This window comes from Bacillus sp. 17RED48, from assembly GCF_019837545.1.
Lineage (GTDB): Bacteria > Bacillota > Bacilli > Bacillales > Bacillaceae_G > Bacillus_A > Bacillus_A wiedmannii.
In genome coordinates, this window is the sequence record NZ_JADAXG010000001.1 from 226,198 (window position 1) to 283,035 (window position 56,838).

The window sequence follows — 56,838 nt, forward strand, 5'->3', positions numbered from 1 at the left end:
GTTTAAATATCGCTCTGGTACAGAAAACTTACCTGGCATTGTAGCGATGGTGAAAGCACTTCGCATGACAATGGAACAAGTGAAAGAAAAGATAGCTCATTTGCACAATTTACAAACAGAGCTTGTCCGTTTCTTTAAAGAGATGGAAGATGTAACGATCAATACGTCGCTTGCATATGCAGCACCGCACATTTTAAATGTATCATTTGTTGGTTTAAAACCAGAAGTGGTCGTTCATGCTTTAGAAGAGCACGGTGTATATGTATCGACGAAGTCTGCTTGTTCTTCAAAAGCAAATGAAGTGAGCAGAGTGTTAGTGTCAATGGGAGTACCCCATGCCGCTGCTGCAAGTGCTATTCGCATTAGTTTGGCACCAGAAAACACGATGGAAGAAGTAAAACAATTTGAAGGTATTGTGAAAGAGACGATGCCAAAATTACATGAAGTGATGAGGTAAAGGAATATGATGACATATGAATATATTTTAGTTCGTTATGGAGAGATGACGACTAAAGGTAAGAACCGCTCTAAATTTGTAAGCACATTAAAAGATAACGTAAAGTTTAAACTGAAAAAGTTCCCAAATATTAAAATCGATGCAACGCATGATCGTATGTACATCCAATTAAATGGCGAAGACCATGAAGCAATTTCTGAAAGATTGAAAGATGTATTTGGTATTCATAAGTTTAACTTAGCGATGAAAGTACCATCAGAATTAGAAGATATTAAAAAAGGTGCATTAGCAGCTTTCTTACAAGTAAAAGGTGATGTAAAAACATTTAAAATTACAGTGCACCGTTCTGATAAGCGCTTCCCAATGAAGACGATGGAGTTACTTCCAGAAATCGGTGGACACATTTTAGAAAATACAGAGGATATCACAGTAGATGTTCATAATCCAGATGTGAATGTACGTATAGAAATTCGCAGTGGTTACAGCTATATTATGTGTGGTGAGCATATGGGAGCTGGTGGTTTACCAGTTGGCGTTGGCGGAAAAGTAATGGTACTTCTTTCTGGTGGTATCGATAGCCCAGTAGCAACGTACTTAACGATGAAACGCGGCGTGTCTGTGGAAGCAGTTCATTTCCATAGCCCACCTTTCACAAGCGAGCGTGCAAAACAAAAAGTAATCGATTTAGCACAAGAGTTAACGAAGTACTGTAAACGTGTAACGCTTCACCTTGTTCCATTTACAGAAGTGCAAAAAACGATTAATAAAGAAATTCCATCTAGCTATTCAATGACAGTTATGCGCCGTATGATGATGCGTATTACAGAGCGTATCGCAGAGGAGCGTAATGCACTTGCAATCACGACTGGTGAAAGTCTTGGGCAAGTAGCAAGCCAAACGTTAGATAGTATGCATACAATTAACGAAGTAACAAACTATCCGGTTATTCGTCCACTTATTACGATGGATAAATTAGAAATTATTAAAATTGCTGAAGAAATCGGCACATATGATATTTCAATTCGTCCGTACGAAGATTGCTGTACAGTATTCACACCAGCAAGCCCAGCGACGAAGCCGAAGCGTGAAAAAGCGAATCGTTTTGAAGCGAAATACGATTTCACACCATTAATCGATGAAGCTGTAGCGAACAAAGAAACAATGGTATTACAAACGGTAGAAGTAGTGGCGGAAGAAGAAAAATTCGAAGAACTTTTCTAAAACCATAAATTACCATATCTAAAATATGTATGAAGTCATGTTGTTTATCACACTCTATACTCACAAGGAGGTGATACAACATGGCAAGCACAAATAAATTAGCAGTATCTGGTGCTCAAGCAGCATTAGATCAAATGAAATACGAAATCGCTCAAGAGTTTGGTGTTCAACTTGGAGCTGATGCAACATCTCGCGCTAACGGTTCTGTTGGTGGCGAAATCACTAAACGTCTAGTTTCACTAGCTGAGCAACAATTAGGCGGTTTCCAAAAATAATCCCATATATGATGGCTTAGAAAGAGCGGGTTCTCCCGCTCTTTCTTTTTGTTGTTTGCACCGTTATACATTTATTTCGACATAGACATAAAAAATTTGTCAAAAGAAGAGGGTTCAAAATTAACTGAAAATTCTTTATTATATAAGGGAGGCATAGAAATGGAGGAGGATATTGTATGAAGAGAGAAGAATTGTTGGCGCCGCCGTCTTATAATTTAGTTTCTGAAATAGAGAAATATACAAGTGATAAAGAGAAGCTTGCTTTAATTTGGCAAGATGATAAAGGGAATAGACGAGAAGTTACATACGCTGAGTTAATGAAAGGTGCGAATAAAATTGGAAACGCTTTTATAAAGAGTGGTCTCCAAAAAGGGGACAAGCTCCTCATTATGATGCCACGTTTAATTGAAGCATACATGACGTATATCGCTGCGATTAAAGCGGGATTTGTCGTAATTCCGAGTTCGGAAATGTTGCGCAAGAAGGATATTGAATATCGTATTGGGCACGGGGAAGTAAAAGCAATCGTAAGTTATGAGCCGTACATTGGGCAGTTTGATGATATAGAAGCGATGAAATCTCTTCAAAAATTCGTTCTGAGCGAGCAGTCAGTAGATGGATGGATTAATTTAAAAACAGCGTTAGAAACAGAAAGTGACCTGTTAGAAATGACAACGACAGATAAAGAAGATATGGTCTTTTTATCTTACACGTCAGGGACGACAGGAAATCCAAAAGGTGTTGTTCATACGCATGCATGGGCATACGCTCATTTACGTACGAGCGCTCCAAACTGGCTCGGGATTGAAGTGAATGATGTTGTATGGGCGACGGCTAGTCCAGGCTGGCAAAAGTGGATTTGGAGCCCGTTTTTAGCAACTCTCGGATCAGGTGCAACAGGATTTGTATACAACGGTAAATTTGAACCGAAAACATATTTAAATTTGTTAGACGATAATAAGGTGAACGTGCTGTGTTGCACGCCGACTGAGTATAGATTAATGGCAAAAGTAGAGGACTTAAGTGAGTACAATTTAGAAGCGTTACATAGCGCTGTATCCGCAGGTGAGCCGTTAAATAGGGAAGTCATTGAAACGTTCCAAAAGCACTTTAATATTACAGTGAGAGATGGCTATGGACAAACGGAAAATACATTGCTTGTTGGTGTAATGAAAGGGATGGATATTAGACCAGGATCAATGGGAAAACCAACGCCAGGCAACCACGTTGATATTGTAGATGAGGAAGGTATTCCAGTACAGGTAGGAGAAGTTGGTGATATTGCAGTTCACATTGAAACGCCAGCCCTCTTTAAACAATATTATAAAGACGATGAGCGCACAGCGATGCAATTCCGCGGTGATTATTATATTACCGGCGATAAAGCGAAGAAAGATGAAGAAGGCTATTTCTGGTTTGAAGGGCGCGGTGATGATATTATTATTAGCTCTGGTTATACAATTGGACCGTTTGAAGTAGAAGATGCGCTCGTAAAACATCCTTACGTAAGAGAGTGTGCGGTTGTCGCAAGCCCTGATGAAATTCGCGGAAGTGTCGTGAAGGCATTTATCGTATTAAGAGAGAATATAGACAAGAACGAAGAAACATTAATCCCAGTACTCCAACAACACGTCAAAGAACTCACTGCACCATATAAATACCCTCGCAAAATTGAATTTGTAGATGAACTACCAAAAACGATTTCCGGAAAAATTCGCCGTATTGAACTTAGAAAACAAGAGATGGAGATTCCGTCAAAATAATTTTGAAAACAGTGAAGGAAATAGTTGAATGAAATGGCAAACAATGATAAGATAAAAACGAACGTAAGTTCGATTTTATAAATTTAAAAAAGAGGTGTCCGTATGATTTTAGGGATTAATCCGTACTTAGTTTTAGATGGTAGTGGGCAAGAGGCTGTACAGTTTTATAAAGAGGCGTTAGACGCAAAAGTAGAAGTCATGCAAACTTTTGGAGATATGCCTGAAAATCCAGAATACCCGATTCCAGCTGAAGCAAAAGAGCGCGTTTTACATGCTACTTTAAAAGTTGGTAATACGGACCTTATGATTTCTGATACATTCCCAGGTCAAGGGCATGCAATCGGATCTCAAGTAACAATCGCAATTCAAATTAGTAATGCAGAAAAAGCGAAAGAAGTATTCGAAAAGTTACAAGAGGGTGGAGAAGTTATTATGCCACTTCAAGAAACGTTCTGGAGCCCAGCATACGGACAACTAAAAGATAAATTTAGCATTGAATGGCAAATCACAACGAATCCTACTGAGCAAAAGTAATTTTTAGAAAAGCACCATGTTTTGAAATGGTGCTTTTTTTTATACAATAAATACAAAGGAGATGGGATATATGGGAGAAATTTGGTATGGCGGCACCATTTACACGATGCGAGAAGAGAATGAAAAAGTAGACGCTGTTTATGTTGAAAAGGGCATGATCGTTGATGTCGGGAGTAAAGAAGAGTTAGAAGACCGATATGCTACGGTTAAATTTCACGATTTAGAAGGCAAAACGATGATTCCAGGTCTCGTTGATAGTCATATGCATCTGATTGGTCATGGGGAGAGATTACTTCGATTAGATCTATCAAATTGTACATCTTATAGCGAAGTGTTGACTCTTGTTCAGAACCGAGTAGAAGAAGCGCCAAAAGGTTCTTGGATTATTGGAGAAGGCTGGAATGAAAATAATTTTACAGATACAAAAAAAGTTCACGTACGTGATCTAGATGAAATCTCTAAAGAACACCCCATTTTATTAAAGCGCGTTTGTCGCCACGTTACATGGGTGAATTCATACATATTGCAAGAGGCGAACATAACAGAAATGACGCAAGACCCGAAAGGCGGGAAAATCGGCCGGGATTCATTAAATATGTTAACAGGCCTTTTATATGAACAAGGGCAAGAATTAATTAAACATGTGCAGCCGGAAATTGATGAAGCTTATTTACAAAGAGCCCTGCAAACAGCAATTAAAAATTGTTGGCAATATGGACTCGTTGGCGGGCATACGGAAGATTTAAATTATTACGGTGGTTTTAGAAAAACGCACAATGCTTTTTCTCATGTTATAAAGGAAATGTCATTTAAAGCACATTTACTCGTTCACCATGAAGTAGCAGGTGAACGAAAAGAATATGAAAATGAGCATTATATTGAATTTGGGGCGATGAAAATTTTTTCTGATGGCTCTTTTGGCGGAAGAACAGCTTTATTAAGTGAACCGTATGAAGATGCGGAGGAAACAAATGGAGTTGCAATTTTCTCACGTGAAGAGCTTGCGGAGTTAGTGAAAAAGGCACGAGATTTACATATGTCAGTAGCGATTCATACAATCGGTGATTTATCGCTCCAGTATGTTATTGATGCACTTGAATTATATCCACCAGTAGAAGGATTACGCGACCGCATTATTCATTGTCAGCTCGCTCGTGAAGAGTTGATTGAGAGAATGAAACATTTACCGGCTATTATTGATATTCAGCCCGTCTTTGTGTCATCGGACTTCCCATCAGTCATTGAAAAACTAGGCAAGAATCGTCTTCGTTATGCATACGCGTGGAAGACGTTACTAGAAGCAGGATTACACTGCAATGGTGGATCTGACGCACCAATTGAACAAGTGAATCCGTTTTTAGGCATATATAGCGCTGTTACACGTAGAAGTTTTATTGACGGTGTATGCTATATGCCAGAGGAAAGATTAACGGTATATGAAGCTATCTCTTTATTTACAACAGGAAGTGCCTATGCAATCGGAAAAGAAACGAAGCGAGGAAAAATCGCAAAAGGATATGAGGCAGACTTTACCATAGTAGATCGAAACATATTTGAAATAGAGGCAGAAGAAATAAAAGAAGTACAAGCAGAAATGACCGTAATTGATGGGAAGATTGTGTATAGGAAAGACGCGTGAAAATATATCGACTTACCGACAAAAAATGACAAGAATAGTGGCCGGTAGCGAGAGAAATAAATAACCGCCGAATTATGGAATCCCGTAATTCGGCGGTTATTTTAATACTATAAAAACGTTCTCTGTACTTTTTCCCAGAAGGAATTGTTTTTTAATTTAACTGTTTTAATTTGTTTATCGCTTAAGCGTACAACAACTTTTTCCACTTGTTTAATGCTAAGCGCTTCATTATCCATACCGATAACAGGATAATCGTTACCGTTTGGTTTTAGTTTTAAAGTTAATGTACGCTTGTGATTTAAAATGAACGGTGAACCGAGCGTACGGTATGTGTTGTTATTTAATGATGCGAGTTCGCTTACTTGGAAGCATGGGATGAGCGGATCAACAACCGCACCATGTAACGATTTATTGTAAGCTGTACTTCCTGTTGGGGTAGAAACAACTAAACCGTCCCCTCTAAATGTTTCGAAATATAGATCATCAACGTGAACATCTACTACGAATGTTTTAATAATGCTAGAACGTAATGAGAACTCATTTAAACAATGGAAAGATGTACCGTGATCTACATCTACCTGAATTGTTGGGTATTTTCGCACTTCAATTTCATTTTTTGTAATTTCTTGAAGGGCTGTATCAACGTGATCAATATGGAAATCGCAGTAGAACGAAATTTCATCTTTCGTAGAAATCCCTGCGTATAAGCAATCTTCTCTAAAACCAGTTTTACGAACGGCTTGTAAGAAAGTTGCATCATCTCCAACACTGACGATAGCGTTTGCATTTTTTGGATTATCTAATATGGTGAATCCATTCTCTTCTAAAATACGATAGATTGGTTTCATTTTTTCAACGAGCGTTGCTTTGTCATCACCATAAAAGAAAAATAAATTGCGACGATCTGCCATTATGTATCCCTCCACTGCAGTTAAATTTTCTGTTTTTCGTGCTACATATCATCCAAATACGTTCTTGAAGATATGTTCAAATAATATATTTCGATATAAAATGTCAAAATCCTTTTTTTATTTTTAGAAAAATTTTTATATTCAATCTTAAAGGATTCTGTTTAATGATGAATAAACTTGTCGATAATGGGTACGGAGTGAAAGGATGATACGTATGAAGTGGCTCGTGATTGGAATAATAATTCTTCTCCTTTTTATTTTGCTTATACTATTGTCGAAAATAAAGCTTAAAGTGACATTTTTATATTCAGAAATGGAAAAGCAATGTTTGTTTCAAGTGAAAATATGGATGATTCGATATACGTTTGATGTATTGGAAAGAATTGAAAAACAACAGAAAAAGACAGGGCAGAAAATCGAAAAAGCTGAAAAAGACGGTGGATTAGATAATAAAATTATGGCGCAACTTGATAGTATGGGGGAGCTGATAAAAAAGCTACAAGAAGTTCATACTATTGTTAAAGATTTTCTCAAACGAGTGAAAATCAATGGGTGGAAATGGCACACGCAAATTGGAGCAGGCGACGCAGCTAGCACTGGAATTGTCACTGGATATGCATGGGGGACAAAAGGAATGGCTGCTGGAGTTGTAGGACAATATATGCATATTGTCGACGTACCAGAATTTGAAATTACCCCTGTTTTTCAAGGGAAAGGATTTGCATCAAGATGTGAGTTAACAGCATCTTTTCGTATATTCCGTATTGTAAAAACAGCGGTAAAATTACTTGTGTTTATGAGGAAGCAAAGATCTGGTATGACAGAAAAATCTGTTCAAGCATAGGGGGGATATAGAATGGACCATCCAATTCAAGGTTTAATGACAACCGCAATGCAGCATTTAAAACAAATGACTGATGTAAATACAATTGTTGGTGATCCGATTAAAGCGGCAGATGGAAGTGTAATTCTTACCGTTTCGAAAGTTAGTTTCGGATTCGCTGCTGGTGGAAGTGAATTTGGAAAAGTAGAACATTCAGGCCGTCATCCATTTGGCGGGGGAAGTGGTGGAGGAGTTTCTATTAATCCTGTTGCTTTTCTTGTTATAAATGGAGACGGTGTAAAAGTGTTGCATTTAGATAAGCAAACACACGTCATCGATAAAATAATTGAATTAGCGCCACAAGCTGTTGATAAAGTGAAGGAAATGATGGATAAACGAAAAGAAGACGATCCTGAATTTCAAATTTAACAAATAAGAAGCTAATCAATGGATTAGCTTCTTTAATTTTTTTGTAAATAAAGCGATTTTATTTGCATTATCGATAGGGACAAACTATCATTTACATTGTACATATTTTGTTTAAATAAGGGAGGATTTTCAAGTGGCAAACGTAACTTTTAAAGGTAACCCAATGACTTTAGTTGGAACAGAAGTTAAAGTTGGCGATCAAGCGCCAAAATTCCAAGTATTAGCAAATGACTTATCTCCAGTAAGTTTAGAAACATACAAAGGCGAAGTAAAATTAATTAGTGTTGTACCTTCAATCGACACAGGTGTGTGTGATGCACAAACACGTCGTTTTAACCAAGATGCAGCAGGTATTGAAAACGCAAAAGTATTAACAATTAGCGCTGACTTACCATTCGCTCAAAAACGCTGGTGTGCAGCAAACGGTTTAGAAAATGTTGTAACACTTTCTGACCACCGTGACCTTTCATTCGGTGAAGCTTACGGCTTAGTAATGAAAGAGCTTCGTTTACTTGCTCGTGCAGTATTCGTAGTAGATAGCAACGACAAAGTAGTTTACGCAGAGTACGTAAGCGAAGGTACAAGCCATCCAAACTATGAAGCAGCATTAGAAGCAGCTAAAGCGGCAAAATAATGTGAAAGAAATGACCTCTTATAAAGAGGTCGTTTTTTCTCATGTATTGCTGCGTAATGGTACCAATATATGAGAAAAAACGTTATATCATATATAACTTAAAGGGGAGCTCTTTGCAGGAGGTCGCTTTTTCTTTTTGGAAAAAAACACTTTGTGGTATGATATAAGTTATGTGTAAAAGAGAGAAGGAGGAATGTACGTGAGTCAGACAGTAGAAACATTATTTTCTATTTTTGATTCTTCTGCGGTAGTTTTACGTAAAGAATTAGATGTAACATATTTAGAGGCGCTTGTAGAAACAGGTAATAACTTGTTTGAAGGAGCAATTTTACAAGAGGAATTATCCGAATCAGCAATTGAAAGGCTGAATCGTGAATATAGTACGTTTAATGAAGAAACATATAAAGGTGAAGAAATTCGTAAAGCATTTCAGTTAGCCATTTTAAAAGGAATGAAAGAAGGCGTACAAGCGAATCACGAAATGACGCCTGATGCAGTTGGAATGTTCATGAGCTACTTATTCCATAAATTTATGCAAGGGCAAAACGAAATTACTGTTTTAGATCCTGCAATTGGAACAGGTAACTTAATGACTACAGTATTTAATAGCGCCAAAGAAGGAATAGCAATGAGTGGATTTGGTGTAGAAGTGGATGAAGTGCTAATTAAACTTGCTTTAGTAAATGCGAATTTACAAAAGCATGCAATCGAATTCTTCCATCAAGATGGACTAGCGCCACTTTATATCGATCCGGTTGATGCAGTCGTTTCAGACTTACCGATTGGTTACTATCCAAATGAAATCGGTGCAAGTGAATATAAGTTAAAAGCAGATGAAGGAATGTCGTATGCCCATCACCTATTTATTGAACAAAGTGTGAAACATACGAAAGAAGGCGGGTACTTATTCTTCCTAGTACCAAACTTCATTTTTGAAAGTGATCAAGCACCAAAATTACATGCATTTATTAAAGAAACATGTTTTATTCAAGGGCTATTACAGCTACCTGTTTCCATGTTTAAAAACGAGAAAAATGCAAAAAGTATATTTGTTCTCCAAAAGAAAGGTCCTAGTGTAACAATGCCAAAACAGGCGTTATTAGTGGAGTTACCTAAATTCTCCAACATGAAGGCGATGGAGAACATTATGGATCAATTAAATACTTGGTTTGCAACCCACAAATAAGGCAAGGTATATGTAACAGGGTTAGTAATTCATGTAGTACAGTTTTATATGATATGTCATATTTTTAAATATATACTAGATTAAACTGAATTTTTTTGAAATCTGTAATATATATTTTTTCTTGGTGTTACAATTTTTTCACTTGAAATATATGTCGGACGATGTTTAAATTAAAATCGTGAGTATAAAATTTACTAATGATGAAACGTTTTCATAATGAGTGAATTTAATTAGATAAAATCGAGCGGTTTGTGGACATATCCACACAACTACCAAGAGAAAAAGGGGCGAAAGACTAGATGTCAAAAATCATCGCGATTAACGCAGGAAGCTCTTCCTTAAAGTTCCAATTATTTGAAATGCCAAGTGAAACAGTATTAACAAAAGGTTTAGTAGAACGTATCGGTTTAGAAGATAGTGTCTTCTCAATTACTGTAAATGGCGAAAAACAAAAAGAAATTACAAACATCCCAGATCATGCAGTAGCAGTTAACATGCTTCTTAAGAAATTAACTGAAAACGGAATCGTAAAATCTCTTGATGAGATTGGCGGTATCGGTCACCGTGTTGTACACGGCGGCGAAAAATTTGCTGATTCTGTTTTAATTACTGATGAAGTATTAGCTGATATCGAAGAATTAAGCGATTTAGCACCACTTCATAACCCAGCAAACCTTGTTGGTATTAAATCATTCCAAGAAGTATTACCAAACGTACCAGCAGTAGCAGTATTCGATACAGCATTCCACCAAACAATGCCGGAATCTGCTTTCCTATACAGCTTACCATATGAGTACTATGAGAAATTTGGCATCCGTAAATACGGTTTCCACGGAACTTCTCATAAATACGTAACTGAGCGTGCGGCTGAATTATTAGGTCGTCCACTTGAAAGCTTAAGCTTACTTTCTTGTCACTTAGGTAACGGTGCAAGTATCGCAGCAGTAGAAGGCGGTAAATCTATCGATACTTCTATGGGCTTCACTCCACTTGCTGGTGTAACAATGGGTACACGTTCTGGTAACATTGACCCTGCGTTAATTCCATACATCATGGAAAAAACAGGCCAAACAGTAGAAGAAGTAGTTAACGTATTAAACAAGAAGAGTGGTATGTTAGGTCTTACTGGTTACTCTAGTGACCTACGTGACATCATCACGAAAGAAGAAGAAGGCGACCACCGTGCGAAAGTAGCACTTGATGTATTTGTAAGCCGTATCCACAAATACATCGGTTCTTACACAGCTCGTATGAAAGGTGTAGACGCAATCATCTTCACAGCTGGTATCGGTGAAAACAGTGCAGTTATTCGTGAGCGCGTATTAGAAGGCCTTGAGTACATGGGTGTATACTTCGACGTAAAACGTAATAACGTATTTGGTGAAGAAGCATTCATCAGCTTCCCACACTCTCCAGTAAAAATTATCGTAATTCCAACTGACGAAGAAGTTATGATCGCTCGTGACGTACTACGTCTTGGAGATATTGGTTAATATACTATATGAAAAAAGACGAGATCCTATAGGGTTTCGTCTTTTTTTTGTTGGATATATTTCAAGATTCCATCTGGATATAGTGCTTTCTCTTTTTGAATGAATGCTGTCATGGGAATCCATTTCGCATATGATGCTGTTTGCTCATCTTGTATATTCAGTATTTCCATTTCATATAGTGATGTGTCTAATAAGCGTAAAGAATATAGTTGAATGATTTCATGACCAACTTCTCCATCAAGATGCAAGATGTTTTCTAAGCAGCCTAAATAATTGGTGATTTCCACTTCTGTATGAAGCTCTTCTTTAAATTCACGAATAACGGTATGTGCTGATTTTTCACCAAGTTCAATTGAACCGCCAAGAGGTCGGTAATATGTTTCATCGCCTGTATGATATTCTTGTACGAGAAGGCGATCGTGATGTATAGCAATGCCAAAAGCTTTTGCACGTGGATACATATATAATCACTCCTTATTTCTTTTGTATAAGGATGATTATAAGGCAGTGTGTAATAAAAAGTATCGTGTTTAAGCTTGCGGTCTAATCGTGATCCCATCAAATAAATCATTCCAAAATGCTTCATTGTACTGGTATACATCCATAATAGGGCATTTTATAACACAAATGTTTTGTAATCCCCAATCTTCTTGGGCGATAGTTGGTACATCTTCAGGAATGAGTAATAGGACAGAGAATGTATGTTTAACTATTTGAGATAAAATTTGTTCCAAGGAACGTGCTTCTTCGTATGTTCCTCCAGTTCGAATAAACGATATGGATTCTGCCGTTTCCATTGTAGTTAGAAAACGATGAATTCGATGCTCATAGTTTAACTTAATTTCTGTATAAGAAGGCCAAGATGTTGGTGTGTTTACATCTGTTTTAAAGTCGTGGCAGGAGTCGATTTCATATAGGTTGTCACGGAGTCTTAATTTCGCACCATCATCCCAAAATGAGATGAAGGATAAGTTTTCGAACTGTAAAAAACGGTCAAATCGATTTTGTAATAATACATTCACTTTTTCTAATGAAGGGCTTAGCATAAAATCGATAACGCCAAAAAAGGGTGATAAATAGAATTGATATAAAGCCCAAGCAGGCCAGCAGTTTTGTCCTAAGCTGAATACTGCATTATATTCTTTTTTTATATTGGATAGATTCATGTGATTTATCTCATCCTTTTTGCTAATATTTTATGTCACTAAAAAATGGTATGTGAATAAAGATAGACAAGCATATTTGCAAAGAATAAGCAGAAATATGTTACAATAGAAAAAAATCGAACGAGGTGGTTGTTACGATGCGATCGAAGCGAGAACAAGCCATTTTAGACAATATAAAAGAATGGGAATCGCAATTAGTTGAGCAAGAAGCGACTGATTTTCAAAAAATGTTTGATAAATGGGTACATACTACAATTGCGAAATTGCCGGAGAAAAAACGAAAAGATTTCTTTACGAAAGCAGATGGATGGCTCTTTCATTTGCATGCATTGATTCAAAGTTCACAATCACAATTAGATGCGCGTAATCGTATTTTAGGAACGTCGAGATTATTTGATGAATCGATTGAGCAACTAGAAGATTTGAAAGCATTATCTATTGATCAATTAACATACATAGCAGAGCAACAAACAGCACGACATCGCCTATATTCATTCGTACAAGGCGGAGCAACGGGTGCTGGGGGTTTATTATTATTAACAGCTGATTTTCCGGTTATGATCGCGTTAAATGTGAAAGCTGTTCAACTTATTGCAACATCATTTGGACATGATGTGAACAAGCCTTATGAAATGATGCTTGCGTTAAAGGTGTTTCATGCGTCATTACTACCAGGAAGGCTTCAGCAATACGCATGGTACAATTTACTGCAAGAGCTAGAGCAAGAAGATTCGTTCTTTTATGAAGGAGACGAAGCGGTGTTACAGCCAGCTTCTACTGAAGTTGTGTTAAAACAAATTTTGAAAACATTTTCGATTTATGCTTTACGTCGTAAATTATTCCAAGGTATTCCGGTAATTGGAATGGCAATCGGGTCTACAGTGAACTATCGTTTAACGAGAAACGTTACTGAATTTGCAAATAGATTTTATCAAGTGCGCCACATAGTCGAGAAGGAAAAAAGAGCGTAAAAAAAAGCGAGAGGCCGAAGCCTTTCGCTTTTTTAATTTGTTGCATGCTTTTTGGACATTGGAATAGATACTGGTTGCTTTTCTGCTTTCTTCTCTGCTTTTGGATAATAAATTAAATCCAATGTTTTTGCCTGTACGGCAATCGAAAGAATAGTAAAAGCAATTTCTGTCCAATTTAAATAATATAATGAAAGCGCAAGAACAATCGCGTCAAAGACGAAGAAAATTTGCCCAATTGTAAAACGAGTTCGTTTACTTAATACAATTGTTAAAATATCGTCTCCGCCGGTTGCACCGCCAAATCGCAATATAAAACCGAGTCCAATACCAGCTAACGCACCGCCAACTACTGCAGCTATAAATAAATTATTTGATAAATCGACCGTAAATGGAGAATAATTTTCCATAAGAGAATAAAATACTCCGAATGAAATCGAACCTAGGAATGAATAGCCAACCATTTTTTTACCTAAAAATGAAGCACATAGTAAAATAATTGGGATATCCATAATTACAGTTGAAATGGATGGTGAAATATCATAAAAATTTTGGATGAATAGTGCAATTCCTACAAAGCCACCTTCTGTTAAGTGGTTTTGGAAGTGAATGTGATATAGCGCTGCTGCTAAAATAAATGAACCGATTAAAACCATAAAAATTTCTTTAATAATTTGTCGACTTTGGATGTTCCTCATCGTTATTCCTTCTTTCCGTAGTTAGTAGTCCTTTTTGTGTTGTAAACTAACTACGAGCTCACATGTAGCTTCAGTTAGTTTACGAAAAAAACTAACTACGCTATATGTCGCTGAAGAAATAACGAATAATCCTCTCGTCCATCAATTCTCCCTACCTTCGTTTTAGTTTAAGTCTTAAAACGACTAAACAAAACGTAGAGTAGGATTCTTCATTTAGCAATCCTGCTCTTCTTTGTTTTGTTTAGCTAGTAACAATTAAGTCCTAAACAAAACGCTATGTGTAAGAAGAGTCTTTTTTTTGCCAAATTATCCTTCGGGCAATCATAATTTCCCCACTCTCGTATTTTTTTCGCTAGACTAAAGTATCTGAGCTGAAAAATACGCTACGTGTATGATTCGTCAATACGATGCCACATGCTCCTTCGAGCGATCATGATATCAAAATCCCTTCCTTCAAGATTTATATTATTATATCATACTTTCAAAAAATGTATGCGGATGGAAACCGACAATAAACGGAGGGAATCTACAAAAATTGTTATGTTTAAATATTTTTGTAGAAAAGCCTAAGTTATTTCGTGAAATCGGACAGTGTTTAAAAGTTTGTCCAATAAGTAAGAAAAAGATGGCGTTTATTCAGTTGTATCTTTCTGGTCACCTTTATCTTTAAAAAACGCATCCCAGCTAATCACACTTAAAAAAGTTAAAGCGATAATAATGAAAGCTCGCATAAAATTGAGACCTCCTTTTGTACATAGTATATGAATAATTTGTTTCAGAATGTGTCATTTTTTTACAAGTCTTAATTATTATGAGATTATATCAGTATAGATAGATGAAAGGGAGAGAGAAGATATGCTAAAAGACATGTTCAAAAGAAAAGAATTAGTATGCGTTTCATGTCAGAAAAAGATTCAATATGAAGAAGAGCTCGTTGCTTTTGTAAAGTTGCCAAAGGAAAGAAGTATATTAGTTGGACCGTTTGATGTATGTTTGGCGAAAACAGCACAAGAAATATATTGTAAATCGTGTTACGACAAAAAAGCATGACCCAAAGTGATTGAGGGGCATGCTTTTTTTCATTGGTGTGCTTTCCTCTCAGATACATTTTGAGTGAGTCGATACCAAAGCCAAAGGTCATTAATGATGGAAGCGAGATCGGCAATTTCTGAATTAAGTTTGCAGGAAATTTCGAAGTTTTCTTCGTTATTTAAATGATGCTGTTTTGCATTAATATAGTGTTCAAGCTCTTTTATACGATCAGGAATCTTTCCGCGAACTTGTTCCCATTTTAATAAAATAGCATGCTGCATTTTTTCGGGGATACTTTCCCAGTCTTCTTGTAAATGCGGAATTTCAATTCCTAGATGTTCATCGTATAAGAAATACTTTTCCATCAGTTCACCCCCGTTTTCCTGCTTATATTGTACATAAAAACAGAAAGAAGTTCGACGAAATTGTTTGAAAAAATTTGAAAATGACTCTTGATACATTTTGTAAAAGGTGTTAAAGTGTGTATTATTATAAAAGAAAATGAATATTTATTCTTTAGGGGGATGCAAAATGGAGAAGAAAAAAGTGGTATTAGCATATTCCGGAGGTCTTGATACTTCCGTTGCAATTAAATGGTTACAAGAGAAGAATTATGATATTATCGCGCTTTGTTTAGACTTAGGGGAAGGTAAAGACTTAGCATTCGTAAAAGAAAAGGCACTTTCAGTAGGTGCAATTAAATCATATATGATTGATGTTCAAGAGGAATTTGCAAATGAATATGCATTGATGGCTATGCAAGCACACACGTTATACGAAGGGAAATACCCTCTCGTTTCTGCATTATCTCGTCCACTTATCGCTAAGAAATTAGTAGAAATTGCAGAACAAGAGGGGGCGACTGCAGTTGCACATGGATGTACAGGGAAAGGGAATGATCAAGTTCGTTTTGAAGTTTCTATTCAAGCGTTAAATCCTTACTTAGAAGTGATTGCGCCTGTACGTGAATGGAAATGGTCACGTGAAGAAGAAATTGCATATGCAAAAGAAAACGATGTTCCAATTCCTATTAATTTAGATAGCCCATTTTCAATCGATCAAAACTTATGGGGACGCAGTAACGAATGTGGCATTTTAGAAGATCCATGGGCAGCACCGCCAGAAGATGCATATGAGATGACATTGGCATTAGAAGATACACCGAATAAACCAGAGTTTGTAGAAATTGGCTTTGAAGCAGGAGTACCGACTACTTTAAATGGTACTGTATATTCACTTTCAGAATTAATTAAAAAGTTAAATGCACTTGCTGGAAAACATGGCGTTGGACGTATCGATCACGTAGAAAATCGCCTTGTTGGTATTAAATCGCGTGAAGTATACGAATGTCCAGCAGCAATGACATTAATCACGGCGCATAAAGAGCTAGAAGATTTAACACTCGTAAAAGAAGTAGCGCATTTTAAACCGATGATTGAGCAAAAAATAACAGAACTTATTTATAACGGTTTATGGTTCTCTCCTTTAAAACAAGCGCTTAACGCTTTCTTACAAGAAACGCAAAAGAATGTAACAGGTACAGTGCGTGTGAAACTATTTAAAGGCCATGCGATTGTAGAAGGACGTAAATCTGAGTACTCTTTATATGACGAAAAATTAGCAACATATACTGCTCAGGACGAATTTAATCATGATGCAGCAGTTGGATTCATTTCATTATTCGGTTTACCGACGAAAGTATACAGCCAAGTGAATCAAAAGAAGGTGGAAGCGTGAGCAAACTTTGGGGCGGACGTTTTACAGAAGAAGCGGAAGCGTGGGTTGAAGAGTTTGGAGCATCCATCTCCTTCGATCAACAATTAGTAAATCAAGATATAAACGGAAGTATTGCACACGTAACGATGCTAGCAAAGCAAGGCATCGTTACGAAAGAAGAAGCTGAGAAAATAAAGGTAGGGCTTCAGTATTTATTAAAAGAAGCAAAAGAGAATAAGCTTCAATTCTCAGTAGAAGCAGAAGATATTCACTTAAACATTGAAAAAATGTTAATTGAACAAATTGGCGAAGTAGGAGGGAAACTTCATACTGGGCGAAGCCGTAACGATCAAGTAGCGACTGATATGCATTTATATTTAAAAGAAAAAGTAGAGCATATTATTAAAGCTACAAAACAATTGCAAACGGTTCTTGTTCATCAAGCGGAAAATAATATTGAAACCATTATGCCTGGCTATACGCATTTGCAGCGTGCGCAGCCAATTTCATTTGCGCATCATATTCTCGCTTACTTTTGGATGTTAGAGCGTGATGTGAATCGTTATGAAGATTCATTAAAGCGCATTAACATTTCACCATTAGGAGCAGGAGCATTAGCTGGGACAACATTCCCGATTGACCGAGAATATAGTGCGGAGCTTCTTGGATTTAATGGAATCTATGAAAATAGTTTAGATGCAGTAAGCGATCGTGATTTCATACTGGAGTTCCTAAGTAACTCATCTATGCTCATGATGCACTTATCACGCTTCTGCGAAGAACTTATTTTATGGAGTAGCCAAGAGTTTCAATTTATTGAAATGAGCGATCAATACGCAACGGGAAGCAGCATTATGCCGCAAAAGAAAAATCCAGATATGGCGGAACTAATCCGCGGTAAAACGGGCAGAGTGTACGGTAATTTATTTAGTTTACTTACAGTCATGAAAGGATTACCGCTCGCTTACAATAAAGACTTGCAAGAAGATAAAGAAGGAATGTTTGATACAGTAAAAACAGTAGAAGGATGCCTTCATATTATGGCAGGCATGTTAGAGAAGATGACTGTCAACAAAGAAAAGATGGGGCAAGCTGTAACGCAAGATTTCTCAAACGCAACAGAAATTGCTGACTACTTAGCAAGTAAAGGACTACCATTCCGTCAAGCTCATGAAATTGTTGGGAAGCTAGTGCTACACTGCACACAAAAAGGAATTTATTTACTAGATGTACCACTAGCAACATATAAAGAAATGAGCTCATTATTTGAAGAAGATTTGTATGAAGTTCTTTCACCATATGCAGCTGTAAAGCGTCGTAACAGTGCTGGCGGGACAGGATTTGAGCAAATTGAGAAAGCTTTGGAGAAGGCGAAAGGATTAGTTAGAGAGTTCGTTGGAAGTTGATTGGTTTATAGGGCAGAAGGTACGCGAATCTTAGTAGAGAGAAGCGTACCTTTTTTGTGATTTTTATAGCTTAAAGTTAATCATACTTATGCCGATCTTCTGTAATTCGAATATACTCAATATCCATCAAATCACGTAGTAATGCACCATTACTTAGTTCCACACCATGTTTTTCTTTAAAATGTGTACGGATTGTATGTAACATTTCGAGCTCTTTCCCGTTCACATCTAAAATAATACGTTCAGAATCATTCATGTAGCATCCTCCTTTTTTAACATATATATTTTGTCCGTCTATTTCTAAAAAATGTATGTTAACCTAAAGTTAGGAAATCAGAAAGGAATGGACAATGAGACGTATTTATTTTATAGGGATAATTTTGTACACGCTAATTGTATTACATGTTGCATTCCCAAACATCTTTTCATTTAAGGATGTAGAAACAGTACACGTTGGGATATTTATCTTTATTCTATTTGTAGTAGATTGCTGTATTTCAATATGGCTTTCGAAAAGAAAACATGTACAAGATAAAAAAGAAATGGAACGGAAAAAGAGAAAACGTTCATTTTGGATGATGACGTATTGTTTTTCTTTAGCGATTGCTGCTGCTTTTTTTAGTGAGAATATTCCATTGGAAAGATTCGGTATTGGATTTGGAGCGTTCGTATTCGCATACTATTTTTTCGTGCACTTTCTTCCTTATATGAAAGAAAAGCGAGGAGAAGAGGAAGATCCGCTTGTAGAAGAAGCGAGAGAGCAAGAGCATAAGAGAATAGAAGAAGATATAAAGAAGCTCGGAGAACAAAAATGGTATTTAAAATCTAAAATCATATATGTTCTTTGCTTCATTACGCCGCCAATCGGTTATTTGTATGTGTTCTTGCTTCGTAAAAAAATGACAGAAGATGCAAAGCAAACGTACTTAACGATTGCGACGATCATGATGGCATTATGGTCTTTGAAGTTCTTACCGCCATATGTGTTGGCAGTAGCTGTTGTAGTGGTTGTTTGTCTTGTATTTATAGTGAAGTATGTGAAATGAAGAAAAACAAGAACCTGTGTTATTAAGCTAATAGATAGATTAAAGCAAGAAATGTTATACTACAATTTGCTTATTTAGTAATAATAGTTCAATCAATAGTTCATATCGCATTAGTAGTAAAAGACTACGATGAGGCAATAGAGTTCTATACAAAGAAACTAAATTTCACACTAGTCCAAGATATATATCAGCCAGAGCAAAACAAAAGATGGGTAGTGGTATCTCCTCCTGGTTCAGTCGGCACCACAATATTACTGGCTAGAGCATCTAAACCTGAGCAAGATTCCTTTATCGGTAACCAATCAGTCGGCAGAGTTTTTCTTTTCTTAAATACTGACGATTTTTGGAGAGATTATAATGAAATGATTTCAAGAGGAATAGAATTTGTGAGAGAGCCGAAAGAGCAAGAATATGGAATAGTTGCAGTATTCAAGGATTTGTACGGGAATTTATGGGATTTGTTACAACTAAAAGATGACCATCCAATTGCTCAAAGAATTAAGTAGAATACAGTTTAAACTTGATTAAACAATCAATTGAAAAATGAGGATTTTAAAATCCATGCAAGAGTAGAGAAAAAACAGAGAAGATTTATTTTTATGAGTAACATTAAACATCTTTATTCTTCTTACACAGTCGTGAAAAAAGGAGTGGATTACCCACTCCTTTTTTATCATTATTTAACAACATGTATTTATTGTTCATTCAAGCCTAAAGCTTCATTTCCCTTATCCACCAGTAAAACATGTGGACTTGGTGTTTTATTTATAAATTAAAGATCGCCTTGCTCCTCATCACCACGAACAACAAGGACATCGCATTTCGCATAGCGAATAATATGTTCAGAGACGCTACCAATTAGGAAACGCTCAACAGCATTTAAACCAGTTGCACCACACATAATTAAATCTACTTTATGGTTTGGAGCAATTTCTTTTGAAATTTTAGATTTAGGATTACCAAATTCTAATACAGTTTCAATTTTTTCAAGGCCAGCTTCAAGCGCAGTTTTTTTGTAGTCTTCTAATAAGTCTTCTGCAAATAGATTTGCACGTTCAGCGATTGCGCGGCTATAAGCTTCTACTGCTGAGTATGCTTTTACATCAACGATATGAGCAATTGTTAATGTTGCATTGTTACGTTTTGCGACTTGAATTGCTTTTTTAAAAGCTCTTTCTGCTTCTTTAGAACCGTCCACCGCGATTAAAATATTTGTATATGTATTATTCATAGTAAATTCCTCCCAATCATTTTTATTACCGTTTACAACTTTATTATAAAACAAATTTTGGTAATGTGCTTGTCGGAAACGTTACAGAATTTTGAAAACTTTGCTTTAATTCATTTTAGTTGTAATTGGGGCGAGAACTTGTTACATATGAAGTATAGCAATTTAAAAGGAGGCATGTTTGTGAGACACGCGCTCATTACAGCCGGTACGAAAGGTTTAGGAAAGCAAGTAACAGAAAAGTTATTGGCTAAAGGATATTCAGTAACAGTAACATACCATAGCGATATGGCGGCTATGGAAACGATGAAAGAAACATATAAAAATATGGAAGAGCGTCTACAATTCGTGCAAGCGGATGTCACGAAAAAGGAAGATTTACATAAAATAGTAGAAGAAGCGATAAGCCATTTTGGCAAAATTGACTTTTTAATTAATAATGCTGGTCCATATGTATTTGAACGAAAAAAGTTAGTTGATTATGAAGAAGACGAATGGAATGAAATGATTCAGGGTAATTTAACAGCGGTGTTTCATTTGTTGAAACTTGTCGTTCCAGTTATGAGAAAACAGAACTTTGGTCGTATTATTAATTACGGATTCCAAGGGGCAGATAGTGCACCAGGATGGATTTATCGTTCAGCTTTTGCAGCAGCGAAAGTAGGACTTGTTTCATTAACAAAAACAGTTGCTTACGAAGAAGCAGAATATGGTATTACTGCAAATATGGTATGTCCTGGTGATATTATTGGTGAAATGAAAGAAGCGACAATTCAAGAAGCACGTCAGTTGAAAGAACGTAACACACCAATTGGTAGATCTGGAACAGGTGAAGATATCGCAAGAACGATTTCGTTTTTATGTGAGGACGATTCCGATATGATTACCGGTACAATTATTGAAGTAACTGGTGCAGTAGATGTTATTCATAGACATCGATAGAATAAAATAAAGTGAAGTCTCGAATAATTGGACAGTTTATCCTGTATGCTGAGAGGTGCGGATAATACTGTCCTTTAATGTAAGGTTAAATCTATCGGAAAGCTTGTATTAATTTTTGTCAAATATTGAGATATTATGTTAAAATATAAGAGCATAGAAAGCGCTTTAAAAAATGATTCAGGGGTCATTTCATAACTCAAGGGGGAACTAATAATGCGTATCGGTATTCCAACAGAAATTAAAAACAATGAAAACCGCGTGGCGATGACGCCAGCGGGAGCTGTACATTTAGTACAAAATGGTCATGAAGTTTTTGTTCAAAAAGGAGCAGGTATAGGATCAGGCTTTACAGATGAAGAATACGTACAAGCTGGTGCGAAACTTGTTGAAACTGCTGAAGAAGCATGGAATCAAGATATGGTTATGAAGGTAAAAGAGCCAGTTGCAAGTGAATACGGCTATTTCCGCGAAGGTTTAATTTTATTCACATACTTACACTTAGCTCCAGAACCAGAATTAACGAAAGCATTAATTGATAACAAAGTGGTATCAATTGCATACGAAACAGTGCAATTAGACAATCGTTCTTTACCATTACTTGCACCTATGAGTGAAGTAGCTGGTCGTATGTCTGCACAAATCGGTGCACAATTCCTTGAGAAAAACAAAGGTGGTAAAGGTATTTTACTCGCAGGCGTTCCAGGGGTAAAACGCGGCAAAGTAACAATTATCGGCGGTGGTCAAGCTGGTACAAACGCAGCGAAGATTGCAGTAGGTTTAGGTGCAGATGTAACAATCATCGACTTAAGTGCAGAACGTCTTCGTCAATTAGACGACATTTTCGGTAACCAAGTAAAAACGTTAATGTCTAATCCATACAACATTGCAGAAGCTGTAAAAGAGTCTGATCTTGTTATTGGTGCGGTATTAATTCCAGGTGCAAAAGCGCCAAAACTTGTAACAGAAGAAATGATTCAATCAATGGAACCAGGTTCTGTCGTTGTAGATATCGCGATTGACCAAGGTGGTATTTTTGAAACAACTGACCGTATTACAACTCACGACAACCCGACTTACGAAAAACATGGCGTTGTTCATTATGCAGTTGCTAATATGCCAGGAGCAGTTCCACGTACATCAACTCTTGCATTAACAAACGTAACAGTACCATATGCAGTACAAATTGCGAACAAAGGCTACAAAGATGCTTGCTTAGGAAACACTGCATTACTAAAAGGTATTAACACATTAGATGGATACGTAACATTCGAAGCAGTTGCAGAAGCTCATGGCTTACAATACGCTGATGCGAAAGAGCTTCTTGAAAAAGCTCCTGCTTTATCATAATAGAAATACATGTAAGCCCCTCCTTTTGTAAGGAGGGGCTTTTTACTTGGGTTAATTGTCTAGTTTCTTTACAATTCTCAATCCGAACATCATTGTAAAGAAAAGAATGCCGAACAAGTAATACAAGGCATACTCAACTCGTATCATCGAATTTTTGTCAGTGATATATAAAATAAATAGTATCGCAGAACCGATTAAATGAGAGAGGCTGAAAATTTGCGCCATAAGTTTTAAACTCATCTTCTCGATTCTTTCATCCATCTCAGGTAATGGATATTTCTCGGAATCGTTCTTTTTTTTCTTAAAGAATATTCGTTTCACTATGAATAGTATTAAGGCTAAGAGTATGTATACGCCAGCGAATAGAAGGACAGAACTAATCTTTTCTTCATCATTATTATTGAAATAAAGAAAAGTTGAACCTAACAATAAAATGGTAAGATGCGAAATGAACTCTTGATTAAAAGTATTTTTCATTCTTTTTCCTCCCCAGTTTTATCTAATTGAAATAAATCTTCTACTTTACAGTTGAAAAACTCACATAATTTCAATGCTAATTCTAAACTCGGGTTGTATTTATTCTTCTCGATAGCGATGAGGGATTGTCTAGTGATTTGAACAGAGGAAGCTAATTGTTCTTGGGTGATGTCTCTAACGACGCGGAATTGTTTCACCTTATTTTTAATCAAATATACAAAGTCTCCTTTTTGTAAATTTGTTACATTTATCATATCCATTTTTAGGTAATAAGTAAATAAAACTTTACAAAAAGTAAACAAAACTTTACGTAAAATATAGCTTGTTATGATGTTGTTTTTTGTGATAATTTGGAATTAAATGAAAAGTGAAAGTCGATAGAGGGGATTCAATGGGGAGTAAAAATAGGAAGAAAAAGCAAGCCAAAAGACAAAAGTATATAAAGAAAAAACAGGAACAGAACATACCTCTTTCAAAAAAAGTAGTCATTATGATAGAAAAAACATTTCGGTATATTTGTATGGTCCTGTATGTAATTTTGTGTCTTTATTCAGCTAGGGTGTTTTACAGTTTTGGGATAACACCCAATATTATTGAGAATGTTTTTGGATATATCCTTGTCGCAATAGAGTTAGTCTTATTCTTTATATTATTTAATAAAGTATGGCCTAGTCATGAAAGTAAGAGGGATAGGAAAAGCAAAAAGAGCAAAAAATCTTCATCCGATTCAAGCTCATCAAGCGGATTTGGTGATTATAGTAGCAACGATTGTAGCAGCTCAAGTGATGGTGGAGGAGATTGCGGAGGTGGCGGAGACTAAGTTAGTTTTCAGAAGAACGACTAGTGAAAGGGTGAGATGAAATATGGAAACTGTGAATTTATTAGAATTAACAAAGGACATTCAAGATCAACACAAAAATTTCGTCGTTTCAAATGTAAATAATCATTGCTTACGAATCGCCGTATTTACTGGTGAATATGATTGGCACTATCATTCTAATTCGGATGAATTGTTTATTGTGTTAGAGGGAGAACTACTTATCGATTTTGAAGATGGAGAGACGGCGGTTTTAAAGCCAAATGATTCTATCTTAATTCCAGCGTGCAAGATCCATAGAACGAGAGCATTAAAGAGAACAGTAAATCTTTGTTTTGAAAATATAGAAGCTGATACGATTAAAGTGGAGCAGTTATGAAAAAATTATCTGTAGCCGAGTATAGAAAAATCCTTCCGATTTTAGAAAGTAATACAGGAACGACGACGTTTGCTTATGCGGTATGTGACCAAATGATAGATGGTGAGATTTTTGCCAACGAGAAGTTAACAGCAGGATTAATTCGTACAGCTAATGGTATCTATTATTTATTTGGTGATACTTATGATCAAAATTATAACGAAGATTTATTTTCCTATTTAAAAATGGCTATTGAAACAACAGAGAAGAGATTTACACTCTTCACTTCGAGTGACGAGTGGGAAATGATGATTGAAGGGCGTTTTAGTAATGCACTTCGGGACATGCCTCGAATGAAATTCCAACGAGAAATTTCTGAAGAGAGAAAACGAGATGCAAACAAAAATACATATGAAGTGAAGCGTATTGATAAAAGTGATATAGAACGAAGTAGTGAATTTACAGAGGAGTATTATAAAGAATATTGGGGATCAAAAGAGCTATTTTTGAACGGTGGTTTCGGATTTTGTATAGAACAAGATGGGATAATTGTAGCTGAATGTGTTTCGATATTTAGTGGGAATGGATTTGCTGAAATTGATATTGTGACGCAGGAAGCATATCAAGGGAAAGGATTAGCCCAAGCTGTTGCACAACGGTTCATTGAACATTGCACACAAAATGATATTACACCGTGCTGGGATTGTTATGTAGACAATATTCCTTCGCAAAAATTAGCTAGTAAATTAAGTTTTTATAATCCAATAGAATATAGATTGTTTGTACGTAAGAAAACGGGGGAATAAAAATGAATGTGGAGTTAACGAGATTTAAGGTGAAACAAGGTAAAAGTCATCGTGTAGATGAATGGATGCAGCTTCTTAATGGCAATATGAAAGAAGTGCTTTTGACACTAAACGACGAAAAGATGTACGTTGAGACAATTTTCCGGGAAATAAGAGATGGAGAAGAGTACTTATATTGGTATTCTGTGCAAGGAGAAGGCGGGGCTCTTGTCGAAAATTCTCATCATGAAATTGATAAAAAGCACTTAGCGTTTTGGTATGAATGTATTGATGAAGAAGCACGGTCTGTTGATATGAAAACAGAAGTCGTTATGATTCAAGATGTTGTGAAGGAAGCGATGAAATAATAGAATAGTATGTTGGAGAGAAGTGCATCAAAATAGGTGTGCTTTTTATTTTGAAAAAATTTTAAAAAGAAAAGTGTTATTTAGATATCTTTGAAAATAAAGGAGGATGTCAAAAGAAATTTAGGACAAACTATAATGAGATGAAAACTTCGAATCAAAAGACCTACCAATATACGGTGTAGTTGCAACAGGCAAAACAGAGGATTTACAAAGTTTACAAGGAGCACCATATATTAAGGCTGCTGTTAGAGGTGTAACAGTTGAGAAATATTGATTACAAGCGATAAATGTGAATAATCAGAAAATTTATGTTATAATATGGGAAAAGGAGGTTCATATGAGGCAAATACATGGAGCAATTTATATTTACATAACAATGTTTTTCGTGGCGATATCCTATGGATTAGGGCACGTGTATTCGCATCCTATACTAACTTTTTTGAGCGGAGCATGTATGGCGTTTGCGCTTCTTGTCCACCTTTTCTCAGTTTGGATCGTGAAATTTCAATTAAATATTAGTGAAATAGAAGAAGGCACTTTTTAAAGGGCCTTCTTTTTTAGTAATGTTGGCGAAGTCCTTGTAGTAATTTTTCAATTTCGTATTCAGTTTCTTTACATATAGACATTGTACGTAATCTGAAAAATAAGCTACGTAAGAAAGATTTTATATTTCCGTATAGAAACTCGTACGATTCAATATGTAGTGTTTGTTTTTGGACTGGTAATTGGTCTACTAAGTCATGAAGAGCTGCTATGAGTACTTCTTCCTTTAGACCATTTTGTAGCATTGAGACAATCGGATAAACGAGTCGTTCGTCTTCTTCATGTTTATAGTAAATAGAATGGACACAAACTTTGTTTAATAAAGTTTGTAATATTTCTTCGTAATATAAAGTTTCCAGTTTAGGACTACGAACAAGCGCTTCAAATGTATCAGAAGCATGAGCGATACTGTGTGCCCAGCCGTGGTCTTGAACATATCCACGGAAATCATGTTCATTGTTCATATATAGAATCAATTGATCTTTTACAGTTAAAATATCATTCTGTGATAAGAAATTATATTTTGTATCAGCATCAATAATGAGCGCAAGTAATAATGTCGTAAATGCACGAGTAAATACAGCATCTTCGTCATCCGAATGAATTTTATACAATAAATATTTTTCACTAATGCTTTCTAATAATAGTTTCTGTAATTGTGTGTGTGAAATGTAGTCCTTTTTGATGAGATGGTAAAAAGTAGAGTAAATAAGTTTGTCTCTTAAATAGCTATCGGTAACACCGATATGCTCAAACATATTGGAACTTAAAGAATCAATGTTAAGTGTGTTATCCAATATGTAATTATTATTACGAATTTCTTCTAACTGTTGTTGTAACATATAAACCTCCTATTTTAGAAAATTCTGTATTTTTATAATATGATAAGAGGGAGAAATAGACAATAAATAAGTGCTTTTGAATGGAGGGGGCATTATGAAGAGAGCGTTATTCTTTTTCATTAGTATTTTCTTTTTAGGAAGTTGTTCGATTTCGTATGTTACTTTTTCTAGCGAGAGCAAAAGTTGGACGGGGCAATATAAAGGGTATATTAAGGATGACAGTGAAGATGGAATGTTTACGTTTCAATATAAGGGCGGAGATGGAAAGACAGAATTTTAAAATTTAGAGATTGCTATTAATGGAGCCTTTAGTGCAATGACAGAAACGTCAGAAGTTCATAAAGGAGCAAGGATTGAAATGAAATCTTCTTGTGTAAGTTGTGCACCTCTATCTAAAGATGAACCGATAGAAGTTGTAATTAAATGGGATGATAAGTATGAGGAGAAGATGGTGTTAAATTTGAAATAGTAGAGAAATAAAAAAAGGCAGCACTTACGCTGCCTTTTTATTATTTCACAAATTGTAATTCTTTCGGGAATTTCGTTAAAATTTCTGACCCGTCTTGTGTGATGTAAATATCATCTTCAATACGAACGCCACCTACGTTTGGTACGTAAATACCTGGCTCGATTGTGAAGACCATACCTTCTTTTAATGGAGACTCGTTACCAGCTTTTACATCTGGATATTCGTGTACGCTAATTCCAAGTCCGTGACCAAGGCGGTGTGGGAAGAAGTCGCCGTAACCTGCATCTGCGATAACAGAACGAGCAGCGTTGTCGATTGCGCCAAGTGTAACACCTGGTTTACATGCTTCAACTGCTTGTAGTTGTCCAGCAAGTACAGTGTTATAAATGCGAGTTTGTTCTTCAGAAATTTCACCGAATGCCACTGTACGTGTAATGTCAGAGCAATAACCTTCAATGATTACGCCTAAATCAAATAGTACGAAATCGCCGCGTTTCATTTTGTTTGCACCTGGAATACCGTGTGGAAGAGCAGAGTTTGCACCTGCTAATACCATCGTATCAAATGACATTTTATGTATGCCTTTTGTTTTTAATTCGTGTTCAATAATTGCTAATACTTCTAGCTCGCTACGATTTTCTTTAATTGCATTTACACCAACTTCAACAGCGTAGTCCGCCATTTTAGCTGCTTCGCGTAAAATAGAAAGTTCTTTTTCATCTTTAATTAAGCGAAGTTCACGAACTTTCTCCTCAGCTGATTTGAAAGCTGCATTTGGGAATAACTTTGTTAATTCTTCGTAGCGCTCTACGTTTAAATGTTCTTTTTCAATTGCAACTGCATTTGCATTGATGCCGCGGTCTTTAATTGCTTTTGCAATCATATCCCATGGTCTGTCAGTATCAGTAAATCCGATAATTTCATGTGCCCAGCCAGCGTTACGCGCTTGACCTTCTTCCATTTTAGGGCAAATTAAAATAGGTTCTTTTTCTTGGAATACAAACATGCCAAGAAGTCTTTCGTGTGGTTCACAGTGGAAGTTTGTCATGTAGAAAACGTTTGGTGTAGAAGTTAAGAACGCAGCTTCTACGTTTTTTTCTTTTAGCCATTGCATTAAATTTTCTAATCTAGCATTCATCGATTGGCACCCCCGAAATATTTAATTACAAATATAACTTTACATCGGAGGAAAGCGTTATGACAAGTAAATCGATGTTAGAAAAGACAGGGAATTGAAAAATCATGTAGAATAAAAAGTGAGAATGTGAATAGGGGAGGAATGTAATAATGAAAGTATCTTATCATGGACATTCAGTTGTAAAAATTGAAACGAATGGAAAAGTGATTTTAATTGATCCATTTTTAACTGGAAATCCGAAGACAGATTTAAAGGCCGAAGATGTAAAAGTAGATGCGATTCTTTTATCACATGGACATGGTGATCATGTTGGAGATACAGTAGAGCTTGCGAAGAAAAATAATGCAGTTGTTGTGGCACCATTTGAACTAGCGACATTTTTAAGTTGGCAAGGTGTAAATACACATCCGATGCATATTGGTGGTTCGCATGAATTTGACTTCGGAAAAGTGAAGTTTACACAAGCATTCCACGGTTCTAGTTATATTGATGAAGAAAATAAGACGATTACATATACAGGTATGCCAGCAGGTATTTTATTTACAGCAGAAGAGAAAACTGTATACCATGCAGGAGATACCGCTCTATTCTCTGATATGAAATTAATAGGGGAACTGAATAACATTGATATAGCGTTTTTACCAATTGGTGATAATTTCACAATGGGACCAGAAGATGCTGTTTTAGCAGCGAAATGGACTCAGGCGAAAACTGTTGTACCGATGCATTACAATACGTTCCCAGTAATTGAACAAGACCCATATCAATTTGTAGAAAAGCTACAAAATTGTACAGGAAAAGTATTAGAAGCTGGAGAAAGTATTACACTATAGAAAAGAAACCCTTCATTTGAAAAGACAAGTGAAGGTTTTTTTACGTGTGTAGGACAGCTTTTAAAGGTTGTACTTGTTTTGATGATTTTTTTCTTTTTGGAAGTGGCTGTTCAGGTGTTTCATTCAATTCCATTGCAACTTTTTTTCCGTCTACGAAAGCTAAAAATACAGCACTTACAACTTCTAATAATTTTTTCATCATATATCCGCTCCTTTGTTTCATTTCTTGTCTTCATTGTATATTGAAGCGGCTGGACAAACTATCGAACGAGATGACAAAACCATTCCATTGTTGTAATAGAAGAAGTAGTGTCATGTAAGCCGTATTTTGTTATAAAAAAAATAGTACAGATATATAAAGAGAGAGTGTAACAGTTTTGAAAATATAGTATACTAAAAATACAACACATGAAGAATTTAGGGAAAAGAAAGTATGGTGAAACCATTTGGCTACCAAGCATAACCAAATTTTAGAACATATTAATGGCCTGCCAGTAGGGCATAAAATTTCTGTAAGGCAAATTGCAAAAGATTTGAGTGTAAGTGAAGGGACAGCTTACCGTGCAATTAAAGATGCAGAAAATAAAGGATATGTTAGTACGATTGAACGTGTCGGAACAATTCGAATTGAACAAAAGAAGAAAGAGAATATTGAAAAGCTGACATATGCAGAAGTCGTTAACATTGTCGATGGTCAAGTACTTGGGGGCAGAGAGGGACTACATAAAACGTTAAATAAATTCGTAATCGGGGCAATGAAATTAGAAGCGATGATGCGCTATACAGAAGCTGGAAACTTACTTATTATCGGTAACCGTACGAACGCACATCAATTAGCGTTAGAAGCCGGAGCTGCGGTATTGATTACGGGCGGATTTGATACGGAAGATCATGTGAAGAAATTAGCAGATGAATTAAAATTGCCGATTATTTCAAGTAGTTACGATACATTTACAGTTGCGACGTTAATTAACCGTGCAATTTACGATCAGCTTATTAAGAAAGAAATTGTCCTCGTTGAAGATATTTTAACGCCAATTGAAGAGACGTTATATTTAAAGCCGAATGATACAGTGCAACAATGGCATGCGTACAATGAAGAAACGATGCATGGGCGTTATCCAATTGTTGATGAAAATAAAAAGGTGTTAGGTATCGTAACTTCAAAAGATATGATTGGTGTAGCGAAAGAAACACCAATTGATAAAGTAATGACAAAGCATCCAATTACGGTAAATGGAAAAATGTCTGTCGCAGCTGCAGCACGTATGATGGTGTGGGAAGGAATTGAGTTACTTCCTGTTGTTGATGAAGGAAATAAACTGCAAGGTATTATTAGCCGTCAAGATGTACTTCAGGCGTTGCAAATGATTCAGCGTCAACCACAAGTCGGTGAAACAATCGATGATATTGTAACGAATCAATTTATGACGCCGAAAGAAGCGAAAAATGAACATTTATATCAATTTTCAGTGACGCCGCAAATGACGAATTCAATCGGAACGTTATCTTACGGTGTATTCGCAACGATTGTGACGGAAGCAACGAATCGCGTTATTCGTGCCCAAAAGAAGAGCGATTTAATTGTTGAGAACTTAACAATTTATTTCGTAAAACCAGTTCAAATTGATAATGTTGTATCCGTACATCCGAAAGTATTAGAAATTGGGCGTAAATTTGGTAAGGTTGATGTAGAAGTGCATCATGAAGGCAATGTTGTCGGGAAAGCATTACTTATGGTGCAGTTGATCGATAAATAAAAAGATGGAGCAGACCGCTTTGGTTTGTTCCATCTTTTTTGTTAAAAGGATAGAAACAAAAAATAAATAACGTATCATTTCATATTTATAATAAAAATACTAAACAATTTGAAGATGTGGAAATGGAATAGTGATAAGGAGGAAGCGAATGGGCGGAATTCTTTTCTTTTTAGTTGTCATATGTTTCATCATTATTCATGTGTTAACGCATAGAAGAATGGACGCTATTAAAAAGAGGCTTTATTTTGTAAGTTTGACTCTTGCTAGTATAGGTGCCTTGATTCCTATATCAGGAGAAAATGAGCCGGATTTTCTTTACTTTGGTGTACCGGCTGAAACGTTTGTTTATTATGGTGGGTGGGAATGTTGGTTTAATCCATTAGTTTTTTTCTTTAACTTTATTTTGTTTTATTGGATTTTGAAGCTATTGTTTAAGTTACGTAAGAGTTCGGATAGAGAAGTGAAAAAATAGAAGGATATGTATCAATGTGGATAGAAAATTGGTTGTTAGTCGATTACGCTTCACTAGAGGAACTAGGGGGAGAAGGATGGATTTTCACACTAAAGAGCAGTTATGTAAGCAATATAATTTAAATAGTTTTACGAAAGTTTCATTGTTACATGGGGGAGAAAATCAAACATATATATTCGAATCGGACAAAAATAAATTTGTAGTTAGGCAGTACAGAGAAGGACGTTATACATGCGAGCAAATAGAGGCTGAAATACATTGGTTAATAGCGATGCAAAAACAAATGTTAGTGCCAGAAGTAGTGGTAAATAAAAATGGTGATTGGATTACATCTGTTATGAAAGATGAAGGGAATATCCAGTATTTTGTTGTCTTTAGGTTTATAAACGGAAGTGAAATTTTAGAACTAAGGGATAGGGACTATGAAAAACTCGGATCATTAATGCGAAAGTTTCATGAAAAAACAAATGAAGTGCTCAAAAGAGTGCCGCAAACTTGGAGAGGTTATGAAAGGCCTATATATAGTGAGAAAAAGATAATCCACGAGCCTTTACAACGATTACTAAATGCTTCATTTCTATCGAATGCGGATAAGCATAAGTGCATAAGAATTGCAGAAAGAATACAAGAACTTGCAAATTTAACTCAATTAGGAGAAAAACAATTTGTTCATGGTGATATGCATTTTGGCAATATTCTTGTAGACAAAGAGGATTGGTATTTACTCGATTTTGATGAATGTGGATTTGGGTATAAAGAGTTTGATATTGGTGTTCCGAGATTGCATTTAATTGCTTCGGGACAGTTAGAAGACGCATGGGGGAATTTCATGATGGGATATGGGGAAAATATTTCGGAAGCAGCTATTCGACTTGGGACTGCTTCGAGAATTTTTTATATGGCGGGAAAGATTCCGTTAAGGATTGATATCGAACCTATTAGAAAAAATCCTGGTGCTTTTATTCGGCGATATGTTCAGTATGCTGAAAAAGAGTTATGTGGAGAGACGGTTACATAAAGAAGACAGAATAGTAATTCAATTAGGTTGTATATTATGTTATAATTCAATTGTAAGAAAATGGATTTCAGGAAGGTGGTATGCATTATGTCATCAGAAGTGCTCTTTTTTGGTGGAATCGCACTCTTTTACTTTCTTGTGATGATACCGTTTCAATATTTATACTTACAAGGTTTACATGAAAAAAAGAAACGAACAGGATTATCTCAGCGAGAACTATATGAAAAAATGTCTTTTGAAGAAGAACAATTACATTTTCACGTACAAGGCAACCCCTTTAATATACCTTCTGCTTTTGTTGCATATATGATTTTAAAAGTTAAGGGACGTAAAAAAGCATCACAATATTGATGCTTTTTTATGTTGCTTCAGACAGATTCAGCTTCTTCAACTGCTAATGGTAAGAAATGTTTGTATTGGCGAAATCCATTAAATACACTTGCACTACCAAATAGAACAAATAAAACACCAACGATAATTCGAGCGGTTGAAAGTTCTAAAAAGAATTGGTTTATCCCAAAGAATAAGACGAATGAACCAAGTGCCATTGCGGATTTTCCAGAGAGCCAACCTTTCTCCATTGGGCGGTTTGTACGAAAGTATTTTGTTTTGTAGAAGAGGTACAACATAAATGAGACGATAATACAGAAGACTAATACTGGCATAATGCACACTCCCATCGCTTTGTGAAAAATAATAGTGGAGAAAAAAGAAATATCTAAACTTTCTAACTTTTATTATAAAGCAATTGTTCGCATGTATGAAATACTTTCCGTTATAATGGAGGATAAAGTGAAGCTTTAATTAGTGTGAGGATGTTTCTGCGCTAATGATTTGCCCGCACCAATTGGGCTTTTACTGCACGTTAAAGTGAAGAAGTTGAGTGAAAAGGAGATTATACATATGCATGAGCAAATTTTAGGAGCAATTAAAGAGTTTGATACAATTATTATTCATCGTCATGTGCGTCCAGATCCAGATGCATTAGGTTCACAGGGCGGTCTGGGTACAATTCTACAAGAATCGTTTCCAGAGAAAAATATTTATACGGTTGGGTACAATGAACCGTCACTAGAATATTTACGAGTAATGGATGATATTGAAGATAGTGTATATGAAAATGCACTTGTTATCGTATGTGATACTGCGAACCAAGAACGTGTTGACGATCAACGCTATGCAAAAGGGAAGATGTTAATTAAAATTGATCATCATCCGAATGAAGATCCGTACGGAGATATTACATGGGTAGATACGACAGCAAGTTCTACAAGTGAAATGATTTATGAGTTTTACAGTTATGGAAAAGATAAAGGATTACAGATAACGAAAGAAGCAGCTCGTCTTATTTTAGCGGGTATTGTTGGGGATACAGGTCGTTTCTTATTCCCGAATACAACAGCGAAAACACTTCGTTACGTGAGTGAACTTGTTGATATGGATGTGAAGTTCACAGATTTATACAATGAAATGTATAAGACGAAAGAAAAGATTGCTCGTTTAAACGGCTATATTTTACAAAACTTTACGATGGTAGAAGAAGGAGCAGCTTACATTAAATTAACGAAAGAAGTATTAGAAAAGTTTGATGTACTTCCTTCTGAGGCATCTGGCGTTGTTGGAGCACTTGGTAATATTGATGGATTAAAGTCATGGGTTCTATTTTTAGAGGAAGACGATGTGATTCGTGTTCGTCTTCGCTCAAAAGGACCAGTGATAAATAAATTAGCAATGCAATATAATGGCGGAGGGCATCCGATGGCTTCTGGTGCAAAAGCATCTTCTTGGGAAGAAGCGGATCGTCTTTTTGCTGATTTACGTGAGCTGTGTAGATAAAAAATTGTATGTTGAACGAAAAAAGAAGGAGGGCGCTTAAGCCCTTCTTTTTTGTTTTTTAAATGAAACATCAATAAATAGGGGTTTTTTGTTATTTATGAGATTGATTTGATGGAATAATGAAAAACTCCCAAAAACGTCTTTTTTTATGTTTTAAGAGAACCCTCATGACGATAATAAAATAAAAAGCCCCTCCATCTATCGAGTTATATATGTCGATAAAGTGGAGGGATTTTATTTTTCTTTTTCTATAGCAATGCTAATTTCAAGCACGGTATCAAAAGATATTGTATCGACTTTAAAGCGGTATAGACGATCGTAATGTTTATACGTTTTATTTTCGATTGCTTTTTTGAGTAGGTCTTTATTTTTTGCGATACTTTGTATGTTTTTCGTTAAAAGATGCTGGAGGTCATTATGAATAGAAGTGGTCATATTTTCGAGTGTAAGATTGTCTAAATCGTATTTTTCTCGATTGATTATTTTTATTTTAATCTCTTGAATAGTTAAGAGTCGTTTATTTTCTGTATTCAATTTTTCTTGATCTTCGAGAAGGACGTGGAGCTTTGCTTCTTGTTTTTCTATAATTTCTTTTTGTTCTGCTATTTTAATAGCTTGTTCTTCTTGAAAAACACCGTATATGTACAAAAAAATAAACCAGCTCAACACGCCTCCAACAGCAGCACCAGCTAAAACTAAATACCATCTTTTTGCTGTATTGGCACTTGGTACTCTCATACATGTTCCTGCGTTAGCCATTTAATAATAATAAGACCGGTTTGCATACCACCCGTTGCGAAAAAAATAAGGAGAATTTGTTTTACGATATCTTTCATATCTCCGCCAAAGAAACTTCTTTCAAAGCTATAAAAAGTATCAAATGTTCCGCCAATTGCTGCAACGAGTGCCCAAATTCTTAAATTTTGGGCGAATTGATTAATGTAAGTTAGAGTTGGTTTTCCGATAAGAAATGCACCAAATCCACCAATTAATGAACCACCAAGTATAACCCCAAAGGCAATAAAATAACTAATAATAAGCAGAGAGAAAAAAGTATGTTCTCTTACATCCATCGTCATTCCCCTTTCTTCTTCATATATATGGACAAAGTATAAGAAGTATGTTTTGATTTCCGCTTTCCTCATCACCTATAATAAAAGTAGTCAGATTGGTAAAGAGAGGGTACAACAGTGAAGTTTGTGCATTTACAATGTCAAACCGTTTTTAGTTTATTAAAAAGTGCTTGTAAAATTGATGAGCTTGTAGTCAGGGCGAAAGAACTTGGTTTTTCGTCACTCGCTATTACGGACGAAAATGTTATGTATGGCGTTATTCCGTTTTATAAAGCATGTAAGAAACATGGTATACAGCCTATTATCGGCTTAACAGCTTCTATTTTTAGTGAAGAAGAGGAAAAATCTTATCCGCTTGTTTTACTTGCTGAAAATGAAATGGGCTATCAAAATTTATTAAAGATTTCTAGTAGCATTATGACGAAGTCAAAAGAAGGTATTCCGAAAAAGTGGCTTGCCCATTATGCGAAAGGATTAATTGCTATTTCACCAGGTAAAGATGGGGAAATTGAACAATTATTATTAGAAGACAAAGAGAGTCAAGCTGAAGAAGTAGCTCGCATGTATCAAAGTATGTTCGGTAATTTTTATATGAGTTTGCAGCATCATGCGATTCAAGATGAACTGCTCCTGCAAGAGAAATTACCTGTATTTATGAGTAGGATAAATGTTCCAGTCGTTGCGACAAATGATGTACGCTACATCAATCAAAGTGACGCACTTGTTCATGAGTGCTTATTATCTGTTGAAAGTGGAACGAAAATGACTGATCCAGATAGACCAAGGTTGAAAACGGATCAATATTATTTAAAATCATCAGATGAAATGGAAGCACTATTTTCTCACGTAGAAGAAGCGATTTATAACACAGTAGAAATTGCAGAACGTTGCAGAGTAGAAATACCGTTTCATATAAATCAATTACCGAAATTTCCTGTTCCAGCTAACGAGACGAATGATATGTATTTACGCCGCGTTTGTGAAGAAGGTTTGCAGAAACGATATGGTACGCCGAAAGAAGTACATATAAGGCGTTTGAATCATGAATTAACCGTTATTTCTAGTATGGGGTTTAGTGATTATTTCCTCATCGTGTGGGATTTTATGAAGTATGCGCATGAAAATCATATTTTAACAGGACCAGGACGTGGATCGGCAGCTGGCTCACTCGTTTCTTACGTATTAGAAATTACAGATATTGATCCGATTGAATATGATCTATTATTTGAAAGATTTTTAAACCCCGAACGTGTGACACTTCCAGATATTGATATCGATTTTCCAGATATAAGACGTGATGAGATGATTCGATATGTGAAAGATAAATATGGTCAGCTTCGTGTTGCACAAATCGTAACGTTCGGGACGCTTGCAGCGAAAGCGGCAATTAGAGATATTGCGCGTGTAATGGGGCTTCCGCCGCGAGATATTGACATATTCTCAAAACTTATCCCATCAAAGCTCGGTATAACGTTAAAAGATGCATATGAGGAATCGCAATCACTCCGTGAGTTCATACAAGGGAATCTGTTGCATGAGCGTGTGTTTGAAATTGCAAAACGTGTAGAAGGTTTACCACGTCATACGTCTATTCATGCAGCTGGCGTTATTATGAGTCAAGAGCCGTTAACAGGAAGTGTTGCAATTCAAGAAGGGCATAACGATGTGTATGTTACGCAATATCCAGCTGATGCATTAGAAGAACTTGGTTTGTTAAAGATGGATTTTTTAGGATTACGTAATTTAACGTTACTTGAAAATATTATAAAGTTTATCGTGAAAAAGACGGGAACACAAATTGATTTAAGAAATTTACCGCTTCAAGATGAAAAGACGTTCCAATTGTTAGGTAGAGGGGATACAACAGGTGTATTCCAGCTTGAATCAGGTGGTATGCGAAATGTACTTCGCGGGTTAAAACCGAATGAATTTGAAGATATTGTCGCTGTTAACTCGTTATATAGACCAGGACCAATGGAACAAATTCCAACCTTTATTGAATCAAAGCACGGAAAAAGAAAAATTGAATATTTACATCCGGATTTAAAGCCGATTTTAGAAAGAACATACGGTGTAATTGTATACCAAGAACAAATTATGCAAATTGCGTCGAAGTTGGCGGGATTCTCGCTCGGAGAAGCAGATTTATTACGCCGTGCAGTGAGTAAAAAAAATCGTGATATTTTAGATCAGGAACGTAAGCATTTTGTGCAAGGTTGTTTAAAAAACGGTTATGACGAGACATCCGCGGAGAAAATTTACGATTTGATTGTAAGATTTGCGAATTACGGTTTTAACCGAAGTCACGCCGTAGCCTACAGTATGATTGGATATCAGCTTGCCTACTTAAAAGCGAATTATACGTTGGAATTCATGACGGCACTATTATCAAGTGCAATTGGAAATGAAGATAAGATTGTGCAGTATATACGCGAAACGAAGCGAAAAGGTTTTCATGTTTTGCCGCCGTCTCTTCAGAGAAGTGGTTACGATTTCCAAATAGAAGGCAATGCGATACGTTACAGCTTACTTTCCATTCGAAACATCGGAATGGCTACAGTGACAGCATTACTCGAAGAACGAGAGAAAAAAATGTTTGAAGATTTATTTGAATTTTGTCTTCGCATGCCATCAAAGTTTGTAACAGAGCGAAATTTAGAGGCGTTCGTCTGGTCTGGATGTTTTGATGATTTTGGTGTTTCGAGAACAAATTTATGGAAAAGCCTTAAAGGAGCGTTAGAGTACGCAAATCTTGCACGTGATTTAGGAGATGCTGTTCCAAAATCAAAATACGTACAAGGAGAAGAGCTCTCTTTTATTGAACAGTTAAATAAGGAGAAGGAAGCACTAGGTTTTTATTTATCAAGCTATCCGACAGCGCAGTATGTGAAGTTAGCGAAAGAATTAGAAATTCCATCTCTTGCTCAGGCGATGCGACATAAGAAAAAAGTACAAAGGGCTATCGTGTATATAACAAGCGTGAGAGTGATTCGTACGAAAAAGTTGCAAAAGATGGCGTTTATTACATTTTGTGATCAAAATGATGAAATGGAAGCAGTTCTTTTCCCTGAAACGTATATACATTTCTCAGATAAGTTACAAGAAGGAGCAATTGTTTTAGTTGACGGCATGATTGAGCTAAGAAATCATAAGTTACAATGGATTGTAAATGGACTATATCCATTAGAAGAAATGGATGTGTATGAAGAAAAGAAAGACGCATCTGTTTACGTGAAATTGCCGTCTCAGTATGAGAAAAAGCTTTTAAATCAGGTTACTAAAATATTGTTTGACTATTCAGGTTTTGCGAAAGTACTAATTTATTATGAAAAGGAACATAAAATGGTACAATTATCTCGAAGTTTATCGATTCATCCAAGTGAAGAATGTTTAGGAGCACTTCGTGAAATTGTCGGGGAAGAAAATGTGGTTGTGAAAATATAATGGACAATTTCCCTACACTTCGATTATTATAGTAGTAGTGTTCGTGGTCAGACCACTTGGAGAAATTGATATCAGCTAGAATAATTTGAGGAGAGTGGATAGTTTGTCAACACTTCGTGAAGAAGCACTTCACATGCATAAAGTGCATCAAGGAAAATTAGAAACTGTATCAAAAGTAAAAGTAGAAAATGCAAAAGATTTAAGTCTTGCATATTCTCCAGGGGTTGCAGAACCTTGTAAAGAAATTTATGACGATAAAAGTAAGGTATATGAATATACGATGAAGGGAAATATGGTAGCAGTTGTGACAGATGGCACGGCTGTACTTGGTCTTGGTAACATTGGACCTGAAGCATCTCTTCCAGTAATGGAAGGTAAAGCTGTATTATTCAAGAGCTTTGCTGGTGTAGATGCATTCCCAATTGCCTTAAATACAAACGATGTAGATAAAATTGTTGAAACTGTAAAATTAATGGAGCCAACTTTTGGCGGCGTTAACTTAGAGGATATCGCAGCACCAAACTGCTTCATTATTGAAGAACGTTTGAAAAAAGAAACAAATATTCCTATCTTCCATGATGATCAACACGGAACAGCTATCGTAACAGTAGCAGGTCTTGTGAACGCGCTAAAATTAGTTGGAAAGAAAATGTCTGACATTAAAGTTGTCGCAAATGGCGCAGGTGCAGCAGGTATTGCAATTATTAAACTTTTATATCGCTATGGTGTACGCGACATTATTATGTGTGACCGTAAAGGCGCAATCTATGATGGTCGTCCTACAGGTATGAATCCGGTGAAGGATGAAGTTGCAAAATATACAAATAAGAATCGTATCGAAGGTTCTTTAGCTGACGTTGTACAAGGTGCGGACGTATTCATTGGTGTATCTGCAGAAGGTGCATTAACAGAAGAGATGGTTCGTACAATGAATGACGATGCAATTATTTTTGCAATGGCGAATCCAGTTCCAGAAATTATGCCAGAATTGGCAAAAGCAGCGGGCGCAGCTGTTGTTGGAACGGGTCGTTCTGACTTCGCGAACCAAGTAAATAATGTACTAGCGTTCCCTGGTATTTTCCGTGGTGCACTTGACGTACATGCGACACAAATTAACGAAGAAATGAAGATGGCAGCTGTACAGGCTATTGCTGAGCTTGTAGCAGAAGATGAGTTGAATGCAGACTATATCATTCCGGCACCGTTTGACGCGCGTGTAGCGCCTCAAGTGGCAGCTTACGTTGCGAAAGCTGCAATGGAGACAGGAGTAGCTCGCCGTCAAGTAGATCCAAATGAGATTGCTGAGAAAACAAAACAATTAGCGCTGATTGGTAAAGAATAAGCGAGGAATTTCCATTGACATCATCAAATACAAAAGTATATCTCGAAATTGTAAAAAAAATCCGTTCCATTATGGAAGAAGATGGATTGGTGGCAGGGGATCGTTTGCCGTCTGAGCGTGAGTTAAGTTCACGTTTAAACGTAGGGCGTTCCTCTGTAAGAGAAGCATTGCGTGCTTTAGAACTGGTAGGATTGATTGAAACGAGACGTGGTGAAGGGACGTTTATTCGAAACTTTTACGATAACGGTCTTGTACAATTGATTGCGCCGTTCTTACTGCAAGATGAGAAAACAATTCGTGATTTATTACAAACAAAACGATTGCTTGAGAAAGATATGATTCGAATTGTATGTAATTTGCCGAAAGAAACGTTTTCTAAAGTGCTAAGAAAATTAAATCAAGTGCTTGAAGAAAATGAAAATTCAATTCCGATGCTTCATCAAACGTTCTTTAAAACACTCATTGAACAAGTCGATAATTATTTACTATATCGCATTTGGATGATCGTAAATGATTACGTATCAACTCTTTCTTGTGAAGTTTCAGGAGATTCTATCGATATGTATAGAAAGCTTTATGCTACTTTGGAAGAAAAACAAGAAAATGATGCACTAAAAATTTACGATGAATTAGTAGAGAATATACAGTTTCACTCGTAATGTATAAAATTTGTCGAAATGACCATGACACGTTATGACAAACATTCTATCGCGTAGCGGTTAAAGTTAAACGTAAAGAGTGAGGTTATTAGACAGATTGAGAAGATAAGGCTAACATCAAACTTTGGTGTTAGCCCAATTTTCTTCTTGCGCTAACCTTAGCTCTCAACGAAGGGGGTCAAATTGTGCTAAGAGATTTATTCGTGAAAAAGAAAAAGTACGCTGCAATACCTTCAGAACAAGTACGAAAAGATGTACCAGATGGCGTTATGACAAAATGTCCGAAATGTAAAAAAATCATGTATACGAAAGAGCTTCTAAAAAATTTAAAAGTATGTGTGAATTGTGGATATCATCATCCTATGAATGCATGGGAACGTCTTGATAGTATATTGGATGAAGGGTCATTCCGTGAGTATGACAAAGAAATGGTTTCATTAAATCCACTCGAGTTTCCAGGATACGAAGAGAAACTAGAGAGCGATCGTAAGAAGACTAAATTGAACGAAGCGGTTGTAACTGGTGAAGGAACAATTGATGACATGCTTGTTGTTGTTGCAGTAATGGATTCTCGTTTTCGAATGGGCAGCATGGGCTCTGTTGTAGGAGAGAAAATTGCCCGTGCAGTTGAAAAAGCATACGACTTACAAGTTCCATTTATTATCTTTACTGCGTCGGGTGGTGCCCGTATGCAAGAAGGGATATTAAGTTTAATGCAAATGGCAAAAACAAGCGTAGCTTTGAAAAAGCATAGTAATGCAGGAGGGTTATTTATTTCTGTTATGACTCACCCAACGACGGGCGGGGTTTCAGCGAGTTTCGCTTCACTTGGTGATTACAATCTTGCAGAGCCAGGTGCACTTATCGGATTTGCTGGTAGACGTGTAATTGAACAAACAGTGCGTGAAAAACTACCGGAAGATTTCCAAACGGCAGAATTTTTATTAGAGCACGGTCAATTAGATGCGGTTGTGCATCGTGATGATATGAGAGAATCGCTCCGTAAGATTTTAGAAGTTCATCAAGGAGGGGAAATGGCTGTATGGCAGAGCTAGAATTTGAGAAACCAGTTGTTGAGCTAAGAAATAAGATTCGTGAACTGAAAGACTATACGAAAAACAGCCAGATGGACTTCAGTGAGGAGATTCGTATTTTGGAAGACAAGCTAGAAAAATTAGAGGAAGATATATACGGCAATATGAAAGTATGGGACCGTGTTCAAATTGCTCGTCATGCAGAACGACCGACAACGCTCGATTATATTGAGCACTTATTTACTAATTTTTTTGAATGTCATGGAGATCGCCTATTTGGCGACGATGCAGCGATTGTCGGCGGCATTGCGAAATATAAGGGGATGCCTGTAACTGTAATTGGGCACCAACGCGGAAAAGATACGAAAGAAAATATTCGTCGTAATTTTGGGATGCCTCATCCAGAAGGATATCGAAAAGCACTGCGTCTAATGAAACAAGCGGAAAAGTTTAATCGTCCTATTATTTGTTTCATCGATACGAAGGGAGCTTACCCTGGTAAAGCAGCTGAAGAACGTGGACAAAGTGAGGCGATTGCCCGTAATTTATTTGAAATGGCGGGTTTAACTGTCCCTGTTATTTGTATTGTTATCGGTGAAGGTGGTAGTGGTGGTGCGTTAGGTCTTGGAGTAGGCGATTACATTCATATGCTGGAAAATTCCACGTATTCTGTTATTACACCAGAGGGTGCGGCGGCAATTCTTTGGAAAGACGCTAGTAAAGCAAAAGAAGCTGCAGAAGCGATGAAAATTACAGCATTAGATTTGAAAGAATTAGGTGTAATTGACGAAATTATTCCAGAGGCAAAAGGCGGAGCGCATCGTAATATTTTAAAACAATCAGAAAATATAGATTTAATGCTTAAGAAAACTTTTGAACAATTAAGCGGAATTTCGAAAGATGAATTAATCGAAAAACGTTATGAAAAATATATGAAAATTGGGCAAGTTTCGTTTTCAAACGCTTCCATTGGGATAAAATAATAAAAGCGTGCGTTCCTCTTCGCGAATGCACGTTTTTATTATGAAAAGACACATCTTCTCCATTGTGTTTTTATATTTTTTCGTGTTATTTTATTATAAGGCAAATAATCTTTATGAGGTGAGTACAAATGAAACGTATTGGTGTATTAACAAGTGGTGGAGATTCACCTGGTATGAATGCTGCCATTCGTGCAGTTGTTCGTAAAGCGATTTTCCATGATATTGAAGTATATGGTATTTACCATGGATACGCTGGTTTAATTTCTGGTCATATTGAAAAATTAGAACTTGGTTCTGTTGGCGATATTATCCACCGTGGTGGTACGAAATTATATACAGCAAGATGTCCTGAGTTTAAAGATCCAGAAGTACGACTAAAAGGTATCGAGCAATTAAAGAAACACGGTATCGAAGGACTTGTTGTTATTGGTGGAGATGGCTCTTACCAAGGTGCTAAAAAATTAACTGAACAAGGATTCCCATGTGTTGGTGTACCAGGTACAATTGACAATGATATTCCTGGAACAGACTTCACAATTGGTTTCGATACAGCTTTAAATACTGTTATTGATGCAATTGATAAAATTCGTGACACAGCTACATCTCATGAACGTACATATGTTATCGAAGTAATGGGACGTCATGCTGGAGATATCGCATTATGGGCTGGTTTAGCTGATGGTGCCGAAACAATCTTAATTCCAGAAGAAGAGTATGACATGGAAGATGTTATTGCTCGTCTGAAGCGCGGTAGTGAACGTGGCAAAAAACACAGTATTATCATTGTGGCTGAAGGTGTTGGAAGTGCAATTGACATCGGTAAGCACATTGAAGAAGCAACAAACTTTGATACTCGTGTAACTGTATTAGGTCACGTACAACGTGGTGGATCACCAAGTGCACAAGACCGTGTATTAGCAAGTCGTCTTGGCGCAAGAGCAGTTGAATTATTAATTGCTGGTAGAGGTGGACGTTGTGTAGGTATTCAAGATAATAAACTTGTTGATCATGATATTATCGAAGCGTTAGCTCAAAAGCATACAATCGATAAAGATATGTATCAATTATCTAAAGAATTATCCATCTAATCGGCTTAATGTCGGATATTTGGGAACGGTTTCATAATTTTCGGAGGTGCAATATGCGTAAAACTAAAATTGTATGTACTATAGGTCCTGCTAGTGAAAGTATTGAGAAATTAGAACAATTAATCGAAGCAGGTATGAACGTTGCTCGTTTAAACTTCTCTCATGGTAGCCATGAAGAGCACGGCGCTCGTATTAAAAACATTCGTGAAGCTTCAAAGAAAACTGGTAAAACAGTTGGTATTTTACTTGATACAAAAGGTCCAGAAATCCGTACTCACGACTTCGTAGACGGACAAGCTGAGCTTGTAACAGGTGCGGAAGTAGTTCTTTCTACTGAGCAAGTATTAGGTACTGCAGAGAAGTTCTCTGTATCTTATGCTGGTCTTTATGACGATGTAGACCCAGGTTCTCGTATTCTAATCGATGACGGTCTTATCGAACTAGAAGTAATCGAAAAAGCTGACGGAAACATCCGTACAAAAGTTTTAAACAGCGGAACTGTAAAAAATAAAAAAGGTGTTAACGTACCAAACGTAAGCATTAAGCTTCCTGGTATCACTGAAAAAGACGTAAAAGATATCGTTTTCGGTATCGAGCAAAAAGTTGATTTCATCGCAGCTTCATTCGTACGTAAAGCATCTGACGTATTAGAAATCCGTGAATTATTAGAAGGGCATAACGCTCAATACATCCAAATCGTACCGAAAATCGAAAACCAAGAGGGTATCGATAACATCGATTCAATCTTAGAAGTTTCTGACGGTTTAATGGTAGCTCGTGGTGATATGGGTGTAGAAATTCCGCCAGAAGAAGTACCATTAGTACAAAAACGTCTAATCAAAAAATGTAACGTGTTAGGTAAACCGGTTATTACTGCGACACAAATGTTAGATTCTATGCAACGTAACCCACGTCCAACTCGTGCAGAAGCAAGTGACGTAGCTAACGCGATCTTCGATGGTACAGATGCAATCATGCTTTCAGGTGAAACAGCTGCTGGTCAATACCCAGTAGAAGCAGTAACAATGATGGCTAACATTGCAGTACGTGTTGAAAAATCATTACAATATGAAGATATGTTCAAAAAACGTATTAAAGAGTTCACTCCAACAATCACAGATGCAATTAGCCAATCTGTTGCGCATACAGCACTTGCTCTTGATGTAGCTGCAATCGTAGCTCCAACAGAAAGTGGACATACTGCGAAAATGATCTCTAAATACCGTCCGAAATCTCCAATCGTAGCTGTAACATCTGACGAGCAAGTAGGACGTCGTCTTGCACTTGTTTGGGGTGTACAAGCATTTATGGCTGGAAAACGTGCAGCGTCTACTGACGAAATGTTAGATACTGCAATTCAAACAGGTATGGATGCAGGTCTAATTGGACTTGGAGACACTGTAGTAATCACTGCTGGTGTTCCAGTTGCTGAAACTGGTACAACAAACTTAATGAAAATCCATGTTGTTGGTGAAGAAGTTGCGAAAGGACAAGGAATCGGTCGTAAAGCTGCAAAAGGTAAAGTAGTTGTAGCGAAAACAGCTGCTGAAGCTGTAGCGAACGTAAACAAAGGTGATATCCTTGTTACAACAAGCACTGATAAAGATATGATTCCTGCAATCGAAAAAGCTGCTGCTCTAGTTGTAGAAGAAGGCGGTCTAACAAGCCATGCGGCTGTTGTAGGTGTATCAATCGGTATTCCTGTTATCGTTGGTGTAAACGGCGTAACAGCAACTTTAAAAAATGGCCAAGAAGTAACAGTTGATGCAGCACGCGGAATTGTTTATAATGGACATGCGGAAGTGCTATAAGTAATATGAAGAGAAGGATCGGAGTCCTTCTCTTTTTTTTTACACAAAAACGAGGTGGAATCAGCTTGAAACGCCTGGAATTGGGTTTAGAAGCCGTTTGTTACGAGGTTCAATAGGGAAAGGTGTTTAGTTTTTGTGTAGCGTATACGGGCGTTATGGGTTCGTTTAAAGTGATGCGTGAGAGGAGTGTAGAACTATGAAGTGGTTACTATTCTTGTTTATTTTAATACCGGCGATTGAGATTACAGTCTTAATTGGATCGAGTCATGTAATAGGTTTATGGTCTACGTTCGCTATGATTGTATTTACGGGTGTTGTAGGTGTCTATTTGGCGAAAAGACAAGGATTTAAAGTACTTGGAGAGATTCAATCTAAGTTGAATAGAGGAGAAATGCCAGGAGGAGCGGTACTGGATGGTATTTTTATCTTTGTAGGAGGTATTCTTTTGGTACTTCCTGGATACGTAACGGATATAATGGGTTTGATCTTCGTTATCCCTATGACGAGGGCTTTGTTGAAGCCATTTGTTATGAAGTGGATGGAATGGAAGTTTAGAAAGAGTTCTACTATTATTGTGCAGAAATAGTGCTTAGATTATAGCGATCTAAGCACTATTTTTTTTGCCCGCAAAAGGATGGCGGATGGATGAAGTTCTGTTAATTAAAGTTTTGCTGTATCATGCCTTAAAATTTGGTGAATGCGAAGGAGTTAAGTGGAAATCGGACTGCTCATACTAATCCGGTTGGTGAAAGTTAATAATCGTAGTTTTGCTTTATTATATTTGCTGTGTATTTTTCGGTTGGATATGTAGGTAGTTCTTACTGAGTATACTGTAGGGAAATTCATATGAACTCAAGCTGGTTTTTGTATATTTATTCATTTACATAAAAAGTAATAAATGTAAGTAATAATTATAGGAATAATAGAATAAATATGTAAAAATACCTCGAAATATGCGTTTTTCATGCAAAAAAACAAGAGTATTATCCTTTTTCTGGGGCAATTCTCTCGTTGTATGTAATGAGTGTAAAAAATAAGTACAAGGAATAATCAGTGGGAATTTCCCACTGATTACATGTAAGTTTTTTGTTGTATATGAATTAGAAACTATTATTTTGAAGGTGTGCCTTTAATATATTTCCACAAATCATGGAATACACGAGCTTTGTGCAATGTATTAAGTAGTACTAAGGTGACTGGACCGATGATTAATCCTAAAAAGCCAAAAAGCTTAAAGCCGACAAATAGAGCGATCAGTGTTGCTAATGGATCGAGGCCGATATTAGATGAGAGTACTTTAGGCTCCATAATTTGTCTTTGGACAATCACGACGATGTATAAGATGAGAAGACCGATGGCGAAAGCAGTGTCGCCAGTGAAAAATACGTATATAACCCAAGGAACGAAGACGGCGCCGGTTCCTAAATATGGGAGTAAATCTACAACCCCTGTAATAATCGCGATAGTAATGGCGTATGGTACGCGTAATATTAAAAGTCCGATTAGTACAATAACAGTTGTCATAGATACGAGTGTAAGTTGCGCTTTAACAAAACCAAATAAAGCTTTTCTTAAATCGACAAAAATAGTTTTTCCATAGCCATGAACACGATTCGGCAAAAATTTTCTTACTTTCTGAGCAAGACGGTGCCAATCGTAACTAATGAAGAAAGTGGCTAATAAAACGAATACAAGGACAGTTAAAGTTGTTGGTAATGCACTAATGAAATTTGTTAACCCGCTTATAATAGCAGTTAAAAGTTCTTTCATTTGCGTCGTTGCTTCGGTTCCTAAGTTTTGAATGTTTTGTGTAATCGTATAGCGCTGTGGTTCCCCAAGATGATTAAATTTAGAAATTAAATCATCATAGAGAGGCATAATATGATTAAGTGCAAATTGCTCTGCGAATTTAACGATATCCGGAAACTTTACTGTAACAAGTTGTAGTAAGTATGTTGTGGCAGATATTGCTTCTGTTACAAGATATGTAACGAGTCCAACGATAGCTCCAAATACGAGAATTAAGCTAACGAGTACTGCTAGTGCGCGAGGAAATTGTAGTTTTTGATTAAGGAAATTGACGACAGGATTAATCAAATAAGCAAATGCGAAAGCGATAATAAAAGGGTAGATAAGTCCTGACATATATAGTAATGCATAGAACCCGGCTACCGTTGCTACAATGACAAATATGAGTCGCAATATCATATATAGTAAGTTTCGGTTCAAAGATGTATACCTCCCATTCCAATTTGGATTATCCTAATTCGTTCAACTTATAACGAGTGTGCTGCACTGATTAAAGTTTCACTTTATGTTATAGTGGAATGATGGATTTTTCCTGCTTTTTCAGTACATGAGTGACTGTAAAAGCTTGGTGTTGATGCTTCTACTATATGGTAAAAACTTCATTTTCTCTTCTTTTTATTTTACCTGTTTCTTATTAGAAAAGAAAGGAGAGACAATCGTTTTCAAAAATGTATACATGCTTAAATTTTTGATGATGAAAGTCTCAGTTTGTCAGTTTAAAATACATAAAAAATGAAGTGGTTATTGTTGAATATACATCGATATAGCATGTATAACGATAGGTTTAAAGGTATTTTTGTTTGGAAATGAGTTCATTATTTTCAGAAAGGAAGTGCAAACATGATTAGTCAGTCAACGTTATTTTTATTCATACTACTTATTATAGGACTTGTTGCTAAAAACCAATCGCTTACTGTAGCTATTGGTGTGTTATTTTTATTGAAATTTACGTTTCTAGGAGATAAAGTCTTTCCTTATCTACAAACGAAAGGGATTAACCTCGGTGTAACGGTTATTACAATAGCAGTACTCGTACCGATTGCAACGGGGGAAATAGGTTTTAAACAACTTGGAGAAGCGGCGAAATCGTATTATGCATGGATTGCTTTAGCTTCAGGGGTAGCGGTTGCTTTGTTAGCGAAAGGCGGCGTACAATTATTGACGACGGATCCTCATATTACAACTGCGCTCGTTTTCGGGACAATTATAGCGGTTGCTTTATTTAATGGAGTTGCTGTAGGTCCATTAATTGGGGCTGGAATTGCCTATGCAGTTATGAGTATTATACAGATGTTTAAATGAGGAATTTTATAGTAATATAAAAATTTTGAATTCTTTCTGTTCACAAAAGTCAGATAATTGTTTATAATAGGATTAGAAACTTTGAAAAGTTACATAACAGCAGAGACTTTACACCAGATAAAATAAAAACAACATAAAACAATTTTATAATGATATTGTTTTATGTTGTTTTTATCATAAAACTCTTCGGAATTAATTTTCCTCACTAACTTGTTGTTTTGAGCGTGAGGATTCGGGGAGACATTCACGCTCATGCTTTCCATGTAGACAATGGACATAAGAGGGGAACATCGCAATAAATTTGCATGATCGTGCATTTTGCTTGCCTAAAGAGTGAACGGGCGTTCATAATTCAAAAGGGGAGCAAATAGATATAAGGAGCAAGGTTGGGAGAATTTTCAGGAAAAGGAGAGAATGTCATGACTGTTATTCGAGGTTTAGAAGGGGTAGTAGCAACAACATCATCTGTGAGCTCTATTATTGATGATACATTAACTTATGTTGGGTATAATATTGATGATTTAGCTGAGAATGCTACATTTGAAGAAGTAGTGTACTTATTATGGCATCGCAAGCTTCCTAATGAACAAGAACTAGCGAAATTTAAAGAGACTGTATCGGAATACTATAAAGTTCCAGGTGAGATTTTAACATATTTGAAACAAGTAGATTTAAAAATCGCACATCCGATGTCTGTTTTACGAACTGCAATTTCCATGCTATCATTATACGATGAGAGCGCTGAAATTATGGATGAAAACTCCAATTATTTGAAAGCGGTTAAATTGCAGGCTCAAGTGGGAACTTTAGTTGCTGCTTATGCAAGAATTCGTAAAGGTTTAGATGTTGTTGAGCCTAGAAACGATTTATCATTAGCTGCAAACTTCTTGTACATGTTAAATGATCGCGAGCCAAATGAAGTTGAAATTGAAGCTTTTGATAAGGCGCTTGTACTTCACGCAGATCATGAGTTAAACGCTTCTACATTTACTGCACGCGTTTGTGTAGCTACACTTTCAGATGTATATTCTGGTATTACAGCAGCAATCGGTGCGTTAAAAGGTCCTCTTCACGGCGGGGCAAATGAAAATGTAATGAAGATGCTAACTGAAATTGGCGAAGAAGAAAATGTAGAATCATATATTCATAATGCTCTTCAAAATAAAGTGAAAATCATGGGCTTTGGCCACCGTGTATATGAGCAGGGTGATCCGCGTGCAAAACATTTACGCGAAATGTCTAAGAGATTATGCGTGCTTTTAGGAGAAAACAAATGGTATAATATGTCTATCAAAATTGAAGACATTGTAACAAAAGAAAAAGGTCTTCCGCCAAATGTTGATTTCTATTCAGCTTCTGTATACCATTGTTTAGGAATTGACCATGACTTATTTACACCTATTTTTGCAATTAGCCGTATGTCAGGCTGGTTAGCTCATATTCTAGAACAATATGAAAACAACCGTTTAATCCGTCCACGTGCTGATTATAATGGACCAACACATCAAGTGTACGTTCCAATTGCACAACGATAAGCAAAAAACACTATTTTGATAGTGAAAATACGCTTTCAAAAGTCTGATTTTTTCGGAAAGACGTAATGATTAGAATATTTTAATTTAAATAACGGTTTGAACTGAGGGGTTATTCCCTCAGTTTCATACATATGAAATTTCAAACATGGGGGTTATCACATTGACGACAGGTGAAAAAATTACTGTAACTAATGGTGTTATGAATGTACCAAACAATCCGATTATTCCATTTATCGAAGGAGATGGAATTGGTCCTGATATTTGGGCAGCTGCATCTCGTGTACTAGAAGCAGCAGTTGAAAAAGCTTATGATGGTGAGAAGAAAATCGTTTGGAAAGAAGTGCTTGCAGGGGAAAAAGCATTCAACCAAACAGGCGAGTGGTTACCAGAAGAAACTTTAAATTTAATCCGTGAATATTTAATCGCGATTAAAGGTCCACTTACAACTCCAGTTGGCGGTGGTATTCGTTCTCTAAACGTAGCACTTCGTCAAGAATTAGATTTATATGTATGTCTACGTCCAGTTCGTTATTTTGATGGTGTTCCTTCACCTGTAAAACGTCCGGAAGATACTGATATGGTTATTTTCCGTGAGAATACAGAAGACATTTATGCTGGAATTGAATATGCACAAGGATCTCCGGAAGCAGAAAAAGTCCTTGCTTTCTTAAAAGAAGCAATGGGTGTTAATAAAATCCGCTTCCCAGAAACATCTGGTATTGGTATTAAACCAATCTCAGAAGAAGGGACAAAGCGTCTTGTTCGTGCTGCAATTCAATATGCAATTAACGAAAAGCGTTCTTCTGTTACATTAGTTCATAAAGGAAACATTATGAAATTTACAGAAGGTGCTTTCAAAAACTGGGGTTACGAAGTAGCGGAACAAGAATTCGGCGATAAAGTATTTACTTGGGCTGAATATGATCGTATCGTTGAGAAAGATGGTAAAGATGCAGCGAATAAAGCGATGGCAGACGCTGAAGTGGCTGGAAAAATCATCGTAAAAGATTCTATTGCAGACATCTTCTTACAACAAATTTTAACTCGTCCACGTGAGTTCGATGTTGTTGCAACAATGAACTTAAACGGAGACTACATCTCTGATGCACTTGCTGCACAAGTAGGTGGAATTGGTATTGCACCTGGTGCAAACATTAACTATGTGACTGGACATGCTATCTTTGAAGCTACACATGGTACAGCTCCAAAATATGCAGGTTTAGATAAAGTAAACCCATCTTCAGTTCTTCTTTCTGGTGTATTATTATTAGAGCACTTAGGATGGAACGAAGCTGCGAATTTAGTAACTGATTCAGTTGAGAAAACAATTGCTTCAAAAGTAGTAACTTATGATTTCGCACGCTTAATGGAAGGTGCAACAGAAGTGAAATGTTCTGAGTTCGCTAATGAACTTATTAAAAATATGGATGTAGCGATAATCAAAAACGCATAATTAAAGCGGGGGGTAAATTATGACAATCAAACGCAAGAAAGTTTCAGTCATCGGTGCAGGATTTACAGGAGCAACAACAGCATTCTTATTAGCACAAAAAGAACTTGCAGATGTTGTATTAGTGGACATTCCACAACTGGAAAATCCAACAAAAGGGAAAGCGTTAGATATGTTAGAAGCGAGCCCAGTACAAGGTTTTGATGCTAACATTATTGGAACATCTAATTACGAAGATACTGCTGATTCTGACGTTGTCGTTATTACAGCAGGTATTGCGCGTAAGCCTGGTATGAGCCGTGATGACTTAGTAGCAACAAACTCTAAAATTATGAAAAGTATTACGCGCGACATTGCAAAACATTCACCAAATGCGATTATTGTTGTATTAACAAATCCAGTTGATGCAATGACATATTCTGTATTTAAAGAAGCAGGATTCCCGAAAGAGCGTGTTATCGGTCAATCGGGCGTATTAGATACAGCTCGTTTCCGTACATTTATTGCACAAGAATTAAATCTTTCTGTGAAAGATATTACAGGATTTGTTCTTGGTGGACACGGTGACGATATGGTACCTCTTGTACGTTATTCTTATGCAGGTGGCATTCCGTTAGAAACGTTAATTCCGAAAGAGCGTTTAGAAGCAATCGTAGAACGTACCCGTAAAGGTGGCGGCGAGATTGTAGGCTTATTAGGAAACGGTAGTGCATATTACGCACCAGCTGCTTCTTTAGTTGAAATGACAGAAGCAATCTTAAAAGATCAACGCCGTGTATTACCAGCTATTGCGTACCTTGAAGGTGAATATGGTTATAGCGACCTTTACTTAGGGGTACCAGTAATTCTAGGTGGTAACGGAATTGAAAAAATTATTGAGTTAGAACTTCTTGCAGATGAAAAAGAAGCGTTAGATCGCTCTGTAGAATCTGTACGTAATGTAATGAAGGTTCTTGTTTAATAATTAAATATAAGCGGAAAAAGATTCGGGGCCCCGAATCTTTTTCTACTATTTATTCAAATGTTTTTTTGAAATAATATGAAAACGCTGTCATTTGGTGTATCCTATAATGAAACTATAGATTTATACTATACATTGCCCTCATCATAGTAAAATTCGGATAAGGTATCGATTTTAGTAGGATAATAAGGTGAAAAAATCGGAGGGGGTTGTAACATGTTAAAGAAAAAAGTTCAAATTGGTCGTAGAATGGATGAAATTACAGTAGGAGAGAAATTATCTATCACTGAAAAAATTGAGGATAAAGATTTGTTATTGTACTTAGGGTTAACGAATGATGCCAATCCATTATATATTCAGCATGATTACGCATCCCAAACTCCGTATGAAAAGCCGATTGTACCAAGCATTATGCTAACTGGAATGATTACAACGGCAGTTACGAAATATTTACCAGGTCCAGGTAGTCATATTACTAGGAAGGACCTTACGTTCGTGAAGCATGTTCACCATTATGAAACGTTACAAATCCACTTTGAAGTTGTGGCTGTTTCTGAGGAGGAACATACAATTGATATGCTTGTATCTGCTCATGATGAAAAAGGAGAAACGGTTGTAAAAGGTTCCTTAACAGTAACACCGCCTTTTAAATCAGTTTCTATTATGGAAAAAGCATTAGATAATTTTTAAAACATGAAAATATGAATAGCGCTAGCATACCTTACTATAAGGGACTAGCGCTATTTTTAGTTGAAAAACCCTTCTTTAAACCCTTCGGCAAATTCTGAACAACCTGTTTTAATCGTATCCCAGCTTGGTACGTTAAAAGTAAGGAAACATGTTACTACTAAAGTTAAAATAGGTAGTAATACTCGCATAATAGCCCCCGGAATTGTGTTTATTTATATATTTAAATTAATAATATATTTATTGGTAATTGAAGTCAATGAAAGGGGTGATTTTTAAGATGAAGTGGAAAAGAGAAGATGTTATCTTTGAAACGATAAGAGAAGCTGAAGTGTGGGCAGACGGGGTCGCGAATGAAATGTATGGAAGAGTATTTGATGGATATGAAACGCTAGACTATAAAATAGCGTATGCTCTTGCGTTTTTGTTAGCGCAAAATCGAGAATTTAATATTTATACGAATGTGGAGTTTAATAACGATATAGAAGTGTATAAAGTATGGATAACAACAAGTTAATTAAGCCGAGTGGAGTTGTTTTTAGGAATAATGATAGTACAAACGAGCTCCATGAATAGACAATTATATTGAGAGGGACCTTATTTTCTAGTATGATGAGAATAACGGGGAAAATGCTAGGATGAAGAAGGTTTCAAGTCTATAACTTGGAGGAAAAGAATGAACAATCGTATTTTAGTAGTTGATGATGAGGAGTTTATCTTAACTTTAATTGAATTTAATCTACAACAAGCTGGGTTTGAAGTGATAACAGCGATGGATGGAGAAATGGCGCTTCAAAAAGCGACAACAGAACGCCCAGATTTAATTATATTAGATTTAATGCTTCCAAAAATGGATGGTATGGAAGTGTGTAAAGAATTACGATTGCAGCGCGTTATGACGCCGATTTTAATGTTAACAGCAAAAGATGATGAATTTGATAAGGTGCTAGGTCTTGAACTTGGGGCAGATGATTATATGACGAAGCCATTTAGCCCAAGGGAAGTTGTTGCGCGTGTGAAGGCAATTTTGCGCCGCACGAAATTACAACAAGAAGAACAAGTGAAAGAAGCGTCAGATGAAGAGAGCATCACAATTGCTGAACTTAAAATTTTGCCGGAATTTTATGAGGCTTATTTCCAAGGAAGAAAGCTTGAATTAACACCAAAAGAATTTGAACTACTTGTTTATCTTGCGAAAAATAAAAGTCGCGTGTTGACACGTGATCAATTATTAAGTGCTGTATGGAACTATGATTTTGCTGGTGATACACGAATTGTTGACGTTCATATTAGCCATTTGCGCGATAAAATTGAACAAAATACGAAAAAACCGACGTACATTAAAACGATACGTGGTTTAGGATATAAATTAGAGGAGCCAAAAGGGGATGAATAAATTTCGTTCCAGGCTTCTTTTTACATTTGTTTCTCTTATTGTTTTTATTTTAGTTGGACTAGGTTTATTACTGGAAACCGTGTTTGAAAACTACTATATAGATCATGCCAAAGAGAGAATGGTAAAAGAGACAGAGTATGTTGCGGTATTAGCAGAAGAACAGGGTTTTGATGATGTTTTAAAAAATCCATATGTATTTGAAAAGTTAGAAGAAAAAATACAGGCTTCTATTGCATTTGTAGATGAAAAAAAGAAAGTTCAATATAGCGGAGGAGAACAGTCTGCTTTTAGCCAAGGGATAATTAAAGAACTTACTTCTGAAACAACGAAACAAAGAAATAAAGTCATTACGAAAGAAACAGAGCAGAATAATGAATTTTACCATGCGGTGTTCGTTCAAGATGTAGCAGGAAAACAAGGGTACATTTTGGTAAAAAGTACAATTGAGCCTTTGAAATCTGTTCATCAAAAAACGTGGGGATTATTAATTATCGGATTTGTTATCGCTTGTCTCGTAGTCGTATTTTTAGGTATGAAAATTACAGGGCAATATATTAGGCCGATTGAATCCGTTACGAAAGTTGCTATCGAATTAGCGAAGGGAAATTATAAAGCACGCGCTTATGAGAGTCATTCGGATGAAACGGGAATGCTGAGTAAAGCGATTAATATTTTAGCCCGTAATTTACAAGAGATGACACTTGAGCAAGAAATGCAACAAGATCGTCTGCATACGTTAATTGAAAATATGGGAAGCGGAATGATTTTAATTGATAGTCGCGGTTATATAAACCTTGTAAACCGTTCGTATAAGGAGACTTTCCACGTAACAGATGAAGAATATTTAGATCGTTTATATTATGAGTCGTTTCATCATACAGAAATTATAGAGCTCGTGGAAGAAATCTTTATGACAGAAGTGAAAGTGCGTAAACAAATGTTATTGCCGCTTGGAATTGAGCGAAAGCATTTCGAAGTATATGGAGCACCGATTATCGGGACGAACCATGAATGGAAAGGGATTGTCCTTGTATTCCATGACATTACTGAGCTAAAGAAATTAGAACAAATGAGAAAAGACTTTTTAGCGAATGTTTCTCATGAACTAAAGACACCGATTACTTCTATTAAAGGTTTTTCAGAAACGCTCTTGGACGGTGCTATGGATAATAAAAAATTCTGCGAACATTTCTTGCACATTATTTTAAAAGAAAGTGAACGCATGCAAGGGTTAATTGAAGATTTATTAGATTTATCAAAGATTGAGCAACAAGGATTTAAATTGAGTATGGGGACCGTTGATATGAAGGGACTTCTTGAAGACATTCATATGGTGCTTGATAACAAAGCAGGAGAAAAGGAAATTTCTTTACAAGTAAATGCGCTAAAAGGAGTCTCGGTCATTGGAGATCCAAGTCGTTTGAAGCAAATCTTTATTAATTTAATGAATAACGCAATCGTATATACGCCGGCTGGAGGCGTTGTTTCTGTAGAATTAGCAGAAGATAAATATAATGCTTATATAAAAGTATCGGATACCGGAATTGGTATTAGTAAAGATGAAATTCCGCGTATTTTTGAACGCTTTTACCGAGTGGATAAAGCGAGAAGTAGAAATACTGGTGGTACAGGCC

At 36.4% G+C, this 56,838-nt stretch carries 63 protein-coding genes and 2 pseudogenes (2 of these 65 cut by a window edge); 48 read left to right on the forward strand and 17 right to left on the reverse strand.

From position 1 onward, the window contains the following. The 6 genes from ILT06_RS01265 to ILT06_RS01290 form a co-directional block, all read left to right on the forward strand. Positions 1-457: the end of a cysteine desulfurase family protein gene (locus ILT06_RS01265; protein WP_098101983.1), read on the forward strand. The gene continues 686 nt to the left of window position 1, outside the view; only the last 457 of its 1,143 coding nucleotides appear in the window; its start codon lies off the left edge, out of view; the stop codon is at positions 455-457. Positions 458-463: 6 nt separating this feature from the next. Further along, complete coding sequence (gene thiI / locus ILT06_RS01270) at positions 464-1,678, forward strand: tRNA uracil 4-sulfurtransferase ThiI (RefSeq protein WP_000989277.1); 1,215 nt, start codon at positions 464-466, stop codon at positions 1,676-1,678. An 80-nt stretch (positions 1,679-1,758) separates the two neighbouring features. Continuing rightward, positions 1,759-1,953 (forward strand): alpha/beta-type small acid-soluble spore protein, encoded by a 195-nt coding sequence (locus tag ILT06_RS01275; RefSeq protein ID WP_000168890.1) that lies wholly within the window; start codon positions 1,759-1,761, stop codon positions 1,951-1,953. Positions 1,954-2,129: 176 nt separating this feature from the next. Then, positions 2,130-3,716, forward strand: coding sequence for an acyl-CoA synthetase MbcS (gene mbcS, locus ILT06_RS01280; RefSeq protein ID WP_149173673.1), 1,587 nt, complete (start codon positions 2,130-2,132; stop codon positions 3,714-3,716). A 102-nt stretch (positions 3,717-3,818) separates the two neighbouring features. Next, entirely contained in the window at positions 3,819-4,250 is a 432-nt protein-coding gene (locus ILT06_RS01285) for a VOC family protein (protein ID WP_088048009.1), read from the forward strand. 70 nt (positions 4,251-4,320) lie between these two features. Next, positions 4,321-5,889 carry an amidohydrolase gene (locus tag ILT06_RS01290; protein ID WP_222654772.1) on the forward strand — a complete coding sequence of 523 codons (1,569 nt, stop codon included), beginning with the start codon at positions 4,321-4,323 and terminating at the stop codon, positions 5,887-5,889. A gap of 107 nt (positions 5,890-5,996) precedes the next feature. Here the strand turns inward: ILT06_RS01290 and ILT06_RS01295 are convergent, their stop codons facing one another. Continuing rightward, positions 5,997-6,800, reverse strand: a complete 804-nt coding sequence (locus ILT06_RS01295; RefSeq protein ID WP_064474580.1) for an NAD kinase — start codon at positions 6,798-6,800, stop codon at positions 5,997-5,999. Positions 6,801-7,005: 205 nt separating this feature from the next. Between ILT06_RS01295 and ILT06_RS01300 the strand changes: the two genes are divergently transcribed. From ILT06_RS01300 to ackA, 5 genes are all read left to right on the forward strand, one after another. Continuing rightward, positions 7,006-7,644, forward strand: coding sequence for a DUF2953 domain-containing protein (locus ILT06_RS01300; protein ID WP_222654773.1), 639 nt, complete (start codon positions 7,006-7,008; stop codon positions 7,642-7,644). A 12-nt stretch (positions 7,645-7,656) separates the two neighbouring features. Continuing rightward, on the forward strand, positions 7,657-8,052 hold the full coding sequence (gene ytfJ, locus ILT06_RS01305; protein ID WP_000350003.1) for a GerW family sporulation protein: 396 nt from the start codon (positions 7,657-7,659) through the stop codon (positions 8,050-8,052). 133 nt (positions 8,053-8,185) lie between these two features. Next, a complete protein-coding gene (gene tpx / locus ILT06_RS01310; RefSeq protein ID WP_000024522.1) occupies positions 8,186-8,686 on the forward strand; it encodes a thiol peroxidase in 501 nt (166 codons plus the stop codon). Positions 8,687-8,885: 199 nt separating this feature from the next. After that, on the forward strand, positions 8,886-9,872 hold the full coding sequence (locus ILT06_RS01315) for a class I SAM-dependent methyltransferase (protein ID WP_142315006.1): 987 nt from the start codon (positions 8,886-8,888) through the stop codon (positions 9,870-9,872). A 299-nt stretch (positions 9,873-10,171) separates the two neighbouring features. Continuing rightward, entirely contained in the window at positions 10,172-11,365 is a 1,194-nt protein-coding gene (gene ackA / locus ILT06_RS01320; RefSeq protein WP_064474582.1) for an acetate kinase, read from the forward strand. A gap of 26 nt (positions 11,366-11,391) precedes the next feature. Here ackA and ILT06_RS01325 read toward each other — a convergent pair whose 3' ends face one another. Both ILT06_RS01325 and ILT06_RS01330 read right to left on the reverse strand, forming a co-directional pair. Continuing rightward, on the reverse strand, positions 11,392-11,826 hold the full coding sequence (locus ILT06_RS01325; protein WP_088048012.1) for an NUDIX hydrolase: 435 nt from the start codon (positions 11,824-11,826) through the stop codon (positions 11,392-11,394). Positions 11,827-11,895: 69 nt separating this feature from the next. Further along, on the reverse strand, positions 11,896-12,531 hold the full coding sequence (locus ILT06_RS01330; RefSeq protein ID WP_088048013.1) for a DUF1796 family putative cysteine peptidase: 636 nt from the start codon (positions 12,529-12,531) through the stop codon (positions 11,896-11,898). A 137-nt stretch (positions 12,532-12,668) separates the two neighbouring features. Here ILT06_RS01330 and ILT06_RS01335 point away from each other — a divergent pair, with 137 nt between their 5' ends. Next, positions 12,669-13,502 (forward strand): EcsC family protein, encoded by an 834-nt coding sequence (locus ILT06_RS01335; protein ID WP_001256871.1) that lies wholly within the window; start codon positions 12,669-12,671, stop codon positions 13,500-13,502. Positions 13,503-13,534: 32 nt separating this feature from the next. On the opposite strand, the gene ILT06_RS01340 is transcribed toward ILT06_RS01335, so the two are convergent. Continuing rightward, positions 13,535-14,197 carry a YitT family protein gene (locus ILT06_RS01340; protein ID WP_048544413.1) on the reverse strand — a complete coding sequence of 221 codons (663 nt, stop codon included), beginning with the start codon at positions 14,195-14,197 and terminating at the stop codon, positions 13,535-13,537. Between the two features lie 855 nt (positions 14,198-15,052). Here ILT06_RS01340 and ILT06_RS01345 point away from each other — a divergent pair. Beyond that, a complete protein-coding gene (locus ILT06_RS01345; RefSeq protein ID WP_000910293.1) occupies positions 15,053-15,247 on the forward strand; it encodes a hypothetical protein in 195 nt (64 codons plus the stop codon). Positions 15,248-15,276: 29 nt separating this feature from the next. Here ILT06_RS01345 and ILT06_RS01350 read toward each other — a convergent pair whose 3' ends face one another. Further along, entirely contained in the window at positions 15,277-15,594 is a 318-nt protein-coding gene (locus ILT06_RS01350) for a radical SAM protein (protein WP_222654774.1), read from the reverse strand. A 166-nt stretch (positions 15,595-15,760) separates the two neighbouring features. On the opposite strand from ILT06_RS01350, the gene ILT06_RS01355 reads away from it, so the two are divergent. Further along, positions 15,761-16,966, forward strand: a complete 1,206-nt coding sequence (locus tag ILT06_RS01355; protein ID WP_088048015.1) for an argininosuccinate synthase — start codon at positions 15,761-15,763, stop codon at positions 16,964-16,966. Then, positions 16,963-18,351, forward strand: coding sequence for an argininosuccinate lyase (gene argH / locus ILT06_RS01360; protein ID WP_088048016.1), 1,389 nt, complete (start codon positions 16,963-16,965; stop codon positions 18,349-18,351). The genes ILT06_RS01355 and argH overlap by 4 nt, the downstream gene beginning before the upstream one ends. A gap of 76 nt (positions 18,352-18,427) precedes the next feature. On the opposite strand, the gene ILT06_RS01365 is transcribed toward argH, so the two are convergent. Next, entirely contained in the window at positions 18,428-18,607 is a 180-nt protein-coding gene (locus ILT06_RS01365; RefSeq protein ID WP_064474588.1) for a hypothetical protein, read from the reverse strand. Positions 18,608-18,701: 94 nt separating this feature from the next. Between ILT06_RS01365 and ILT06_RS01370 the strand changes: the two genes are divergently transcribed. Together ILT06_RS01370 and ILT06_RS01375 are read left to right on the forward strand one after the other, a co-directional pair. After that, positions 18,702-19,397 (forward strand): hypothetical protein, encoded by a 696-nt coding sequence (locus ILT06_RS01370; protein ID WP_088048017.1) that lies wholly within the window; start codon positions 18,702-18,704, stop codon positions 19,395-19,397. Between the two features lie 83 nt (positions 19,398-19,480). After that, positions 19,481-19,903 carry a VOC family protein gene (locus ILT06_RS01375; protein ID WP_088048018.1) on the forward strand — a complete coding sequence of 141 codons (423 nt, stop codon included), beginning with the start codon at positions 19,481-19,483 and terminating at the stop codon, positions 19,901-19,903. A 266-nt stretch (positions 19,904-20,169) separates the two neighbouring features. Here the strand turns inward: ILT06_RS01375 and ILT06_RS01380 are convergent, their stop codons facing one another. Continuing rightward, positions 20,170-20,628, reverse strand: coding sequence for a universal stress protein (locus tag ILT06_RS01380; RefSeq protein ID WP_001066680.1), 459 nt, complete (start codon positions 20,626-20,628; stop codon positions 20,170-20,172). A 147-nt stretch (positions 20,629-20,775) separates the two neighbouring features. Between ILT06_RS01380 and ILT06_RS01385 the strand changes: the two genes are divergently transcribed. Both ILT06_RS01385 and ald read left to right on the forward strand, forming a co-directional pair. Further along, positions 20,776-21,567, forward strand: coding sequence for an SDR family oxidoreductase (locus ILT06_RS01385; protein ID WP_088048143.1), 792 nt, complete (start codon positions 20,776-20,778; stop codon positions 21,565-21,567). Between the two features lie 213 nt (positions 21,568-21,780). Next, a complete protein-coding gene (gene ald, locus ILT06_RS01390) occupies positions 21,781-22,914 on the forward strand; it encodes an alanine dehydrogenase (RefSeq protein WP_001219390.1) in 1,134 nt (377 codons plus the stop codon). Positions 22,915-22,965: 51 nt separating this feature from the next. Here ald and ILT06_RS01395 read toward each other — a convergent pair whose 3' ends face one another. Both ILT06_RS01395 and ILT06_RS01400 read right to left on the reverse strand, forming a co-directional pair. After that, positions 22,966-23,391 carry a hypothetical protein gene (locus ILT06_RS01395; RefSeq protein ID WP_088048019.1) on the reverse strand — a complete coding sequence of 142 codons (426 nt, stop codon included), beginning with the start codon at positions 23,389-23,391 and terminating at the stop codon, positions 22,966-22,968. Next, a complete protein-coding gene (locus ILT06_RS01400) occupies positions 23,388-23,651 on the reverse strand; it encodes a helix-turn-helix transcriptional regulator (RefSeq protein ID WP_141554606.1) in 264 nt (87 codons plus the stop codon). The genes ILT06_RS01395 and ILT06_RS01400 overlap by 4 nt, the downstream gene beginning before the upstream one ends. 131 nt (positions 23,652-23,782) lie before the next feature. Between ILT06_RS01400 and ILT06_RS01405 the strand changes: the two genes are divergently transcribed. The 6 genes and pseudogenes from ILT06_RS01405 (at position 23,783) to ILT06_RS01430 (ending at position 26,263) form a co-directional block, all read left to right on the forward strand. Continuing rightward, entirely contained in the window at positions 23,783-24,211 is a 429-nt protein-coding gene (locus tag ILT06_RS01405; RefSeq protein WP_064474593.1) for a hypothetical protein, read from the forward strand. Between the two features lie 43 nt (positions 24,212-24,254). Beyond that, positions 24,255-24,587, forward strand: a complete 333-nt coding sequence (locus ILT06_RS01410; RefSeq protein ID WP_064474594.1) for a cupin domain-containing protein — start codon at positions 24,255-24,257, stop codon at positions 24,585-24,587. Further along, the gene (locus ILT06_RS01415; RefSeq protein WP_064474595.1) at positions 24,584-25,372 is read left to right on the forward strand and encodes a GNAT family N-acetyltransferase; all 789 of its coding nucleotides are present in this window, start codon (positions 24,584-24,586) and stop codon (positions 25,370-25,372) included. The genes ILT06_RS01410 and ILT06_RS01415 overlap by 4 nt, the downstream gene beginning before the upstream one ends. A gap of 2 nt (positions 25,373-25,374) precedes the next feature. Continuing rightward, a complete protein-coding gene (locus ILT06_RS01420; RefSeq protein WP_088048021.1) occupies positions 25,375-25,719 on the forward strand; it encodes a DUF6176 family protein in 345 nt (114 codons plus the stop codon). 92 nt (positions 25,720-25,811) lie between these two features. After that, positions 25,812-25,993, forward strand: a pseudogene (locus ILT06_RS32840) (anti sigma factor C-terminal domain-containing protein); the annotation flags it as partial. A gap of 63 nt (positions 25,994-26,056) precedes the next feature. Then, entirely contained in the window at positions 26,057-26,263 is a 207-nt protein-coding gene (locus ILT06_RS01430; protein ID WP_001248905.1) for a hypothetical protein, read from the forward strand. Positions 26,264-26,276: 13 nt separating this feature from the next. On the opposite strand, the gene ILT06_RS01435 is transcribed toward ILT06_RS01430, so the two are convergent. Beyond that, positions 26,277-27,104, reverse strand: a complete 828-nt coding sequence (locus tag ILT06_RS01435; protein WP_088048022.1) for a DUF2785 domain-containing protein — start codon at positions 27,102-27,104, stop codon at positions 26,277-26,279. Between the two features lie 94 nt (positions 27,105-27,198). Here ILT06_RS01435 and ILT06_RS01440 point away from each other — a divergent pair. Further along, positions 27,199-27,573: pseudogene (locus ILT06_RS01440) on the forward strand (hypothetical protein). Between the two features lie 40 nt (positions 27,574-27,613). Here the strand turns inward: ILT06_RS01440 and pepQ are convergent. Beyond that, on the reverse strand, positions 27,614-28,711 hold the full coding sequence (gene pepQ, locus ILT06_RS01445) for a Xaa-Pro dipeptidase (protein WP_088048023.1): 1,098 nt from the start codon (positions 28,709-28,711) through the stop codon (positions 27,614-27,616). Positions 28,712-28,860: 149 nt separating this feature from the next. Between pepQ and ILT06_RS01450 the strand changes: the two genes are divergently transcribed. Further along, positions 28,861-29,544: a metal-dependent hydrolase gene (locus tag ILT06_RS01450; protein WP_088048024.1), complete on the forward strand. Its 684-nt coding sequence runs from the start codon at positions 28,861-28,863 to the stop codon at positions 29,542-29,544. A 40-nt stretch (positions 29,545-29,584) separates the two neighbouring features. Here the strand turns inward: ILT06_RS01450 and ILT06_RS01455 are convergent, their stop codons facing one another. Then, a complete protein-coding gene (locus ILT06_RS01455; protein ID WP_176542836.1) occupies positions 29,585-29,743 on the reverse strand; it encodes a hypothetical protein in 159 nt (52 codons plus the stop codon). A 247-nt stretch (positions 29,744-29,990) separates the two neighbouring features. Here ILT06_RS01455 and ILT06_RS01460 point away from each other — a divergent pair, with 247 nt between their 5' ends. The 4 genes from ILT06_RS01460 to ILT06_RS01475 all read left to right on the forward strand — a co-directional run bounded on the left by ILT06_RS01460 (position 29,991) and on the right by ILT06_RS01475 (position 33,145). Next, positions 29,991-31,304, forward strand: a complete 1,314-nt coding sequence (locus tag ILT06_RS01460; RefSeq protein WP_000201565.1) for a CBS domain-containing protein — start codon at positions 29,991-29,993, stop codon at positions 31,302-31,304. A 148-nt stretch (positions 31,305-31,452) separates the two neighbouring features. Next, on the forward strand, positions 31,453-31,776 hold the full coding sequence (locus tag ILT06_RS01465; RefSeq protein ID WP_064474600.1) for a hypothetical protein: 324 nt from the start codon (positions 31,453-31,455) through the stop codon (positions 31,774-31,776). Between the two features lie 76 nt (positions 31,777-31,852). Then, positions 31,853-32,794, forward strand: a complete 942-nt coding sequence (locus ILT06_RS01470) for a phosphotransferase enzyme family protein (RefSeq protein WP_088048026.1) — start codon at positions 31,853-31,855, stop codon at positions 32,792-32,794. Positions 32,795-32,881: 87 nt separating this feature from the next. Further along, positions 32,882-33,145: a DUF3949 domain-containing protein gene (locus ILT06_RS01475; protein WP_048544372.1), complete on the forward strand. Its 264-nt coding sequence runs from the start codon at positions 32,882-32,884 to the stop codon at positions 33,143-33,145. Positions 33,146-33,162: 17 nt separating this feature from the next. On the opposite strand, the gene ILT06_RS01480 is transcribed toward ILT06_RS01475, so the two are convergent. Next, positions 33,163-33,459: a YtpI family protein gene (locus ILT06_RS01480; RefSeq protein WP_001144772.1), complete on the reverse strand. Its 297-nt coding sequence runs from the start codon at positions 33,457-33,459 to the stop codon at positions 33,163-33,165. Positions 33,460-33,697: 238 nt separating this feature from the next. Here ILT06_RS01480 and ILT06_RS01485 point away from each other — a divergent pair, with 238 nt between their 5' ends. Then, entirely contained in the window at positions 33,698-34,630 is a 933-nt protein-coding gene (locus tag ILT06_RS01485) for a DHH family phosphoesterase (RefSeq protein ID WP_048562137.1), read from the forward strand. Positions 34,631-34,864: 234 nt separating this feature from the next. Here the strand turns inward: ILT06_RS01485 and ytrI are convergent, their stop codons facing one another. Further along, positions 34,865-35,368 (reverse strand): sporulation membrane protein YtrI, encoded by a 504-nt coding sequence (ytrI, locus tag ILT06_RS01490; RefSeq protein ID WP_064474603.1) that lies wholly within the window; start codon positions 35,366-35,368, stop codon positions 34,865-34,867. Beyond that, on the reverse strand, positions 35,365-35,778 hold the full coding sequence (locus tag ILT06_RS01495; RefSeq protein WP_002008713.1) for a YtrH family sporulation protein: 414 nt from the start codon (positions 35,776-35,778) through the stop codon (positions 35,365-35,367). Before ILT06_RS01495 ends, ytrI begins: the two co-directional genes overlap by 4 nt. Before the next feature lie 42 nt (positions 35,779-35,820). Between ILT06_RS01495 and dnaE the strand changes: the two genes are divergently transcribed. The 8 genes from dnaE to ILT06_RS01535 all read left to right on the forward strand — a co-directional run bounded on the left by dnaE (position 35,821) and on the right by ILT06_RS01535 (position 46,650). Continuing rightward, on the forward strand, positions 35,821-39,147 hold the full coding sequence (gene dnaE / locus ILT06_RS01500) for a DNA polymerase III subunit alpha (RefSeq protein ID WP_064474604.1): 3,327 nt from the start codon (positions 35,821-35,823) through the stop codon (positions 39,145-39,147). A 133-nt stretch (positions 39,148-39,280) separates the two neighbouring features. Beyond that, complete coding sequence (gene ystJ, locus ILT06_RS01505; protein ID WP_161796084.1) at positions 39,281-40,489, forward strand: NADP-dependent malic enzyme; 1,209 nt, start codon at positions 39,281-39,283, stop codon at positions 40,487-40,489. A 14-nt stretch (positions 40,490-40,503) separates the two neighbouring features. Next, complete coding sequence (locus ILT06_RS01510; RefSeq protein ID WP_000204434.1) at positions 40,504-41,148, forward strand: FadR/GntR family transcriptional regulator; 645 nt, start codon at positions 40,504-40,506, stop codon at positions 41,146-41,148. 185 nt (positions 41,149-41,333) lie between these two features. Beyond that, entirely contained in the window at positions 41,334-42,203 is an 870-nt protein-coding gene (gene accD / locus ILT06_RS01515; RefSeq protein ID WP_000942866.1) for an acetyl-CoA carboxylase, carboxyltransferase subunit beta, read from the forward strand. Continuing rightward, entirely contained in the window at positions 42,191-43,165 is a 975-nt protein-coding gene (accA, locus tag ILT06_RS01520; RefSeq protein WP_064474605.1) for an acetyl-CoA carboxylase carboxyl transferase subunit alpha, read from the forward strand. The genes accD and accA overlap by 13 nt, the downstream gene beginning before the upstream one ends. Before the next feature lie 128 nt (positions 43,166-43,293). Then, positions 43,294-44,253, forward strand: coding sequence for a 6-phosphofructokinase (gene pfkA / locus ILT06_RS01525; RefSeq protein WP_000821162.1), 960 nt, complete (start codon positions 43,294-43,296; stop codon positions 44,251-44,253). A 53-nt stretch (positions 44,254-44,306) separates the two neighbouring features. Then, a complete protein-coding gene (pyk, locus tag ILT06_RS01530) occupies positions 44,307-46,064 on the forward strand; it encodes a pyruvate kinase (protein ID WP_001232679.1) in 1,758 nt (585 codons plus the stop codon). A 196-nt stretch (positions 46,065-46,260) separates the two neighbouring features. Further along, a complete protein-coding gene (locus tag ILT06_RS01535; RefSeq protein WP_064474606.1) occupies positions 46,261-46,650 on the forward strand; it encodes an FxsA family protein in 390 nt (129 codons plus the stop codon). 524 nt (positions 46,651-47,174) lie between these two features. On the opposite strand, the gene ytvI is transcribed toward ILT06_RS01535, so the two are convergent. After that, complete coding sequence (gene ytvI / locus ILT06_RS01540; protein ID WP_088048028.1) at positions 47,175-48,293, reverse strand: sporulation integral membrane protein YtvI; 1,119 nt, start codon at positions 48,291-48,293, stop codon at positions 47,175-47,177. Between the two features lie 420 nt (positions 48,294-48,713). On the opposite strand from ytvI, the gene ILT06_RS01545 reads away from it, so the two are divergent. The 5 genes from ILT06_RS01545 (at position 48,714) to ILT06_RS01565 (ending at position 53,811) form a co-directional block, all read left to right on the forward strand. Further along, a complete protein-coding gene (locus tag ILT06_RS01545; RefSeq protein WP_000625511.1) occupies positions 48,714-49,175 on the forward strand; it encodes a DUF441 domain-containing protein in 462 nt (153 codons plus the stop codon). 386 nt (positions 49,176-49,561) lie between these two features. Beyond that, positions 49,562-50,710: a citrate synthase gene (gene citZ, locus ILT06_RS01550; RefSeq protein ID WP_002073260.1), complete on the forward strand. Its 1,149-nt coding sequence runs from the start codon at positions 49,562-49,564 to the stop codon at positions 50,708-50,710. 160 nt (positions 50,711-50,870) lie between these two features. After that, the gene (icd, locus tag ILT06_RS01555) at positions 50,871-52,163 is read left to right on the forward strand and encodes an NADP-dependent isocitrate dehydrogenase (protein WP_064474608.1); all 1,293 of its coding nucleotides are present in this window, start codon (positions 50,871-50,873) and stop codon (positions 52,161-52,163) included. Positions 52,164-52,182: 19 nt separating this feature from the next. After that, positions 52,183-53,121: a malate dehydrogenase gene (gene mdh / locus ILT06_RS01560; protein ID WP_064474609.1), complete on the forward strand. Its 939-nt coding sequence runs from the start codon at positions 52,183-52,185 to the stop codon at positions 53,119-53,121. Positions 53,122-53,337: 216 nt separating this feature from the next. Then, entirely contained in the window at positions 53,338-53,811 is a 474-nt protein-coding gene (locus ILT06_RS01565) for a MaoC family dehydratase (RefSeq protein WP_000914190.1), read from the forward strand. Between the two features lie 56 nt (positions 53,812-53,867). Here the strand turns inward: ILT06_RS01565 and ILT06_RS32370 are convergent, their stop codons facing one another. Beyond that, positions 53,868-53,999: a hypothetical protein gene (locus tag ILT06_RS32370; protein ID WP_001265022.1), complete on the reverse strand. Its 132-nt coding sequence runs from the start codon at positions 53,997-53,999 to the stop codon at positions 53,868-53,870. Positions 54,000-54,088: 89 nt separating this feature from the next. Between ILT06_RS32370 and ILT06_RS01570 the strand changes: the two genes are divergently transcribed. From ILT06_RS01570 to phoR, 3 genes are all read left to right on the forward strand, one after another. Then, positions 54,089-54,325, forward strand: coding sequence for a hypothetical protein (locus tag ILT06_RS01570; protein ID WP_064474610.1), 237 nt, complete (start codon positions 54,089-54,091; stop codon positions 54,323-54,325). Positions 54,326-54,484: 159 nt separating this feature from the next. Next, on the forward strand, positions 54,485-55,204 hold the full coding sequence (gene phoP, locus ILT06_RS01575) for a two-component system response regulator PhoP (RefSeq protein ID WP_001065222.1): 720 nt from the start codon (positions 54,485-54,487) through the stop codon (positions 55,202-55,204). After that, positions 55,197-56,838: the 5' portion of a sensory box histidine kinase PhoR gene (gene phoR, locus ILT06_RS01580; RefSeq protein WP_001032126.1), read on the forward strand. 122 nt of this gene lie beyond the right edge of the window; 1,642 of the gene's 1,764 nt are visible here — the first part of the coding sequence; its start codon is at positions 55,197-55,199; its stop codon lies off the right edge, out of view. Before phoP ends, phoR begins: the two co-directional genes overlap by 8 nt.

Excerpts from the sequence above, each read along its gene's own strand:
- thiI (WP_000989277.1), top strand. The coding sequence starts at position 464 with ATGATGACATATGAATATATTTTAGTTCGTTATGGAGAGATGACGACT.
- ILT06_RS01275 (WP_000168890.1), top strand. The coding sequence starts at position 1,759 with ATGGCAAGCACAAATAAATTAGCAGTATCTGGTGCTCAAGCAGCATTA.
- mbcS (WP_149173673.1), top strand. The coding sequence starts at position 2,130 with ATGAAGAGAGAAGAATTGTTGGCGCCGCCGTCTTATAATTTAGTTTCT.
- ILT06_RS01285 (WP_088048009.1), top strand. The coding sequence starts at position 3,819 with ATGATTTTAGGGATTAATCCGTACTTAGTTTTAGATGGTAGTGGGCAA.
- ILT06_RS01290 (WP_222654772.1), top strand. The coding sequence starts at position 4,321 with ATGGGAGAAATTTGGTATGGCGGCACCATTTACACGATGCGAGAAGAG.
- ILT06_RS01295 (WP_064474580.1), bottom strand. The coding sequence starts at position 6,800 with ATGGCAGATCGTCGCAATTTATTTTTCTTTTATGGTGATGACAAAGCA.
- ILT06_RS01300 (WP_222654773.1), top strand. The coding sequence starts at position 7,006 with ATGATACGTATGAAGTGGCTCGTGATTGGAATAATAATTCTTCTCCTT.
- ytfJ (WP_000350003.1), top strand. The coding sequence starts at position 7,657 with ATGGACCATCCAATTCAAGGTTTAATGACAACCGCAATGCAGCATTTA.
- ackA (WP_064474582.1), top strand. The coding sequence starts at position 10,172 with ATGTCAAAAATCATCGCGATTAACGCAGGAAGCTCTTCCTTAAAGTTC.
- ILT06_RS01325 (WP_088048012.1), bottom strand. The coding sequence starts at position 11,826 with ATGTATCCACGTGCAAAAGCTTTTGGCATTGCTATACATCACGATCGC.
- ILT06_RS01330 (WP_088048013.1), bottom strand. The coding sequence starts at position 12,531 with ATGAATCTATCCAATATAAAAAAAGAATATAATGCAGTATTCAGCTTA.
- ILT06_RS01335 (WP_001256871.1), top strand. The coding sequence starts at position 12,669 with ATGCGATCGAAGCGAGAACAAGCCATTTTAGACAATATAAAAGAATGG.
- ILT06_RS01340 (WP_048544413.1), bottom strand. The coding sequence starts at position 14,197 with ATGAGGAACATCCAAAGTCGACAAATTATTAAAGAAATTTTTATGGTT.
- ILT06_RS01345 (WP_000910293.1), top strand. The coding sequence starts at position 15,053 with ATGCTAAAAGACATGTTCAAAAGAAAAGAATTAGTATGCGTTTCATGT.
- ILT06_RS01350 (WP_222654774.1), bottom strand. The coding sequence starts at position 15,594 with ATGGAAAAGTATTTCTTATACGATGAACATCTAGGAATTGAAATTCCG.
- ILT06_RS01355 (WP_088048015.1), top strand. The coding sequence starts at position 15,761 with ATGGAGAAGAAAAAAGTGGTATTAGCATATTCCGGAGGTCTTGATACT.
- ILT06_RS01365 (WP_064474588.1), bottom strand. The coding sequence starts at position 18,607 with ATGAATGATTCTGAACGTATTATTTTAGATGTGAACGGGAAAGAGCTC.
- ILT06_RS01370 (WP_088048017.1), top strand. The coding sequence starts at position 18,702 with ATGAGACGTATTTATTTTATAGGGATAATTTTGTACACGCTAATTGTA.
- ILT06_RS01380 (WP_001066680.1), bottom strand. The coding sequence starts at position 20,628 with ATGAATAATACATATACAAATATTTTAATCGCGGTGGACGGTTCTAAA.
- ILT06_RS01385 (WP_088048143.1), top strand. The coding sequence starts at position 20,776 with ATGAAGTATAGCAATTTAAAAGGAGGCATGTTTGTGAGACACGCGCTC.
- ald (WP_001219390.1), top strand. The coding sequence starts at position 21,781 with ATGCGTATCGGTATTCCAACAGAAATTAAAAACAATGAAAACCGCGTG.
- ILT06_RS01395 (WP_088048019.1), bottom strand. The coding sequence starts at position 23,391 with ATGAAAAATACTTTTAATCAAGAGTTCATTTCGCATCTTACCATTTTA.
- ILT06_RS01400 (WP_141554606.1), bottom strand. The coding sequence starts at position 23,651 with ATGGATATGATAAATGTAACAAATTTACAAAAAGGAGACTTTGTATAT.
- ILT06_RS01405 (WP_064474593.1), top strand. The coding sequence starts at position 23,783 with ATGGGGAGTAAAAATAGGAAGAAAAAGCAAGCCAAAAGACAAAAGTAT.
- ILT06_RS01410 (WP_064474594.1), top strand. The coding sequence starts at position 24,255 with ATGGAAACTGTGAATTTATTAGAATTAACAAAGGACATTCAAGATCAA.
- ILT06_RS01415 (WP_064474595.1), top strand. The coding sequence starts at position 24,584 with ATGAAAAAATTATCTGTAGCCGAGTATAGAAAAATCCTTCCGATTTTA.
- ILT06_RS01420 (WP_088048021.1), top strand. The coding sequence starts at position 25,375 with ATGAATGTGGAGTTAACGAGATTTAAGGTGAAACAAGGTAAAAGTCAT.
- ILT06_RS01430 (WP_001248905.1), top strand. The coding sequence starts at position 26,057 with ATGAGGCAAATACATGGAGCAATTTATATTTACATAACAATGTTTTTC.
- ILT06_RS01435 (WP_088048022.1), bottom strand. The coding sequence starts at position 27,104 with ATGTTACAACAACAGTTAGAAGAAATTCGTAATAATAATTACATATTG.
- pepQ (WP_088048023.1), bottom strand. The coding sequence starts at position 28,711 with ATGAATGCTAGATTAGAAAATTTAATGCAATGGCTAAAAGAAAAAAAC.
- ILT06_RS01450 (WP_088048024.1), top strand. The coding sequence starts at position 28,861 with ATGAAAGTATCTTATCATGGACATTCAGTTGTAAAAATTGAAACGAAT.
- ILT06_RS01455 (WP_176542836.1), bottom strand. The coding sequence starts at position 29,743 with ATGAAAAAATTATTAGAAGTTGTAAGTGCTGTATTTTTAGCTTTCGTA.
- ILT06_RS01465 (WP_064474600.1), top strand. The coding sequence starts at position 31,453 with ATGGGCGGAATTCTTTTCTTTTTAGTTGTCATATGTTTCATCATTATT.
- ILT06_RS01470 (WP_088048026.1), top strand. The coding sequence starts at position 31,853 with ATGGATTTTCACACTAAAGAGCAGTTATGTAAGCAATATAATTTAAAT.
- ILT06_RS01475 (WP_048544372.1), top strand. The coding sequence starts at position 32,882 with ATGTCATCAGAAGTGCTCTTTTTTGGTGGAATCGCACTCTTTTACTTT.
- ILT06_RS01480 (WP_001144772.1), bottom strand. The coding sequence starts at position 33,459 with ATGCCAGTATTAGTCTTCTGTATTATCGTCTCATTTATGTTGTACCTC.
- ILT06_RS01485 (WP_048562137.1), top strand. The coding sequence starts at position 33,698 with ATGCATGAGCAAATTTTAGGAGCAATTAAAGAGTTTGATACAATTATT.
- ytrI (WP_064474603.1), bottom strand. The coding sequence starts at position 35,368 with ATGAGAGTACCAAGTGCCAATACAGCAAAAAGATGGTATTTAGTTTTA.
- ystJ (WP_161796084.1), top strand. The coding sequence starts at position 39,281 with ATGCATAAAGTGCATCAAGGAAAATTAGAAACTGTATCAAAAGTAAAA.
- accA (WP_064474605.1), top strand. The coding sequence starts at position 42,191 with ATGGCAGAGCTAGAATTTGAGAAACCAGTTGTTGAGCTAAGAAATAAG.
- pfkA (WP_000821162.1), top strand. The coding sequence starts at position 43,294 with ATGAAACGTATTGGTGTATTAACAAGTGGTGGAGATTCACCTGGTATG.
- pyk (WP_001232679.1), top strand. The coding sequence starts at position 44,307 with ATGCGTAAAACTAAAATTGTATGTACTATAGGTCCTGCTAGTGAAAGT.
- ILT06_RS01535 (WP_064474606.1), top strand. The coding sequence starts at position 46,261 with ATGAAGTGGTTACTATTCTTGTTTATTTTAATACCGGCGATTGAGATT.
- ILT06_RS01545 (WP_000625511.1), top strand. The coding sequence starts at position 48,714 with ATGATTAGTCAGTCAACGTTATTTTTATTCATACTACTTATTATAGGA.
- mdh (WP_064474609.1), top strand. The coding sequence starts at position 52,183 with ATGACAATCAAACGCAAGAAAGTTTCAGTCATCGGTGCAGGATTTACA.
- ILT06_RS01565 (WP_000914190.1), top strand. The coding sequence starts at position 53,338 with ATGTTAAAGAAAAAAGTTCAAATTGGTCGTAGAATGGATGAAATTACA.
- ILT06_RS32370 (WP_001265022.1), bottom strand. The coding sequence starts at position 53,999 with ATGCGAGTATTACTACCTATTTTAACTTTAGTAGTAACATGTTTCCTT.
- ILT06_RS01570 (WP_064474610.1), top strand. The coding sequence starts at position 54,089 with ATGAAGTGGAAAAGAGAAGATGTTATCTTTGAAACGATAAGAGAAGCT.
- phoP (WP_001065222.1), top strand. The coding sequence starts at position 54,485 with ATGAACAATCGTATTTTAGTAGTTGATGATGAGGAGTTTATCTTAACT.